The 56,945-nt window shown below is 70.6% G+C and carries 52 protein-coding genes and 2 riboswitches (1 of these 54 running past the window's edge); of the genes, 21 read left to right on the top strand and 31 right to left on the bottom strand.

Translation table 11 applies throughout. The features are described 5' to 3' along the window. Positions 1–206: 206 nt before the first annotated feature. The gene (locus RKD05_RS13435; RefSeq protein ID WP_424710730.1) at positions 207–566 is read left to right on the top strand and encodes a DUF2200 domain-containing protein; all 360 of its coding nucleotides are present in this window, start codon (positions 207–209) and stop codon (positions 564–566) included. Positions 567–570: 4 nt separating this feature from the next. On the opposite strand, the gene RKD05_RS13430 is transcribed toward RKD05_RS13435, so the two are convergent. The 5 genes from RKD05_RS13430 to RKD05_RS13410 are packed head-to-tail and all read right to left on the bottom strand — an operon-like array spanning position 571 to position 6,722. Next, positions 571–1,782: a metal-dependent hydrolase family protein gene (locus RKD05_RS13430; protein ID WP_424710729.1), complete on the bottom strand. Its 1,212-nt coding sequence runs from the start codon at positions 1,780–1,782 to the stop codon at positions 571–573. A 5-nt stretch (positions 1,783–1,787) separates the two neighbouring features. Then, complete coding sequence (locus RKD05_RS13425; RefSeq protein WP_424710728.1) at positions 1,788–3,062, bottom strand: ABC transporter permease; 1,275 nt, start codon at positions 3,060–3,062, stop codon at positions 1,788–1,790. After that, positions 3,059–4,147 (bottom strand): ABC transporter permease, encoded by a 1,089-nt coding sequence (locus RKD05_RS13420; protein ID WP_424710726.1) that lies wholly within the window; start codon positions 4,145–4,147, stop codon positions 3,059–3,061. The genes RKD05_RS13425 and RKD05_RS13420 overlap by 4 nt, the downstream gene beginning before the upstream one ends. Beyond that, entirely contained in the window at positions 4,144–5,676 is a 1,533-nt protein-coding gene (locus RKD05_RS13415; protein ID WP_424710725.1) for an ABC transporter ATP-binding protein, read from the bottom strand. The genes RKD05_RS13420 and RKD05_RS13415 overlap by 4 nt, the downstream gene beginning before the upstream one ends. Then, on the bottom strand, positions 5,676–6,722 hold the full coding sequence (locus tag RKD05_RS13410) for a BMP family lipoprotein (protein WP_424710722.1): 1,047 nt from the start codon (positions 6,720–6,722) through the stop codon (positions 5,676–5,678). The genes RKD05_RS13415 and RKD05_RS13410 overlap by 1 nt, the downstream gene beginning before the upstream one ends. A gap of 181 nt (positions 6,723–6,903) precedes the next feature. Here RKD05_RS13410 and RKD05_RS13405 point away from each other — a divergent pair, with 181 nt between their 5' ends. Then, positions 6,904–7,926, top strand: coding sequence for a LacI family DNA-binding transcriptional regulator (locus RKD05_RS13405; protein WP_424710720.1), 1,023 nt, complete (start codon positions 6,904–6,906; stop codon positions 7,924–7,926). Between the two features lie 2 nt (positions 7,927–7,928). Further along, complete coding sequence (locus tag RKD05_RS13400) at positions 7,929–9,332, top strand: amidohydrolase (RefSeq protein ID WP_424710717.1); 1,404 nt, start codon at positions 7,929–7,931, stop codon at positions 9,330–9,332. A gap of 13 nt (positions 9,333–9,345) precedes the next feature. Here RKD05_RS13400 and RKD05_RS13395 read toward each other — a convergent pair whose 3' ends face one another. From RKD05_RS13395 to RKD05_RS13385, 3 genes are all read right to left on the bottom strand, one after another. Next, positions 9,346–10,071: a creatininase family protein gene (locus RKD05_RS13395; RefSeq protein ID WP_424710715.1), complete on the bottom strand. Its 726-nt coding sequence runs from the start codon at positions 10,069–10,071 to the stop codon at positions 9,346–9,348. Further along, positions 10,071–11,984, bottom strand: a complete 1,914-nt coding sequence (gene typA, locus RKD05_RS13390; RefSeq protein ID WP_022880194.1) for a translational GTPase TypA — start codon at positions 11,982–11,984, stop codon at positions 10,071–10,073. The genes RKD05_RS13395 and typA overlap by 1 nt, the downstream gene beginning before the upstream one ends. Before the next feature lie 136 nt (positions 11,985–12,120). Further along, positions 12,121–13,875, bottom strand: coding sequence for an ABC transporter ATP-binding protein (locus tag RKD05_RS13385; RefSeq protein WP_424710712.1), 1,755 nt, complete (start codon positions 13,873–13,875; stop codon positions 12,121–12,123). A gap of 62 nt (positions 13,876–13,937) precedes the next feature. On the opposite strand from RKD05_RS13385, the gene RKD05_RS13380 reads away from it, so the two are divergent. Continuing rightward, positions 13,938–14,540, top strand: coding sequence for a PH domain-containing protein (locus RKD05_RS13380; protein WP_424710710.1), 603 nt, complete (start codon positions 13,938–13,940; stop codon positions 14,538–14,540). 20 nt (positions 14,541–14,560) lie between these two features. On the opposite strand, the gene RKD05_RS13375 is transcribed toward RKD05_RS13380, so the two are convergent. The 3 genes from RKD05_RS13375 to RKD05_RS13365 all read right to left on the bottom strand — a co-directional run bounded on the left by RKD05_RS13375 (position 14,561) and on the right by RKD05_RS13365 (position 19,129). Beyond that, positions 14,561–15,610, bottom strand: a complete 1,050-nt coding sequence (locus tag RKD05_RS13375) for an ABC transporter permease (RefSeq protein ID WP_063257301.1) — start codon at positions 15,608–15,610, stop codon at positions 14,561–14,563. 31 nt (positions 15,611–15,641) lie between these two features. Then, positions 15,642–17,186, bottom strand: coding sequence for an ABC transporter permease (locus RKD05_RS13370; protein WP_424710707.1), 1,545 nt, complete (start codon positions 17,184–17,186; stop codon positions 15,642–15,644). A 152-nt stretch (positions 17,187–17,338) separates the two neighbouring features. Then, a complete protein-coding gene (locus RKD05_RS13365; RefSeq protein WP_424710705.1) occupies positions 17,339–19,129 on the bottom strand; it encodes an ABC transporter family substrate-binding protein in 1,791 nt (596 codons plus the stop codon). Positions 19,130–19,273: 144 nt separating this feature from the next. Between RKD05_RS13365 and RKD05_RS13360 the strand changes: the two genes are divergently transcribed. Next, on the top strand, positions 19,274–20,116 hold the full coding sequence (locus RKD05_RS13360) for a CPBP family intramembrane glutamic endopeptidase (RefSeq protein WP_424710703.1): 843 nt from the start codon (positions 19,274–19,276) through the stop codon (positions 20,114–20,116). A 13-nt stretch (positions 20,117–20,129) separates the two neighbouring features. Here RKD05_RS13360 and RKD05_RS13355 read toward each other — a convergent pair whose 3' ends face one another. Then, positions 20,130–21,869 carry an ABC transporter substrate-binding protein gene (locus RKD05_RS13355; RefSeq protein WP_424710701.1) on the bottom strand — a complete coding sequence of 580 codons (1,740 nt, stop codon included), beginning with the start codon at positions 21,867–21,869 and terminating at the stop codon, positions 20,130–20,132. Positions 21,870–22,115: 246 nt separating this feature from the next. On the opposite strand from RKD05_RS13355, the gene RKD05_RS13350 reads away from it, so the two are divergent. Continuing rightward, on the top strand, positions 22,116–23,090 hold the full coding sequence (locus RKD05_RS13350; RefSeq protein ID WP_424710699.1) for a hypothetical protein: 975 nt from the start codon (positions 22,116–22,118) through the stop codon (positions 23,088–23,090). Positions 23,091–23,215: 125 nt separating this feature from the next. Here the strand turns inward: RKD05_RS13350 and gcvP are convergent, their stop codons facing one another. The 4 genes from gcvP to RKD05_RS13330 form a co-directional block, all read right to left on the bottom strand. Next, positions 23,216–26,095: an aminomethyl-transferring glycine dehydrogenase gene (gene gcvP, locus RKD05_RS13345; RefSeq protein WP_424710697.1), complete on the bottom strand. Its 2,880-nt coding sequence runs from the start codon at positions 26,093–26,095 to the stop codon at positions 23,216–23,218. Further along, entirely contained in the window at positions 26,092–26,466 is a 375-nt protein-coding gene (gene gcvH / locus RKD05_RS13340) for a glycine cleavage system protein GcvH (RefSeq protein WP_424710695.1), read from the bottom strand. Before gcvH ends, gcvP begins: the two co-directional genes overlap by 4 nt. Further along, the gene (gene gcvT / locus RKD05_RS13335) at positions 26,463–27,593 is read right to left on the bottom strand and encodes a glycine cleavage system aminomethyltransferase GcvT (RefSeq protein ID WP_424710692.1); all 1,131 of its coding nucleotides are present in this window, start codon (positions 27,591–27,593) and stop codon (positions 26,463–26,465) included. The genes gcvH and gcvT overlap by 4 nt, the downstream gene beginning before the upstream one ends. Positions 27,594–27,640: 47 nt before the next feature. Further along, positions 27,641–27,750, bottom strand: a riboswitch (glycine riboswitch). Beyond that, a riboswitch (glycine riboswitch) is annotated at positions 27,751–27,845 on the bottom strand. It abuts the riboswitch before it with no gap. 66 nt (positions 27,846–27,911) lie between these two features. Beyond that, positions 27,912–29,087: a MarP family serine protease gene (locus RKD05_RS13330; RefSeq protein ID WP_424710690.1), complete on the bottom strand. Its 1,176-nt coding sequence runs from the start codon at positions 29,085–29,087 to the stop codon at positions 27,912–27,914. Between the two features lie 107 nt (positions 29,088–29,194). Between RKD05_RS13330 and RKD05_RS13325 the strand changes: the two genes are divergently transcribed. From RKD05_RS13325 to RKD05_RS13300, 6 genes are read left to right on the top strand one after another with little or no spacing between them, the layout of a single operon-like run. Further along, positions 29,195–29,920: an NUDIX hydrolase gene (locus tag RKD05_RS13325; protein ID WP_424710688.1), complete on the top strand. Its 726-nt coding sequence runs from the start codon at positions 29,195–29,197 to the stop codon at positions 29,918–29,920. 11 nt (positions 29,921–29,931) lie between these two features. After that, the gene (gene nadA, locus RKD05_RS13320; RefSeq protein ID WP_424710686.1) at positions 29,932–31,263 is read left to right on the top strand and encodes a quinolinate synthase NadA; all 1,332 of its coding nucleotides are present in this window, start codon (positions 29,932–29,934) and stop codon (positions 31,261–31,263) included. Further along, positions 31,260–32,768, top strand: coding sequence for an L-aspartate oxidase (gene nadB / locus RKD05_RS13315; protein ID WP_424710684.1), 1,509 nt, complete (start codon positions 31,260–31,262; stop codon positions 32,766–32,768). The genes nadA and nadB overlap by 4 nt, the downstream gene beginning before the upstream one ends. Beyond that, positions 32,762–33,619 carry a carboxylating nicotinate-nucleotide diphosphorylase gene (gene nadC / locus RKD05_RS13310; protein ID WP_424710682.1) on the top strand — a complete coding sequence of 286 codons (858 nt, stop codon included), beginning with the start codon at positions 32,762–32,764 and terminating at the stop codon, positions 33,617–33,619. Before nadB ends, nadC begins: the two co-directional genes overlap by 7 nt. Beyond that, complete coding sequence (locus RKD05_RS13305; protein WP_424710680.1) at positions 33,616–34,746, top strand: cysteine desulfurase family protein; 1,131 nt, start codon at positions 33,616–33,618, stop codon at positions 34,744–34,746. The genes nadC and RKD05_RS13305 overlap by 4 nt, the downstream gene beginning before the upstream one ends. Continuing rightward, complete coding sequence (locus RKD05_RS13300; RefSeq protein WP_424710678.1) at positions 34,743–35,639, top strand: glycosyltransferase family 2 protein; 897 nt, start codon at positions 34,743–34,745, stop codon at positions 35,637–35,639. Before RKD05_RS13305 ends, RKD05_RS13300 begins: the two co-directional genes overlap by 4 nt. Positions 35,640–36,085: 446 nt before the next feature. Here the strand turns inward: RKD05_RS13300 and RKD05_RS13295 are convergent, their stop codons facing one another. Further along, the gene (locus tag RKD05_RS13295; RefSeq protein WP_424711858.1) at positions 36,086–38,026 is read right to left on the bottom strand and encodes an ABC transporter ATP-binding protein; all 1,941 of its coding nucleotides are present in this window, start codon (positions 38,024–38,026) and stop codon (positions 36,086–36,088) included. Positions 38,027–38,226: 200 nt separating this feature from the next. Here RKD05_RS13295 and RKD05_RS13290 point away from each other — a divergent pair, with 200 nt between their 5' ends. After that, a complete protein-coding gene (locus RKD05_RS13290; protein ID WP_424710676.1) occupies positions 38,227–39,717 on the top strand; it encodes an MDR family MFS transporter in 1,491 nt (496 codons plus the stop codon). A 13-nt stretch (positions 39,718–39,730) separates the two neighbouring features. On the opposite strand, the gene RKD05_RS13285 is transcribed toward RKD05_RS13290, so the two are convergent. Continuing rightward, the gene (locus tag RKD05_RS13285) at positions 39,731–39,862 is read right to left on the bottom strand and encodes a hypothetical protein (protein ID WP_424710673.1); all 132 of its coding nucleotides are present in this window, start codon (positions 39,860–39,862) and stop codon (positions 39,731–39,733) included. A 150-nt stretch (positions 39,863–40,012) separates the two neighbouring features. Here RKD05_RS13285 and RKD05_RS13280 point away from each other — a divergent pair, with 150 nt between their 5' ends. Next, a complete protein-coding gene (locus RKD05_RS13280) occupies positions 40,013–40,561 on the top strand; it encodes a type 1 glutamine amidotransferase domain-containing protein (protein WP_424710671.1) in 549 nt (182 codons plus the stop codon). Positions 40,562–40,828: 267 nt separating this feature from the next. Here the strand turns inward: RKD05_RS13280 and RKD05_RS13275 are convergent, their stop codons facing one another. Next, a complete protein-coding gene (locus tag RKD05_RS13275; RefSeq protein WP_424710668.1) occupies positions 40,829–41,632 on the bottom strand; it encodes a DNA-formamidopyrimidine glycosylase family protein in 804 nt (267 codons plus the stop codon). Between the two features lie 189 nt (positions 41,633–41,821). Between RKD05_RS13275 and RKD05_RS13270 the strand changes: the two genes are divergently transcribed. Then, complete coding sequence (locus tag RKD05_RS13270; protein ID WP_424710666.1) at positions 41,822–42,229, top strand: glucose-6-phosphate dehydrogenase; 408 nt, start codon at positions 41,822–41,824, stop codon at positions 42,227–42,229. A 56-nt stretch (positions 42,230–42,285) separates the two neighbouring features. Here RKD05_RS13270 and RKD05_RS13265 read toward each other — a convergent pair whose 3' ends face one another. Further along, positions 42,286–43,230: an aldose 1-epimerase family protein gene (locus RKD05_RS13265; RefSeq protein ID WP_424710664.1), complete on the bottom strand. Its 945-nt coding sequence runs from the start codon at positions 43,228–43,230 to the stop codon at positions 42,286–42,288. 89 nt (positions 43,231–43,319) lie between these two features. Further along, entirely contained in the window at positions 43,320–43,490 is a 171-nt protein-coding gene (locus RKD05_RS13260) for a CsbD family protein (protein WP_063257282.1), read from the bottom strand. Between the two features lie 144 nt (positions 43,491–43,634). Between RKD05_RS13260 and RKD05_RS13255 the strand changes: the two genes are divergently transcribed. Next, a complete protein-coding gene (locus tag RKD05_RS13255) occupies positions 43,635–44,987 on the top strand; it encodes a D-alanyl-D-alanine carboxypeptidase family protein (protein ID WP_424710662.1) in 1,353 nt (450 codons plus the stop codon). A gap of 12 nt (positions 44,988–44,999) precedes the next feature. Here the strand turns inward: RKD05_RS13255 and RKD05_RS13250 are convergent, their stop codons facing one another. From RKD05_RS13250 to RKD05_RS13240, 3 genes are read right to left on the bottom strand one after another with little or no spacing between them, the layout of a single operon-like run. Then, positions 45,000–46,331: an MFS transporter gene (locus tag RKD05_RS13250; RefSeq protein WP_424710660.1), complete on the bottom strand. Its 1,332-nt coding sequence runs from the start codon at positions 46,329–46,331 to the stop codon at positions 45,000–45,002. Positions 46,332–46,384: 53 nt separating this feature from the next. Continuing rightward, positions 46,385–46,666, bottom strand: a complete 282-nt coding sequence (locus RKD05_RS13245) for a hypothetical protein (protein WP_424710658.1) — start codon at positions 46,664–46,666, stop codon at positions 46,385–46,387. Positions 46,667–46,706: 40 nt separating this feature from the next. Next, entirely contained in the window at positions 46,707–47,156 is a 450-nt protein-coding gene (locus RKD05_RS13240) for an SRPBCC family protein (protein WP_424710656.1), read from the bottom strand. Between the two features lie 79 nt (positions 47,157–47,235). Here RKD05_RS13240 and RKD05_RS13235 point away from each other — a divergent pair, with 79 nt between their 5' ends. After that, on the top strand, positions 47,236–47,970 hold the full coding sequence (locus RKD05_RS13235) for a TetR family transcriptional regulator (RefSeq protein ID WP_424710654.1): 735 nt from the start codon (positions 47,236–47,238) through the stop codon (positions 47,968–47,970). A gap of 149 nt (positions 47,971–48,119) precedes the next feature. On the opposite strand, the gene RKD05_RS13230 is transcribed toward RKD05_RS13235, so the two are convergent. The 4 genes from RKD05_RS13230 to RKD05_RS13215 form a co-directional block, all read right to left on the bottom strand. Beyond that, complete coding sequence (locus RKD05_RS13230; RefSeq protein WP_424710651.1) at positions 48,120–48,518, bottom strand: hypothetical protein; 399 nt, start codon at positions 48,516–48,518, stop codon at positions 48,120–48,122. Next, a complete protein-coding gene (locus RKD05_RS13225; protein WP_424710649.1) occupies positions 48,515–49,078 on the bottom strand; it encodes a hypothetical protein in 564 nt (187 codons plus the stop codon). Before RKD05_RS13225 ends, RKD05_RS13230 begins: the two co-directional genes overlap by 4 nt. A 42-nt stretch (positions 49,079–49,120) precedes the next feature. Continuing rightward, the gene (gene ychF, locus RKD05_RS13220) at positions 49,121–50,194 is read right to left on the bottom strand and encodes a redox-regulated ATPase YchF (protein ID WP_424710646.1); all 1,074 of its coding nucleotides are present in this window, start codon (positions 50,192–50,194) and stop codon (positions 49,121–49,123) included. A gap of 127 nt (positions 50,195–50,321) precedes the next feature. Next, on the bottom strand, positions 50,322–51,041 hold the full coding sequence (locus RKD05_RS13215; RefSeq protein WP_424710644.1) for a hypothetical protein: 720 nt from the start codon (positions 51,039–51,041) through the stop codon (positions 50,322–50,324). 187 nt (positions 51,042–51,228) lie between these two features. Between RKD05_RS13215 and RKD05_RS13210 the strand changes: the two genes are divergently transcribed. Beyond that, positions 51,229–52,095 carry a hypothetical protein gene (locus RKD05_RS13210; RefSeq protein WP_424711857.1) on the top strand — a complete coding sequence of 289 codons (867 nt, stop codon included), beginning with the start codon at positions 51,229–51,231 and terminating at the stop codon, positions 52,093–52,095. Between the two features lie 25 nt (positions 52,096–52,120). Here RKD05_RS13210 and RKD05_RS13205 read toward each other — a convergent pair whose 3' ends face one another. Beyond that, complete coding sequence (locus RKD05_RS13205) at positions 52,121–52,870, bottom strand: class I SAM-dependent methyltransferase (RefSeq protein WP_424710641.1); 750 nt, start codon at positions 52,868–52,870, stop codon at positions 52,121–52,123. Between the two features lie 174 nt (positions 52,871–53,044). Here RKD05_RS13205 and RKD05_RS13200 point away from each other — a divergent pair, with 174 nt between their 5' ends. Together RKD05_RS13200 and RKD05_RS13195 are read left to right on the top strand one after the other, a co-directional pair. Further along, a complete protein-coding gene (locus RKD05_RS13200; protein WP_424710638.1) occupies positions 53,045–53,641 on the top strand; it encodes a 3'-5' exonuclease in 597 nt (198 codons plus the stop codon). Positions 53,642–53,760: 119 nt separating this feature from the next. Next, a complete protein-coding gene (locus RKD05_RS13195) occupies positions 53,761–55,062 on the top strand; it encodes a DNA recombination protein RmuC (protein WP_424710635.1) in 1,302 nt (433 codons plus the stop codon). 10 nt (positions 55,063–55,072) lie between these two features. Here the strand turns inward: RKD05_RS13195 and RKD05_RS13190 are convergent, their stop codons facing one another. Together RKD05_RS13190 and glpX are read right to left on the bottom strand one after the other, a co-directional pair. Next, entirely contained in the window at positions 55,073–55,282 is a 210-nt protein-coding gene (locus RKD05_RS13190; RefSeq protein WP_022879577.1) for a hypothetical protein, read from the bottom strand. Positions 55,283–55,610: 328 nt separating this feature from the next. Next, positions 55,611–56,600, bottom strand: a complete 990-nt coding sequence (gene glpX, locus RKD05_RS13185) for a class II fructose-bisphosphatase (RefSeq protein ID WP_063257273.1) — start codon at positions 56,598–56,600, stop codon at positions 55,611–55,613. Positions 56,601–56,779: 179 nt separating this feature from the next. Here glpX and fbaA point away from each other — a divergent pair, with 179 nt between their 5' ends. Beyond that, positions 56,780–56,945 carry the 5' portion of a class II fructose-bisphosphate aldolase gene (gene fbaA, locus RKD05_RS13180; RefSeq protein ID WP_022879579.1) on the top strand. 863 nt of this gene lie beyond the right edge of the window, so the window shows 166 of its 1,029 coding nt (coding positions 1–166); it begins with the start codon at positions 56,780–56,782; its stop codon lies off the right edge, out of view.

Genomic DNA, 56,945 nt, shown 5'->3' with positions numbered 1-56,945 from the left:
CTGGACACCGAACCTCTGGGGGCGACGCCTGCACGGTCCCTCTGAGGCTTGCGCGACCGCGGCATCCGGTGTCCAAGACAGGCCGTTCGCGGCACCGACCCAGCGGCGTGTCTTGGACACTCGACGGGCGGATGCCACGGCCATCGACGTGGCCGCGTCAGCCGACCCGTCGCCAAATGGATGCGGACACGGGTAGCGTTCCGCGCATGCACCGCATCTTCGACACGCCCGTCGCGGGCGTCTACCCCCTCTACCTCGCGAAGGTCGAGCGCAAGGGACGCACGCGCGACGAGCTGGATGCCGTCATCCGGTGGCTCACGGGGTTCGACGACGCGGAACTGACCCGACACATCGAGACGTCCGCAACATTCCGTGAGTTCTTCGAGGCGGCCCGCCTCAACCCGCTATCGGCGCAGGTGACGGGCGTCGTGTGCGGAGTGCGCGTCGAGCAGATCGAAGACCCGTTGATGTACCGCATCCGCCTGCTCGACAAGCTCGTCGACGAGCTTGCGAAGGGGCGCCCGCTCGCGAAAGTGCTCCGGAACGAGACGCCCGCACCGGCCTGAGCGCTCAGCCGGGCAGGGTGCCGGCGGCGAGGCGGCCGCGGCGCACGACCGCGACGACCGACTCCGCCCGCAGCGCGTCCGGCGACTCCCACGGGCGGCCGCGGACGACCACCAGGTCGGCGGCGAAGCCCTCGGCGAGGCAACCGATGTCGGCGTCGCGGCCGATCGCCCGCGCGGCGCGCGAGGTCGCGGCCTGCAGGACGCGGTCGGCGTTCCAGCCGAGGACGCGCGCCATCGCGCGCAGCTCGTCCCACTGGTCCGAGAAGTCGACGTGGAAGCCGTTGGCATCCGTCCCGAGCACGAATTCGACACCGGCCTCGGCCGCGGCGCGGAACGCGACGTCGCGACCCGCGACGAGCTCCTGCGCGATCTCCCGCTGCGCGGGCGCGGCGGGGGCGGTCCCGTCGGCGATCCGGTCGTTGATGAGGAGCGTCGGCGCGACCGTGGTCCCGGACGCGACGATGTCGTCGGCGAGGGAGGCCGTCAGCTTGGTCGCGTGTTCGATCGAGTCGACGCCGTGGGCCAGAGCGCGGCGGATGCCGTCCTCGGTGTGGGCGTGTGCCGCTACACGCAGGCCGAGCGCGTGCGCCTCGTCGACCACGGCTGCCAGTTCGGCGTCCGTGTAGTTGCGCCAGGATGCCTTGTCACCGACCGACAGCACGCCCCCGCTCACGGGCACCTTGATCCCGTCGGCCCCCGAGCGCGCCCAGCGCCGCACGAGCGCGCGGCACGCGTCGGGGCCGTCGGCCACCGGTTTGCGCTCCACCACGGCGGGCGGGATGAACAGGTCGCCGTGGCCGCCCGTCATGTTCACCAGGCCATGCGCCAGCACGCGCGGGCCCTCGACGATGCCGGCCTCGAGCGCACGGGCGAGCGAGAACTGCACGTCGTCGGCAGCGAGGTCGCGCACGGTCGTGACCCCGACCGACAACGCGCGGCGGGCGTGGGCGAGGCCGTGCAGCACCTGCTCCTCGGGGCGGGTGATGAGCGGCCACGCGAGGAAGTCGGCGGGGGTGTCCGAGGCGTTGCCGATGAGGTGCACGTGCGTGTCGATGAGGCCGGGGAGCACGGTGTACTCCGCGGTTCCGTCTGCCTCGGTCACCTCGACGGCGTCGATGCGCCCCGCGGGACCCTGGTCGCTCCAGCGCACGGTGCCGACACCGCGGTGGGTGACACCGTCCCAGACGTGGACTCGGGACAGTTGCTGGTGGATCACGGAAGTCACCTCGAGGAGTTGCGGCGGGGGAAGAACTGACCGAGCGCGCGCGGCGGCCTCATGCGCGTCCCCGCGACCACGAGCACCGCGAGGGTCACGAGGTAGGGAGCGGCAGAGGCGAGAGCGCTCGGCAGGGGGATGAACAGGGCCGCGACCAGGAGCACCACACCGAGGATGAGACTCGGGGCCGCCGACCGGATCCCGGCACCGCGCCGCAGTCGCAGCCCGCCCAGCACGAGGAACACCGCACCGAGGACGAACAGCATCGCGGTGAACGTCTCGGGCCGACCGAGACCGACGGCGTCGCTGAAACCGAACAGTGCCGATCCCGCGAACACGCCTCCTGGCATCCAGTTCCCGAAGATCAGGGTGGCGAGGCCGATGAAGCCGCGACCGGCGACCTGGTTCTCGACGTAGCCCTGCGAGATGAGCACGAGGTACCCGCCGGCGAATCCGGCCATGCCGCTGCCGACGAGGACGGCGAGGTAGCGCGTGCGGTGGACGTGTCCGCCGAGCGCCTGAAGGGCGGCGGGCTCCTCGCCGGAGGCGCGCATCCGCAGGCCGAACCGCGTGCGCCACAGCACGAGCGCGGTCAGCGGGATGAGCGCGAGGCCGATGATCGCGGCGATCGACACGTCTCGGGTGAGTCCCCCGACGATCCCCGCCAGCTGCGACACGACCGGGATGCCACCGGCCTCGAGGTCACGGAGCGGGTCGGGCGTTCCGAAGCCCCCGGAGAGGAACGGCAGGCTCACCCGTGGAACGTTGCCGTCGATGCGCGGCGATCGCGCGACGCTGCCGCCGTCGATGCCGCTGAACACGATGTCGGAGAGGAAGCGGGCCAGGGCCGCCGCGAGGACGTTGATCGCGACACCGACGACGAGCTGGTTGAGGCCCATCTCCAGGCACAGGACCGCCATGAGCAGCCCCAGGACCAGGCCGCCGAGCACACCGCCGACGAGCGCGAGCCACGGACCGCCGAACCATCCGAACAGACCAGCGCCCCACGTGCCGCCGATCATCATGCCCTCGAGGCCGACGTTGATGACGCCCGCCCGCTCGGAGTACAGCGCGCCGATCGCGACGACGGCGATGGGGACGGTGAGGCGCAGCGCCGATCCCCACGTGGACGAGGAGGCGATGCCGGGGGCGTTGCACACCCACGAAGCGATGAGGATGAGTCCGAATCCGAGCAGGACCCAGGACACGACGGCGCGGGCGCGCACCCGGCGGGCGTCGGTCGACCGCGAGACGGGCGGGACAGTGGTGACAGCGCTCATACCGCCGACGCCTCCTTCGTTCGTCCGGCGCGGGCACGTCGGATCGCGGCCATGAGCGCGAGACGACGCTCGCCGTTCTCGACGACCCAGTAGCCGAGCGCCGAGCTCAGCAGCACGACGGCGAGGAAGAGGGTGCCCACTTCGGTGGGGAGCTTCACGATGCCGAGGACCTGCGCACTGCGTTCCACGAACGCCAGCACGAGGGCGCCGAGGGCCGTGCCGATCGGATGCGACCGACCGAGGAGCGCCGCGGCGAGACCCGTGAACATCAGGTCGGTGGGCAGCGTTCCGTCCAGGCGGTGCGCCGTGCCCAGCACGTGCGGCAGGCCGACGAGGCCCGCGATCGCGCCGGAGGCCAGCAGCGACGTGACGATGCGGCGCTTCACCGAAATGCCCGCCGACTCGGCGGCGTCCGGAGACAGGTTCGCGACCGTCACGGTGTAGCCCCACACGGTCCGGTCGTGCAGCAGGAAGAAGACCACTCCGAGCAGGATCGCGAGCGGCAGGAAGCCGGAGATCTGCACGCGACCGCCGAGGTCCAGCAGCACGGGCATCGAGCCGTCCGGGCCGATCGGCGCCGAACCGGTGTTCTGTCCACCGCCGGAGCGGAAGACGTCGGCCAGCAGCACCGCGACGACCGTGGTGGCGATCGCGTTCATCAGGATCGAGGTGATGACCTCGTTCACGCCGCGATACACCTTCAGCAGTGCCGGCACGAGCGCCCACAGCGCCCCCGCCAGCATGCTCGCGAGCAGCGTGATCGGCAGGGTGAGCCACAGCGGCAGCGGCAACGACGCCGCCACCACCGCGCCGACGAGCGCCGCGACGCGGTACTGCCCGTCGACGCCGATGTTGAACAGCCCCATGCGCAGGGAGAACGCCGCCGCGATCCCCGCGAAGTACAGCGGAATGGCGTTGTTGACGGTGGATGCCAGGGACTCGGGGGTCGTGCCGTAGTCCCACATCACCTCGAAGGCGGAGGAGGCGGAGTACCCGGCGACGGTGAGGAACACCGCCGTGACGACGAGGGCGAGGACGATCGCGATGACGGGACCTGCGACGGTCGTGAGGATGCGACGGATCATGCGGCGGCCTCTCCCCCGCGCGCGCCGGTCATGTACTCGCCGATCGTGCCGACGTCCGCGCCGCGCGCGTCGATCTCGGCCACGATGCGCCCGCGGTGGAGCACCAGCACACGGTCCGACAGCGCGAGGATCTCGTCGAGGTCGGCGGAGACGAGGAGCGTCGCGAGCCCGCGGTCGCGCGCGGCGACGAGCTCGCTCCAGATCGCGGCCTGCGCCCCGATGTCGACGCCGCGGGTCGGGTGGGCGGCGAGGAGCAGTCGCGGCTGGCGGAGGAGTTCGCGCCCGACGATGAACTTCTGCTGGTTGCCGCCCGACAGCGCCGACGCGCGAGTCGACGGATCGCCGCCGCGGACGTCGTACGCCGCGATGATCTCGGCCGCGGCGCGGGCCGCGGCGGAGCGACGGAACCAGGGGCCGCGGCGCACCGGCGGCAGCTGCTGGTAGCCGAGCACGGCGTTCTCGCGGAGCGCGAGGGGCAGCACGATGCCGTCGCGGTGGCGGTCCTCGGAGATGTACCCCATGCCCCGGGCGCGGCGGTCGACCGTGCTGAGTGCGGTGACGTCGTCGCCGTCGAGGAGCACGGTGCCCGTGGCATCCGCTCGTCCGATGAGGGCCGCGAGGAGTTCGGACTGGCCGTTGCCCTCGACGCCGGCAATGCCGACGATCTCTCCGGCGTGGACGCGCAGGTCGACGTCGGCGAGCGGTGGGACCTGATCGTCGCCGCGGACGCCGAGTCCGCGCGTCTCGAGCACGATGCGGTCGGAGGCGGGCTGCGCGCGCGGGGCGACCACCGGCATCTCGGCCTTGACCATCAGACGCGCAAGCTGCGGCGCGGTGGTCTCGGCCGGCACGGCGGTGCCGACGACGCGCCCGGCGCGGATGACGGTGATGTCGTCCGCGAAGGACAGCACCTCGTCGAGCTTGTGCGAGATGAAGATCACCGCGGCACCGGCCTGCGTGAACGCACGCATGGCGGCGAACAGGGCCTCGGCCTCGGCGGGGACGAGCACGGCGGTCGGCTCGTCGAGGATGATGATGCGCGCGTCGCGGTAGAGGACCTTGAGGATCTCCACGCGCTGGCGCATGCCGACGCCGAGAGTCTCGACCTCGGCGTCGACCGCGACCGGGAAGCCGGTGCGGTCGGCGAGCTCGGTCACCTCGCGGCGAGCCCGGGCGGAGTCGACGAGGACCGGCCCGCCCGGCTCGCCCGCGAGGACGATGTTCTCCCAGACGCGGAGCCCGGGAGCGAGCAGGAAGTGCTGGTGCACGATGCCGATGCCGGCCGCCTGCGCATCACGGGGAGAGCGGAAGGACGTCACGCGGCCGTCGATCTCGATCGTCCCCTCGTCGGGGCTCTCCTCGCCGGAGAGGATCTTCATGAGCGTCGACTTGCCCGCGCCGTTCTCCCCCACCACCGCGTGCACGCTGCCCGCGCGGACCGTGACGTCGATGCGGTCGTTCGCGACGAACGTCCCGAACCGCTTCACGATTCCGCTCAGGCGTACCAGCACCTCCTGCCCGTCGGTCATCACAGCGCCGTCGGGACCGTGATCTTGCCGTCGATGATGTCCTGCTTGATGGATGCCATCTTGTCGGCGAACGCGTCGAGGAAGCCGCCCGAGGTCGAGTAGCCCACGCCGTCGTTCGACAGGTCGTAGCGGACCTCGCCGGGCTTGAGCGTTCCGTCGAGGTACTCGCCGATCGAGGTCTTCACCGCGACGTCGACGTTCTTGATGGCCGAGGTCAGGATGTACGGCTTGATGGAGTCCGCGACCGTCTGGTACACGTCCGCGTCGACACCGATGGCCCAGTTCTTCTTGTCGGAGCTGGAGCTGGCCGCCGCCTCCTCGTAGACGCCCTGGCCCGACCCGCCCGCGGCGGTGTAGACGACGTCCGCGCCGCCGGCGTACATAGACGCGGCGGCTTCCTTGCCCTTGGTGGGGTCGGAGAAGCCGGTGAAGTCGCCGAGGGGCGCGAGGTACGTCTTGTCCACGACGATCGACGGGTCGATCGAGTGCACGCCCGCCTCGTAGCCGGTGTAGAAGTTCTGGATGCTGGGCTGGTCGACGCCGCCGACGAAGCCGACGTGCTTGGACTTCGAGGTGAGCGCCGCGGCGACGCCCACGAGGTACGAGGACTGCTCGGCGGCGAACGAGATGGTCGTCACGTTGTCGATGACGGTGCCGGCATCGGCATCCACCTGCACGAAAGCGGTGTCGGGGTGGGCGGTCGCCGACATGGGCTGCTGCCACTGGAAACCGATGCCGATCGCGAGCGCCGCCTTCTGCGAGAGCGCGAGGTCGACGCGGTCCTGGTAGTCGTCGGTGTTGGGGCTCGACAGCTCGAGCGGCGTGAAGTCGTACTCGCCCTCGGCCTCGGTGAAGCCCTTGTAGGCGCTGTCCATGAAGGAGAAGTCGCCGGTGGTGCCGTACAGCAGCGCGACGGTCGGGCCGCTCGAGGACGGGCTCGCGGCGCCGGTGTCGGCGGTCTTGCCGCCGCAGCCAGTGAGGGCGAGGGCGGCGACGGTGAGCACGCCACCCATCGTCATGAGGGATTGGGTGAGGGGGCGAGACATGCGGGACTCCTTCGGGTGGGGTGCGGGGTCGAAATGTAATCGATTGCAAGCTGGTCGGAGTGAGTCGGGGAGATACGACCGAAAGCCACCCTAGTCACGGGCGACCGACGGCGCGATTTCGGCTGTGTTGCGTTCTCGTTTCCCACCCACCGTCGAGTAATCGATTGCGTACGATGGCGGAGTGACCGATACGGATGCCGTCGACGAGCGCGCCACCCTCGCCGACGTGGCCGCCGAAGCGGGCGTCTCCACCGCGACCGCATCCCGCGCCCTGTCGGGGTCGCGCCCCGTGTCCCCCGAGACGCTCAAGCGGATCCGTGCGGCCGCCGCGCGCCTCGGCTACCGGCACAACGCGGTCGCCAGCGCGCTGCGCTCCAACCGCACGCAGAGCGTCGGCCTCGTCCTGCCGCGCTATGCGACGGTGTTCCTGTCGGCACTCATCGAGTCGGTGACCGAGAACCTCGACGCGCAGGGTATCGGCGCGCTGCTGCGGTACGTCGCGCCCGACGGCGCCGACCACGACGAGCGCGTCGCCGACCTCCTCGACCGGCGCGTGGACGGGCTCATCGTGTGCCCGCCGACGATCGAGGCGAGCGGCCACGCGCAGCGCATGTCGCACGGTCTCCCCCTCGTGCAGGTCGGCCGGTTCCTCGACCCGCAGACCCCGAGCGCCGTGAGCCTCGACGAGGAGGAGTCCGCCGCCGTGCTCGCCGCGCACCTCGCCCGCACCGGGACGCGGACGGTCACCATCATCGGGCTCAACCCCGACTCCCCCGCCGACGCCCGGCGCATCACCTCCGTGTCCCGCGCCTGCGCGGCCGCGGGGCCCGAGGTCACCGCCGTCGTTCACCGCGGAAGCGACCTGCTGGCCGGCGTGACCTCCGCGGAGGGGCTGTGGGATCGCGTGGCCCGCGACGAGGCGCTGGTGTGCGCGAACGACGACGTCGCGACCGGCGTCCTCACCGTGCTGCGCGCGCGAGGCGTCCGCGTGCCCGAGGACGTGCAGATCGCGAGCCTGCTGCAGCTGTACCCCGACGCGCAGGGGATGCCGCTCACCTCCCTCCGCCACCCGTGGCACGAGATGGGCGCGGAAGCGGTCGAGATGCTCGAGCTCGCCCGACGCACGCGCGTCGCGGCGCGCCGCCGAACCAGCCTGCCCGCCGAGCTCGTGCGCGGGGGCAGCACCCGGACCCCCCAGGAGTGAACGTGACCGATCCCGTCGACCTCGTCGTGCGGCACGCCCGTGTCGTGACCGAGACCCGCCGCCCCGCCGTCGGCTACCCCGACCTCCCGCGAGAGGACACCGCGGCACGCGGCGGGATCGAGGAGTTCTCGGGACACAGCATCGGCGTGCGCGACGGGGCCATCGCGTGGATCCTGCCCGACGACGAGGTCGACCCGACCGCGATCGCTGACGCCGCGGTCATCGACGCGGCCGGCCAGGTCGCGATCCCAGGTCTGCTGAACAGCCACACGCACACGCCGATGGTGATGTTCCGCGGCGCCGCCTCCGACGTCCCGACCGACGAGTGGTTCAACCAGCACGTCTGGCCGATGGAGGTCAACCTCACCGACCGCGACATCCGTCTCGGCGCGCGCATCGCGATCGGCGAGCTGCTGCTCTCGGGCGTCACGGCGTTCGCGGACCACTACTTCGGCATGGACACGATCGCCGAGGAGGTCGAGGCCGCCGGCATCCGTGCCCTCCTCGCCTCGACCTTCTTCTCGTCCGAGGGCGCGGCCGGACGCGAGCGCAGCGTCGCCTTCGCGCGCGACGCGAACGGCGCAGCCGGCGGGCGCATCACCACCGCCCTGGGACCGCACGCCCCGTACACGGTCGACGACGACGACCTCCGCCGGACGGCTCAGGATGCCGAGCGCCTCGGGGTCCGCATCCACATCCATGCCGCGGAGAACCTGACGCAGACGGCGTCGAGCCTCGGCCGGCGCGGGCGCTCCCCCATCGGCATCCTGCACGACACCGGGATCCTGGAAGCCGGCGCGATCATCGCGCACGGCGCCGGCATCGTGCCGGAGGACGTCGCCCTGCTGCAGCCCTACGCGGACCGGATCGGCGTCGCGTCGTGCACGAAGACCTACCTGCTGCACGCGCAGGAGGGCACGACGCCCCTGCGCCTTCTGCACGACGCCGGCATCAGCGTGGGCATCGGCACCGACGGCGCGGCGGGGAGCATCACACTCGACGTCCTCGAGAACATGCGCCTGCTCGGCATGATCGAGAAATACACGTCGAAGGATGCCACCTGGGCGACGTCCGCGCACCTGCTCGACCTCGCGACGCGTCAGAACGCCGAGGTCTTCGGGCTCGCCGATCGCGTCGGCGCCCTGCGTCCGGGCCTGCGGGCCGACATCGTGCTGCTGGACTTCCACTCGCCGCACCTGCAGCCCGTGCACGACCTCGCGCACTCGCTCGCGCTGAGCGCGCACCAGGGCGACGTGTCGACCGTGATCGTCGACGGCCGCGTCGTCGTGCGGGACCGGCAGCTGCTGACGATCGACATCGACGCGGCCGTGGACGAGCTGTCCGAGCGACTGCCCGCCCTCACCGACCGCTCGCACGGCCGGCGCGTGCAGGACTACGCGCCCTGAGCCGCGGCGCGCGTCACCCCGCGAGGAAGCGCTCCACCTCGGCGGACGCGGCGGCGATGACCACGGCGAACAGCGTCTCGCCCTTCGCGGCGGTCGCCGGTCGGGGGTCGCCGAACACGGCGTGCTCGCCGATCTCGTGCAGCCGCACGGGGCGCGTGCCGAAGTCGCCCGGGAATTCGGGATACTGCGGCTGCGCCCGCTCGGGGTGCACGAGGTCGGGAGCGACGGCGAGCACCATCGATGTCTCGATCTCCTCGCCGTGGTTCATTCCGGGCACCGCAGGCGCGGACTCGCGCACGGCATCCGCCGCCTCCGCGAGACCCGGGTGGTCGAGGACCAGGACCCGGATGCCCTCGGCCGCCAGATCGCGCGCGGCGGCCGCGAGCGGCAGCCGATTGCCGAAGTCGCCGTTCACGACGACCACCCGGTCGAGTCCGGACGCCACCGCGCCGCGGGCGAGGTCGATCGCGAGGAGCCGGACGGTCTCGGGCGACAGGGAGATCGTGCCCGGCCACCCGGACGTCGCCCACGTCTCGCCGTACGCCACGGATGGGAGCAGCGCCCCGTCGTGACGCTCCGCGAGCTCGCGGGCCACGCGCTCCGCGACCACGGTGTCCGTGCTCAGCGGCAGGTGCGCACCGTGCGCCTCGAGCGCACCGATGGCGACGACCGCCAGACGCCGGCCGGACGCCACGAAGTCACGGACCTCGTCCGACGTGGCGCCGGCCAGCTCGAGCATCAGGCGTTGGCATCCTGGCGCTTGGCGCGCGAGGCGGCGCGGCCGCGCTCGGTCGCGTCGAGCACGACCTTGCGGATGCGCACCTTCTCGGGCGTGACCTCGACGCATTCGTCGTCGCGGGCGAACTCGAGCGACTCCTCCAGCGTCAGGACGCGCGGCGGGGTCATCGACTCGAAGGAGTCCGAGGTCGACGAACGCATGTTCGTCAGCTTCTTCTCCTTGGTGATGTTGACGTCCATGTCGTCGGCGCGGGAGTTCTCGCCGATGACCATGCCCTCGTAGACCTCTTCGGTCGGCTGCACGAAGAAGCTCATGCGCTCCTGCAGGGCGATCATCGCGAACGGGGTGACGACGCCCATGCGGTCGGCGACGATCGAGCCGTTCTGACGCGTCGTGATCGTGCCGGCCCAGTCGTCGTAGCCGTGCGAGATCGCGTTGGCGATACCGGTACCGCGCGTGATCGTGAGGAACTCGCTGCGGAAACCGATGAGGCCGCGGGACGGGACGACGAACTCCATGCGCACCCAGCCGGTGCCGTGGTTCGTCATGTTGTCCATGCGACCCTTGCGCGCGGCCATGAGCTGCGTGATCGCGCCGAGGTGCTCCTCGGGGGCGTCGATCGTGAGGTGCTCGTACGGCTCCTTGAGCTTGCCGTCCTCGCCGCGCTTGGTGACGACCTGGGGCTTGCCGACGGTGAGCTCGAAGCCCTCGCGACGCATGTTCTCGACGAGGATCGCGAGCGCGAGCTCGCCGCGCCCCTGGACCTCCCAGGCATCCGGTCGTCCGATGTCGACGACCTTGAGCGAGACGTTACCGATGAGCTCGCGGTCGAGGCGGTCCTTGACCATGCGGGCGGTGAGCTTGTGGCCCTTGACCTTGCCCATGAGGGGCGAGGTGTTCGTGCCGATCGTCATCGAGATGGCGGGGTCGTCGACCGTGATCGCCGGTAGCGGCCGGACGTCCTCGGGGTCGGCGATCGTCTCACCGATCGTGATGTCGGGGAAACCGGCGATCGCGACGATGTCGCCGGGGCCGGCGGACTCGGCAGGGAAACGCTCCAGCGCCTTCGTCAGCAGCAGCTCGGTGACGCGCGCGTTCGAGTGCGAGCCGTCGTGGCGGACCCACGCGACCGTCTGGCCCTTCTTCAGCGTGCCGTTGAAGATGCGCAGCAGCGCGAGGCGGCCGAGGAACGGGCTCGAGTCGAGGTTCGTGACCCACGCCTGCAGCGGCGCCTCGTCGTCGTACGACGGGGCCGGGACGTGCTCGAGGATCGCGCCGAACAGCGGCTCGAGGTCGTCGTTGTCGGGCAGCGACCCGTTGTCGGGACGGTTCAGCGACGCGGCACCCGCGCGGCCCGACGCGTACACGACGGGGACGTCGAGCAGCGCGTCGACGTCGAGGTCGGGGACGTCGTCGACGAGGTCGGATGCGAGCCCGAGGAGCAGGTCGTGCGCCTCTTCCTCGACCTCGGCGATGCGGGCGTCGGGACGGTCGGTCTTGTTCACCAGCAGGATGACGGGAAGCTTCGCCTCGAGCGCCTTGCGCAGCACGAAGCGGGTCTGGGGCAGCGGGCCTTCCGACGCGTCGACCAGCAGCACGACACCGTCGACCATCGACAGACCGCGCTCGACCTCGCCACCGAAGTCGGCGTGACCGGGGGTGTCGATGACGTTGATCGTCACCGGGACGTCGGTGTGGGCACCGTTGTACGTGATCGCCGTGTTCTTGGCGAGGATCGTGATGCCCTTCTCACGCTCGAGGTCGTTCGAGTCCATCGCGCGCTCTTCGACGTGCGCGTGGTCGCCGAACGAGTTCGTCTGGCGGAGCATGGCGTCGACGAGGGTCGTCTTGCCGTGGTCGACGTGCGCGACGATCGCGACGTTACGGAGGTCAGGACGAAGGGCGTGCGCCATGGAGGGTCTCCAGGAAAATTCGGGGTTGCGCCCGGAATCGGGCCACCCCAGTCTACCGGGCGCCCGCCCCGCTCCCGGCGACGCACGCGAAAGGGGCGGCATCCCCTCAGGAATGCCGCCCCTTTCCGGGTCCGGATCAGGATGCCGGGGTGTTCTTCAGCAGCTCGTGACGCAGCTCGCGACGGGCGGCCTGCACCTCGACGTCGGGCACCGGGATCGCCGCGATGAGACGCTGCGTGTACGGCTCCTTCGGGGAGCGCAGGATCTGGTCGCGCGTGCCCTGCTCCGCGATCTTGCCGCGGTTGAGCACGACGATGCGGTCGGCCATGGCATCCACGACGGCCAGGTCGTGGCTGATGAACAGGCACGCGAAGCGGTGCTCCTGCTGCAGCTCGCTGAGGAGCTCGAGCACGCGCGCCTGGACCGAGACGTCCAGCGCGCTCGTGGGCTCGTCCGCCACGAGGAGACGCGGCTGCAGCGACAGCGCACGGGCGATGCCGACGCGCTGCTTCTGACCGCCCGACAGCTCGTGCGGGTAGCGGTTGCGGTAGCTGCGCGGGAGGCGCACCTCGTCCAGGAGCTTCTCGACGCGGGCGTCGAGGGCGGCGCCCTTCGCCTCGCCCGCGAGGAACAGCGGCTCGCCGATGGACTCGCCGATCGGGAGGCGAGGGTTCAGCGACGACGACGGGTCCTGGAACACGATGCCCACGCGGCGGCGCAGCGACTTGATGAGCTTGCGCGATCCGCTGGAGATGTCGACGCCGTCGACCACGAGACGCCCGTCGGCGATGGGCTGCAGTCCGATCGCGGCGCGGCCGATCGTGGACTTGCCCGACCCGGACTCGCCGACGAGACCGACGATCTCGCCCTCTGCGATGCCGAGCGTGACGTCGTCGACCGCGCGGAACGCGGCCACGCGGCCCTTCTTGCCGTACTCGATCGACACGTTCTGCAGCTCGAGCACCGGGTTGGACAGCTCGGGAGCGGCCGCCGCGAGGCGGAGTGTCTCCGTGCGCGCGGGCCCCTCGGCGACGGCGGCCGCGAGCGATTCCACGACGTCGACCGTCGCCTCGCCCTCGAGCGTCTCGCCCAGACGCGGGACGGATGCCAACAACTCCTGGGTGTACGGGTCCTGGGGGTCGCCGAGCACCTGCGCGGCGCTCCCCTGCTCGACGATGTCGCCGTTCTTCATCACGACGATCCAGTCGGCGAGGTCGGCGACCACGCCCATGTCGTGCGTGATGAGGAGGACGGCCGAATCCAGGCGGTCGCGGAGGTCGCGGATGAGGTCGAGGATCTCGGCCTGCACCGTGACGTCGAGCGCAGTCGTCGGCTCGTCGGCGATGAGGAGCGCGGGCTCGAGACTGATCGACTGCGCGATCATCGCGCGCTGGCGCTGACCACCCGAGAGCTGGTGCGGGTACGACGCGAACGCCTTCTGCGGGTCGGGCAGCCCGACCATGTCCAGCAGCTCCAGCGCCCGCGCCTTCGCCTCGGACGGCGCCATCGTCGTGTGCGCGCGGAGCGCCTCGATGATCTGCGACCCCACCGTCAGCACGGGGTTCAGCGCGGTCATCGGCTCCTGGAAGATCGCCGCGACCTCCGGTCCGCGCAGCTGACGCATCTGCGAGGTCGACAGCGTGGTCACCTCGCGGCCGTTGACCTTGATGCTGCCGCGGACCCGGCTGTTGCGCGGGAGGAGGTCGAGTACCGCCATCGAGCTCACGCTCTTGCCGGAACCCGACTCCCCCACCACCGCGACGACCTGGCCGCGGGCGATGGAGTACGTGAGGTTCTTCGCCGCCGGGACCCAGACGTCGTCCACCGCGAAGTCGACGCTGACGTCGGTCATCTCGAGCGCGGGGATTCCCGCCTTCTCGGTCGTGCTCATGAGGCTGTCCTCTCCGTCCCGCGGAGCGGGAGTGAGTGATCGGGGAATGAAAGAATCAGGGGATGCCACGCCAGACGTTCCGTTCGACGTTCACCCGCATCCTGTGCGGCATCGTGTGGGCGGTCATCGCCGCGGTGGCGATCGGTCTGCTGACCGCTCCCGCCGTGACGCTGCCCCCCGCCGCGGTGATCGCCGGTGCGCTCGGCGCCGCGGCGCTGGTCTACGGCATCCTGTGGTCGCCCGCGGTCTCCGTCGACGACGACGGCGTGGAGGTCGACAACATCGTGCTGCGCTACGGCGTGCCGTGGGCTGCGCTCATCCACGTCGACACGCGCTACGCGCTGCAGCTGCACACGCCCCGCCGTCGTATCGCCGTGACCGCCGCTCCGGCGCCCGGTGCGACCGGCTCGCTGCGCGCGGCGCGCGCCTACCGTCGCAGCGAGGGGCAGGTTGCGCCGAACACGCGTCCGGGCGAGCTGCCGAACACCGACTCGGGACGCGCCGCGGCCCTCGTCCGTGATCGCTGGCACGCCCTGCGCGATGCCGGCCGTGTCGAGGCCGGCATCGCCGAGACGGTTCCCGTCCGTGTCCGCGCCCGGCTCGACAACCTGCTGGTGCTGGCCGCGGGTGCGGTCGGCATCGTGCTGGCGATCGTTCTGGGCTGACATCGCGGGGACACCCCGCGTCATGACGACGGCGTCTCCGGGTGCACGCGTCCCTCGACGCTGGCCGGCGCCGTCGTCGACGGAGCGGCCTGCTCCTTCGTGCGACGCAGCGAGAAGCGCTTTTGGCGCGGGTCGAACGCGTCGCGCAGACCGTCGCCGACGAAGTTCACCAGCACCGCGAGGGCGACGATGAACACCGCGGGCCACCAGAACAGCCACGGGCGCGTCTGGAAGGCCGACTGGTTGTCGGAGATGATCAGACCGAGCGACACGTCCGGCGGACGCACGCCGAGCTGGAGGTAGCTCAGCGCCGTCTCGAGGAGGATCGCCGACGCGGCCAACAGGGTCGCCGCGACGATCACCACGCCGATCGCGTTGGGGAGGATGTGCTTGAAGATGATGCGCGCGTCGCTCGCGCCGGCCACGCGGGCGGCCTCGACGAACTCGCGCTCACGCAGCGAGAGGAACTCGGCGCGCACGAGGCGGGCGATCGTCGTCCACGACACCATGGCGAGGAAGAACGCCAGCGGCACGACACCCAGACCACCCGTCGCGCGACCGACGACCGCGCCGATGACGATGACCGGGATGACGATGAACACATCCGTGATGCGCATCAGCACCGCGTCGAGCCAGCCGCGGTAGTAACCGGCCAGCGCACCGATGATGGTGCCGACCGCCGTGCCCACGAGACTGATGATGACCATCACGAGGATCGAGTTCTGGATGCCGCGCATCGTCATGGCGAAGTAGTCGATGCCGATGCGGTCCTGCCCGAACGGGTGGTCACCGAAGGACAGCGGCCACAGCGACAGCGTCGGCGCACCACCGTCGTTCTGCGGGTTCAGCGACGTGTAGTCGTACTTCCACCAGCCGGGGATCGGACCGATGCCGATCGCCGAGATGGAGAACAGCGCGAGCAGGATGAACAGGATGCCGGACACGACGGCGATCTTGTTCGACAGGAAGCGCCGCAGGATGAGGCGGCCCTGGCTGACGCCGACGGTCTTCCGCTCGTCGGACGGCGGCGGAGCATCGACGTTCGCGGGCTCGGGGAGCATCTGGGTCATCGGGAGACCTCCGGGATTCGGACGGCGGCGATCATGCGACCACTCGCACGCGGGGATCGAGCACGGCGTAGGCGAGATCGGCCAGGAAGTTGAACAGGATCGCCGTGATGGCGATGACGATGAAGTACCCCATCACGGGGTTCACGTCCACGCGTTGGATCGAGGTGACGAACAACGCGCCCATGCCCGAGATCGCGAAGACCCGCTCCGTGATGACCGCACCACCCAGGAGCGCGCCGACGTCGGTGGCGACGAGGGTCACGATCGGGATCAGCATGTTCCGCAGGCCGTGCCGCAGGATGACCGTGCGCTCCGGGAGGCCCTTCGCGCGCGCCGTGCGGATGTAGTCCTGGTTCATCACTTCGAGCATTCCGGCACGCGCGTAGCGCGTGTAGCCGGCGAACGAGATCAGCAGCAGCGAGATCGTCGGCAGCAGCAGGTGGGTGAACGTGTCGATTCCGCTGACCCACATGTCCGCGGTGAACCCGGGAGTACCCGCACCCACCGTCGCGATGGGGCGGTTGTTGATCCGCGGGTTGGCCATGTACTGCGGCCACGACTGCATGTAACGGTCGAGCACGACGAGCGCGCCGGAGAAGAACGCGACGATGCCGCCGATGCGGGCGACCATGCCACGGTCGGGAGCGCCCAGCACGTAACCGGTGATGAGACCCACGGCCACGGCGACGACGCCCAGGATGATGATCGTCGCGAACGTCGAGATGTCGAACAGGCCCTGCAGGGCGAAGTAGCAGACGTACGCGATCGCACCGTTGAGGGCCGCGACGATCAGCGCGCGGCGGTTGCTCAATCCGGAGATGAGCGCCGTCGTGATCACGACGACTCCGGCGATCAGCAGCAGCAGGCCGACCGGCCCGAAACCGGGGTGACGGAACCAGTCGGTGAGGTCGAAGTACACCAGCAGGGCGATGGTGGCCAGACCCGAGACGACGCCCACGATCAGACGACGGCGGACGTCGCCGCCGATCATGGCCTGCCAGATGATCGCCATGACGACACCCAGCAGGATGATCAGCCAGATCGGGATGGAGGTCGCCGACGCCAGGAAGTCGTTGAAGCCGAGAGCCAGGAACTCCTTGAGGAGGACGGCGACCAGGAACGACGGGAGCGAGAAGAGGAAGAAGCTCAGCAGCGTGATGCCGAAGTCGAAGCCGCTGTACTGGCGGAGGGCCGAGACGACGCCGACGACGATGCCGAGGACGATCGCCAGCACGAACGACGCTGTCACGAGCTGGAGGGTCGAACCGATGGCGGTCGGAAGGATGTCGGTGACGGCGGCGTTGGAGATCGTCAGACCGAGGTTGCAGGTCCCCGCGAACGGGATGAGGCAGCCGGCGGCGCCGCCGAGCCAGAGGAAGTACCGCAACGGTACGGGGACGTTGAGGTCGAGGGCCGCGACACGGGCGGCGATGAGCTGGTCACGGTTGGCGGCGGAGCTGTCGCGCAGGTCCTGCAGGGGGTCGCCGGAGTTGGCGGACAGCACGTACATGATGAACGACGCTGCGAGCAGGACCAGGATCGAGACGGCGATGCGCCTGAGGATGAATCCGACCATCGCGGGAGGACTTCTTTCGATCGGGTGGAGGACGCCTGTGGGCGTCCTGGAAAGGATAGTCGCGCAGCGCAGGGGGTGGCACGCCGCGCGCACACGAAGTGAGGCGCCGGAGCCGAGCGACTCCGGCGCCTCACGAGGGATTCAGCGGTTCATCAACCGTTGAGCGTCCACTCCTGCGCGTTCCACACGATGCCCGTCTGGCCACCGAAGTAGTCGATGCCCTTGACGGTGCCGTTGTCGGCGAAGACACCGGGGAGCTGGAACAGCGGCAGACCGTAGAAGTCCTTGGCCGTCTCAGCGTCGATCTTCACCTTGATGTCGGCCAGCTTGTCCTTGTCGGTCGTGACCTGGCTCTCGTCGACGAGGCTGTCGACGGTCGCGTTGCTGTAGTTGTTGTAGTTTCCGCCGCCCGCGGTCTTGAAGATCTGCGGGAGCGCGGCGTTACCGGCACCCGGCGAGATCCAGCCGAAGATCGACACGTCGTAGCTGCCGCTGCCGAGGAGCTTGCCCCAGTCGGGCGAACCGGCGTCCACGATGTTGAAGCCCGCCTGCTGCGCCGACTGCTGGATGGCGCGGAAGCTGTCGACACGGTTCGGGTTCTTGGTGTTGTAGAGGATGCGGACCGTGGGGGTCGCACCGTTCAGCAGCGCCTTGGCACCCGCGATGTCGGGCTCGCCGAACTTGTCGTAGCCACTGGCCGAGACGGCGGTCGTGTACTGGTCGCCATCGGTCGGCAGGAAGATCTGCGAGTTCAGCACCTCGGCGTCGGGGTTGATCGGCGTGATGATCGAGTCGAGGATCTGCTGGCGCGGGATCGTCTTGAGGAAGGCCTCGCGGACGTTGGCGTCGGCGAACACACCGGCGAAGGTCAGGTCGACGTGGTCGTACGACAGCTGGCTGCCGGAGTGGACCGTGGCGTTGGCGTTCTTCAGCGCCGTCAGCGTGTCGGCGGAGGGCTGCGGCTGGATGGCCTGGACCTCGCCGTTCTGGAGGGCCGTGACCTGCGCGTTGGCGTCACCGATGAAGCGGATGATCAGCTGGTCGTACTTGGGCGACATGCTGCCCTTGTAGTTGGGGTTCTTGCCCAGCGTGATGCTCTGCTCGGGGGTGAAGTCGGTCACGATGAACGGACCGCTCGCGACGAGGAGGCTCTGGTCGGTCGGCATGGCCGTGACGTCGTAGCCCTTGTTCCAGAAGTCGGCCGCGGCCTTCAGCGTGGCGTTGGGGGTGACGGGGGCGTCCGGGTTGCCCTTCGGGGTGTCCTTTAGGACCTTGATGAAGTCTTCCTCGGAGACACCGGCCTTCTCGGCGAGCACGTGAGCCGGCTTGCCGATCGGGTTGACGAGCTCCCAGTCCACGAACGGCGTCGAGTAGACGAGGGTCATCGACATGTTGTCGTCGCTGATGGTCGGGAACGCGGTCGTGTCGAGACCCGCGGTGCTGCCCGCGAGCGTGAAGTACTGCGTGCCGCTGGTGACCTCGCCCGACGCGGCATCGATCTTGGCGTCGTCGTAGTAGCCCGAGTTGATGGCCCAGTTGACGAGCATGTCGTCGGCGTTGATGGGCTCGCCGTCCGACCAGGTCAGGCCGGGGTTGATGGTGTACTTCACCGTCAGCGGGTCGTCGGAGACCTTCTCGTAGGTTCCGAAGTCGGTGTTGTCGAGGACGCTGAAGTCCTTGTCGAGGCGCTGGAAACCACCGAGGCCGAGGCCGCCGCTGACACCGGTGAGGTAGCCCACCATGCCGTTGGTGTCGAGGTTCGCCTCGGGGGTGTCGCCGTTGAACGAGGTGAACGCGTTCGTGGTGGCGATGGTGATGGTGCCGCCGCTGCTGGCGCCCGCGTCGGGCGTGGCAGTGGTGGTGCAGCCGGCGAGCGCGAGCGCCGCGACGGCGACACCTGCTCCCGCCGCCAGGGCGCGCGTGCGCCGAGTCTTTTCAGACACTTTGCCTCCTGTGCAAGGTTTGACGGGCACCCCCGACCGTCGGGACAGCGGGGGGCCGTGGATACGGAAACGATAGGTAAACGCTCTGCGTTGGTCAAAACTCCTGGGGAAACCGTTACATACCTTTAATTAGAGAGGCGCTTCATGTGGCAATCTGACAACGTGTGGCGCACTGTGGGCTTCAACGATCCCGGAATCGAACAAGACGGTTTCCGTCGTCGGAGGCTCCCCTGGGAGGTCGTGCTCATCCTCCTCGTGAGCGTCGGGCAGTCCGCGATCTACTCGGTCGTCGCGTTCATCCGAACCGCGACACGCGCCCCGATCGCCCAGCAGCAGACGCAGCTGAACCCCTCTCGGAGCGATGAGCCGTTCTGGGACGCGCTGTACCAGTTCCTCGGGATCTTCTTCTCCCTCGCCCTCGTGGCCCTCGCCGTCTACCTGCTGTGGGAGCCGGCCGACAACGCGCTGCGCCGCATCGGCTTGGACTTCCGACGCTTCGGCTCCGACGTGGTGCGGGGAGTGGCCCTCGTCGCACTGATCGGGGTGCCGGGTATCGGCGTGTACGCCGTCGGGCGGCTCCTCGGGCAGAGCATCACGGTCGTGCCCGCGCCGCTCGACTCGTCGTGGTGGGTGATCGCGCTGCTGGTCCTCGCGGCGCTGCGCGCGGGCCTCACCGAGGAGGTCATCTTCCTCGGTTACCTGTTCGATCGCCTGCGGCGCCTGGGCTGGTCGTGGGGCTGGATCCTCGTGTCGACGGCGCTCCTGCGCGGCAGCTACCACCTGTACCAGGGGTGGCCGTCGGCGCTCGGCAACGTCGTCATGGGTCTCGTCTTCGGCTGGTGCTACCGACGCTGGGCACGCGTCATGCCGCTCGTGGTGGCCCACACGCTCATCGACGTGATCGCGTTCGTCGGCTATCCACTGGCGGCGGCCTGGTGGCCCGGGGTCTTCGCGCCCCCGACACCGTCCCCGAGCCCCAGCGCATGAGGCCGCGAGGTCGTCAGGGCGCGGGCGGCGTCCAGGTCCAGAAGGACGGCGGGATGCCGTCGGGTTCCGACGTGTACGTCACACCGCCGACGCCCTTGCCCACCGCGACCGCGCCGGTCCGCTCGAACAGCGGGACGCCCGCGTACTCCGCGAACAGCGCGCGATCGATGTCCTTGGCCGCGGCCAGCACGTCCACGGGATCGGTGTCCCGGGTCATCTGGTCGAACGTCTTCTCCGCATCGACGGACGTGACGCCCTCGGCCAGGCGGTCGCGCGCCGACCGGTAGAGGCTCTCGTCCTCTCCGACCCACGCCAGGGTGGCATCCGGAGTGTCCGTGGTGGTGGCGGCGCGGACCGCGATGCCGGCCTCGGCGGCCATCGTCACGAGGTGCGCGAACACCTCGGCGGAATCGTCGTCCGCGGGGTCGTACGCGACGCGGAGGACCGCGGGACGGTCGTCGAGAGCGGATCGCGCGCCGCCGACGTCGCTTCCCGTGCCCGGCGAGCCGTTGTCGGAGCTGAGCTGCTGGTACGTCTGTCCGGTCGCGGCGGACGAGAGGAAGGACTGCAGCGGACGGGCGTCCCCCCGCTGCTTCGAGAGGATGTCCTTCACGAGCGCGTCGCGATCGATGGAGAGGAAGACCGCCTTGCGCAGGGCGTTGGACGTCGTGTCGGCGAAGCGAAGCTGCAAGGTCTGCGCCGTCGGACCGGTGGTCACGGTCACACCGGCGGCCGTGAGCGTCTCGAGATCGGTGGCATCCGGGTCGCCGATGTTGGCGATGTCGACCTCGCCCGCGGCGAGGGCGGCGATCTGCGTCGCTCGGTCGGGGTAGAACCGCACGGTGAGGCCCTCGAGTCCCGGGTAGTGCGCGCCCTGGTAGTTCTCGCGCCGGACGAGCGAGACGGATGCGCTGGACGCCTCGCCGACCGTCCACGGACCGGATGCCACGGCCGAGGCGACGTCGAGAGTGCCGTCCGCGGCGGCGTCGAAGCCCGTGTTCCACGCGGTGGCGGCGGCGGCCAGGACGGGGTTGGGTGCCGCGGGAGCGGCGGGATCGCCCTCCGGGACCGTCTGGATCGCCGTCATGAGCTCGCGGACGGTCACGCCTGCCTTGGCGGCGATCACGTGCACGGGACGGTCGAGCAGCCACTGCCGGTTCCAGTCGGCGAAGGGCTCGTCGTACGTCAGCGTCAGTGTGTCGGCGGCACGGTCGAGGGTGGGCCGCGTCGTGCGTGCGTTCGGGTCGGCCGGTATCGACGTCTCGAAGTACCGGGTCCCCGAGACGATGGCCCCGGTGGCGTCGTACGTCGCGTCGTCGAAGTAGTGCGAAGAGACGGCCCAGCCGAACATGAGGTCGTCGAGGGTGATGGGAGTTCCGTCCGACCAGACGCGGTCGGGGAAGAGCTCGTAGGTGACCTTGAGCGGGTTGCCCTCGACGCGTGTGATGCGCCCCAGGCCGTCGTTGGGAACCACCTGGAGATTGCCGTCGAGCGATCCGAGGTTCTCGTTCATCAGGGCGTTCAGCGCGCGGTTCGCGTCGGTGTCGCCGTGGGCGGTCCCGGCGTTGAAGCTGGTCAGCGTCCCGACCACGCCCACGCTCAGCGTCGTCCGCGCCGGGGGCTGCTCCACGGGTGCCGGCTGCGGGGCCGCGCAGCCGGTGAGCGCGAGGCCTGCGGCCACGGTGAGGACGACCAGCCGCGCGAGGCGGCGTCGCGATGTCATCGAGGTCTGCTGGTACTGCTCGAGGTGCACATGCGCACCCTACCCAACGCCCCTGTGCGTTCCCCGGGCCGGGTCGGGCCGGGCGGGGTCGTGGGCCCGGGCCCAACCGCGAGACTGCATCTGGCTGACATCTCGGTTGCAGGCTGCAGTGGAGACGTCAGGCGGTTGCAGTCTCGCGGCCATGAGCGTCGAATCGACCCCTCCACAGGGCCGTGACGACCGATTGGGGCTGTGGATTGGTGTTCGGGGCAGCGATGGATGCCACAGCCTGAGGGCGTGACACCGAAACCGCCCACTTCACCGATCCCCCTGCTCCGCGCGACCGAACTCACGCATTCGACCCGCAGCATCCGGCGCGGAGATGTGGTGCCCGTCCTGCGCGGAGTCTTCGCGGCGGCGGGCGACTGGCAGTCCCTCTCTCCGTGGGAGCGCGATCTCGCGCGCGTCCACGCGCATCTGCTGCGGCAGCCGGACGCCGTGTTGTGCCTCGAGTCCGCGGCGCTGGTGTGGGGGCTGCCAACGGTGGGGAAGGTCGAGGCGGTCCACGTGCTCGCCTCCGACACCGCGACAGCACGCCGGGCGAGTGGCATCCACGTGCACACCAGCGCACATTCCGACCGAGTGCTCGAGGAGGTCGGCGGCATCCTGGTGACGTCCGCGGCCGACACGTGCATCGACCTCGCCCGAGTCCGACACCCGGCCGCCGGGCTGGCGGCGGCGGATGCCACGATCCGACGCGGCGAGTCGACGGCATCCATGCTGTCGGCTCTCAACGAGCAGCGGGCTTCGGCTCGGGGCCGTCGTCGGGCGCGCTGGACACTGGATCGGGCGGATGGGGCCGCGGAATCCGCGTTGGAGTCGGTCAGCCGCGTGACTGCCGAGTGGTGGGGTTTCCCGGCGCCGAAACTGCAGCGGTGGATCGGGGTGTCCGACGACGACGGCGATCGCACGGACATGTGGTGGCCCGGGCTGCGCGTGGCCGGCGAGGCCGATGGGCACCTCACCTACGACGGCCGGTTCGGCGATCCCGTGGCCGTGTTGAAGGCACGTGAGGAGCGCGATCGTCGGCTCCGCCGCCACGGCGCCCGGGCCGTGGCGCACTGGTCGTGGGGCGACCTCGCCGACCCGTCGTCACTGCGCGACATCCTGCTCTCCGTTGGGCTGACGCCGAACTCCCCGCCGGATCTGCAGCACCTGTCCAGCCTCGGACGACTGCTGCGCTCCGGCCGCAGCGGGACCGGGTCCGCGTGATGAGGCCCCGGGCCCCGCTCCCGCGAGACTGCACGCGCGTGACAACCCCACTGCAACCTGCCGCAGTCTCGTCACGCGGATGCAGTCTCGCGGTCACCGCGCACTGGACCCCGCGCGGCCGCGCGCTACGCGAACGCCTCCGGCGGAGGGCAGGAGCACACGAGGTTCCGGTCGCCGTACGCCTGGTCGATGCGGCGCACGGGCGGCCAGTACTTCCCGCGGACGAGCGAGCGCTGCGGGTACACCGCGGTCTCCCGGGGGTACGCGTGCAGCCACTCGTTCGCGACCGCCGCCTCCGCGGTGTGCGGGGCGTTCACGAGCGGGTTGTCGTCGGCGGGCCACTCCCCCGCCGCGACCGCGAGGGCTTCGCCCTTGATCGCGATCATGGCATCCACGAATCGGTCGAGCTCGGCGAGGTCTTCGCTCTCGGTCGGCTCGACCATCAGGGTGCCGGCCACCGGGAACGACATCGTCGGGGCGTGGAAGCCGTAGTCGATGAGGCGTTTGGCGACGTCGTCGACCGTGATCCCGGTCTGCTCCTTGAGGGGACGCAGGTCGAGGATGCACTCGTGCGCCACGAGGCCGCCCTCGCCGGCGTACAGCACCGGGTAGTGCTCGCGCAGGCGCGCGGCGATGTAGTTCGCCGACAGCACGGCGGCCGCGGTCGCCTGCCGGAGTCCTTCGGCGCCCATCATCCGCACGTACGCCCACGAGATGGGCAGGATGCCGGCCGATCCGTGCGGCGCGGCCGACACCGGTCCGCCGTCGAACACGCCGCCGGCGTGATCCGCGCGCTGCGAGAACGGGTGCGACGGGAGGAACGGCGCGAGGTGCGCCTTCGCCGCCACGGGACCCACACCGGGTCCACCGCCGCCGTGCGGAATCGCGAACGTCTTGTGCAGGTTCAGGTGCGACACGTCGCCGCCGAGGTCGCCGAAGCGGGCGAACCCGAGCAGTGCGTTCAGGTTCGCCCCGTCGACGTACACCTGCCCGCCGGCGTCGTGCACGGCCTGCGTGATCTCGAGGACGTCGTGCTCGTACACGCCGTGCGTCGACGGGTACGTGATCATCAGGGCCGAGAGGGCCTCGGCGTGCTGCGCGATCTTGGCCCGCAGGTCGTCGAGGTCGACGTTCCCGGCCTCGTCGCACGCGACGACGACGACCCGCATCCCGGCAAGCACCGCCGACGCGGCGTTCGTCCCGTGCGCCGACGACGGGATGAGGCAGACGGTGCGCTCGGTGTCGCCGTTCGCGTGGTGGTAGCCGCGGATCGCGAGGAGTCCCGCGAGTTCGCCCTGCGAGCCGGCGTTCGGCTGCAGCGACACGGCGTCGTACCCCGTGACCTCGGCGAGCCAGCGCTCCAGCTGCTCGATCATCGCGAGGTAGCCGTGCACGTCGGCCTCGGGCGCGAACGGGTGCACGCGCGCGAACTCCGGCCACGACACCGCCGCCATCTCGGTCGCGGCGTTCAGCTTCATGGTGCACGAGCCGAGCGGGATCATTCCCCGGTCCAGCGCGTAGTCGCGGTCGGCGAGCGTCTTGAGGTACCGCATCATCGCCGTCTCGCTGCGGTGCGCGTGGAAGACGGGGTGAGTGAGATACGCGTCCTCGCGGTGCAGTCGCTCGGGAACGCCGCGCAGCGCCTCTCCCGCCGGCAGCTCCTCGGCGGGCAGACCGAAGGATGCCACGATCGCGGCGACATCGGCCTCCGCCGTCGTCTCGTCGACCGAGACGCCCACGGTGGCGTCGTCGACCCACAGCAGCTGGTAGCCGCGCTCGCGGGCGCGGTCGACGACGTCCTGCGCGCGCCCCGGCACGTGCACGCGCACGGTGTCGAAGAATGCGTCGGACGCGAGCGTGAGGTCGTACGACACGAGAGCGGATGCCAGGGCGTCGGCGGTCCGCGCGACCCGGGTCGCGATCGCGCGCAGCCCGTCGGGCCCGTGGTACACGGCGTACATCGCGGCCATCACGGCCAGGAGCACCTGCGCGGTGCAGATGTTCGACGTGGCCTTCTCGCGGCGGATGTGCTGTTCGCGCGTCTGCAGCGACAGGCGGTAGGCGGGGTTGCCCGCGGCATCCACCGACACGCCCACGAGACGACCCGGCAGCTGACGCTCGAGGCCCGTGCGCACGGCCATGTATCCGGCGTGCGGACCGCCGAAGCCGAGCGGCACGCCGAAGCGCTGCGTGGTCCCCACGGCCACGTCGGCGCCGAGGGTCCCCGGCGAGCGCAGCAGCGTGAGAGCCAGCAGGTCGGCCGCGGCGACGACGAGGCCGCCGTGGCGGTGGACGGCCGACGCGACGTCGGAGAAGTCCCACACGCGCCCGGTGGCCCCGGGGTACTGCACGAAGGCGCCGAAGCTCTCGGGGATCTCCCCGTCGTACGACGTCTCGACCAGCTCGATGCCGACAGCTGCGGCCCGGTGCGCGAGCAGCGCCTTGGTCTGCGGCAGCGCGTCGGCGTCGACGAGGAAGACGTCGGTCTTGGCCTTGGACGCGCGGCGGGCGACGAGCATGCCCTCCACGACCGCGGTGGACTCATCGAGCATCGACGCGTTGGCCGTCGCGAGACCGGTGAGGTCGGTGACCATGGTCTGGAAGTTGATGAGCGCTTCCAGCCGCCCCTGCGAGATCTCCGGCTGGTACGGCGTGTACGCGGTGTACCAGGACGGGTTCTCCAGCACGTTCCGCTGGATCACCGACGGCGTGAACGTGTCGTAGTACCCCAGGCCGATCATCGGGCGGGCGGATCGGTTCGCCGACGCGAGCTCGCGCAGCTCGGCGAGCGCCTCCGCCTCGGTCGCGGCGGGCGGCAGGTCGGTGGTCTCGCGGGGTCGGACGTGAATGGATGCCGGGACGGCGGTCTCGACGAGCCGTTCGACGCTGTCGTACCCGACGACCTCGAGCATGCGGGCGCGGTCGTGGGCGCCGATGCCGATGTGGCGATCGGTGAAGGCCGCGGGTGCAGCGGCATCCGTCCGGGGGGAGGTGGTCAGGCTCATGCGGTGAGGTCCTCGTACGCGGCGCGGTCGAGCAGGTCGGCGGGCAGGTCGCCGCCGAGGCGGATCTTCACGAGCCAGCCGTCGCCGAACGGGTCGGCGTTGACGAGCGACGGGTCGTCGACCACGGCGTCGTTGATCTCGACGACGGTGCCGTCGAGCGGGGCGTACAGCTCACCGACCGACTTGGTCGACTCGATCTCGCCGCAGACGTCGCCCGCGGTGACCGCGGAGTCGGCCGCCGGGAGGTCGACGAAGACGACGTCGCCGAGCTTCTCGGCGGCGAAGTCGGTGATCCCCACGGTGGCGATGTCGCCGTCGACGGCGATCCACTCGTGCTCGGAGGTGTAGCGGAGTGCGGTCAGGTCGGTCATGCGTTCCTCCGGTAGAAGGGAAGGGCGGTGACGGTCGCGGGGATACGTGTTCCGCGCACGTCGATGGTCAGGGTGGTGCCGGGTTCGGCCGCGGCCGGGGAGACGTAGGCCATCGCGACGGGGTGTCCGAGGGTGGGGCTCAGGGCGCCGCTGGTGATCTCTCCGACGACGTCGTCGCCGTGGAGCACGGTGTAGCCGGCGCGGCCGGCGCGCTTGCCCTCCGACACGAGTCCGACGAGGACCGGCGCGTCGGCGGGGCCTGCGGCGAGGCCGTCCTTGCCGACGAACGAGGGCTTGTCGGCGGCGACGACGCGGCCGAGCCCGGCCTGCGCCGGCGTCACGTCGCGCGAGAGTTCGTGGCCGTACAGCGGCATGCCGGCCTCGAGCCGCAGCGTGTCCCGAGCCGCGAGGCCGCACGGGACGAGTCCCGCCGGGGACCCGGCATCCAGGAGCGCGTCCCACAGGTCGCCGGCGCGCTCGACCGGGACGAGCAACTCGTACCCGTCCTCGCCGGTGTAGCCCGTGCGGGCGATGAAGAGGGAATCCCCGTCGAACGTGCCCTCGGTGAAGGCGTAGTAGCCGAGTTCGTCGAGCGGCGTGCTGAGGATCTCGATCGCGGGGACGGATTCCAGGATGCCGCGGGCCCGCGGCCCCTGCAGCGCGACCAGGGCGACGTGGTCGGTGACGTCGTCGACCTCGGGGAGCTCGCCGCCCGTCCACGTGTCGCGCGCCTGCGCGAAGGCCGCCGCGACCGCGTCGCGGTTGCTCGCGTTCGCGACCACGAGGTAGTACTGCACGCCCGTGCGGTAGACGATGACGTCGTCGACGATCCCGCCGGATTCGGCCAGCACGAGCGAGTACTTCGCCTTGCCGAGCTTCATCGCCGAGACGCGGCCCGCGAGGACGTAGTCGAGGAACTCCGCGGCCTCGCCGTCGTGCACCCAGAACTCGGCCATGTGCGAGATGTCGAAGAGCCCGGCGGCCTCACGGACGGCACGGTGCTCGGCGAGGTCGGAGGAGTAGCGCACAGGCATGTTCCAGCCGCCGAAGTCGGTGAACGAGGCGCCGAGGGCTTCGTGTCGATCGTGCAAGGGCGACGAGCGCGGTGGAGCGGGGGTGTCGGTCATGAGTTCTGCCGTTCGAAAGGACGGTCAGACGCCGGTCGACGCCTGAGAACTCCCCCTCTGTCATGAACCTGAGAGTTTCGCCCGGGCGTCGCAGCGACGCGGGGCTTTCACCGTCGGCGGACCCGGCCGGTGCACCCGGGTCACTTTCCAGAGTGGCCCGATCGACGCGGTACGCGTACCTGAGAGATTGGCGGGGAGGCTTGCTCCTTCGGTGCCCGGCTGCGTTCGCCGGAGCTCTCCCGCATCGATCATGGGGCCGGTGTGGACTTGTGGGCGCCAGCATATCCGAGGCGCAGCCCCGGAACACAGTCCTCCGCGTCAGCGGGTCGTGCAGCTCCCGGATGCCACGGGCGCGGACAGCGATCCGAGCTGGGACAGCACGGGGTCGATCTCCGCGGAGGTCATCGCGTAGCCGACGTTGTCGTCGGTCTCCGAGCGCGCGAAGACGACACCGGCGACCTGGCCCTCGGGGGTGAGGAGCGGTCCTCCGGAGTTGCCCGGCCGCACGACCGCACCCAGCGCGTAGATCTCGCGCGGCGCGGACTGGTCGCCGTAGATGTCGGGCACCGGAACCGTGCCCTCCGACAGCACCTGCGCGTTCCCGGACGTGAACGGTCCGCCGTACGGGTAGCCCTGGACGACGGCGGCAGAACCGACACCGAGCGCGGGGACGACCGGGAGGGCCGCGGCATCCAGTCCGTCCACCGCGATGACGGCGAGGTCGTCGGTCGGGTCGAAGTACACGACGCGTCCTTCCTTCGCCTCCTGTCCGGGCAGCTCGACGAGCGGCGCGTCGACCCCCGCGACGACGTGCGCATTGGTGAGGACGCGGCCGTCGCCGACGACGAACCCGGATCCGCTCGCGGTGATGCCGCACGCGTAGGCGGTGCCGGTGATGCGGGCGACGGACTGCGCCGCCCGGGTGAGCGCGGGGTCGTCGAGCGCGATCGCCGGAGCGCTCTGCACCGGACCGATCTGGATGAGCTGACCCAGGCGCGGGATGCCGTCGGCGAAGACGGCACCGCGCAGTTGCGCGAGCGCGGCACGGACGGGGTCGGGAGTGAGGCGGTCGATCGTGCGGACGACGTTCGACGACGCGAGCGCGGCGGAGACGACCGGAACACCCGCGGTGGTGAGCGTGCCGGCGAAGAACGACAGCGCGAGTGCGGCGGCGGCGAGGTTCACGACCCCGCCGAGGATCCGCTCGGGCACGCGCAGCTTGATGCGGTCGGCGCCCCGCCGGAGCGCATTCCCGACGGCCGTGCCGAGCGCCGCGCCCAGAAGCAGCAGCAGGACGCCCGCGGCGACGATCGCGGCGCCGCGCCACATCGAATCGGTCACCCACGATCCGACGTACGGGATCAGGCAGAACGCGGCCGCGCCGCCCACGGCGAGGCCCGCGAAGAAGCCGATCGTGGCGAGGAATCCCCGCGCGATGCCCACGACGAGGGCCAGCGCGAGGAGCACGATAAGCACGATGTCGACAACCGGCATCCGTACCTCCAGGGTCGACCGTCAGGGTACGCGGCGGCGCTGGGAGAGTCCCGTTTTGTGGTTCGGGTCAGGATGACACTAAGATCGTGGTCGGAGATATGGTCACAATGACACGAACCCCCCGCCCCGAACCCCGCGACGCCGACGTGCGCGTCGCGGTGTCGACCGTGATCTTCAGCGTCCGCCGCGACGCCCACGACGAGCCCGTGCTGTCCCTCCCGCTCGTCCGCCGCACGCGCGATCCGTTCGACGGCCGTTGGGCGCTCCCCGGCGGGTGGCTGGACCCGACCGAGAGCCTGGATGCCGCGGCATCCCGCACCCTCGAAGAGACCACCGGGCTCACGCCGAGCTATCTCGAGCAGCTGTACGCGTTCGGCGCCGTGGACCGCTCCCCCACGCGCGTCGTGTCGATCGTCTACTGGGCGCTGCTGCGCTCCGACGAGGTCGACGCGCAGGTCGCCGCTCACGCCCGCGAGGGCGACGCGCCCGAGAACGTGGAGTGGTTCGACGCCACGCACCTGCCGGCGCTCGCGTTCGACCACAACGACATCGTCGAGTACACGCTGTGGCGTCTGCGCAACAAGGTCGGCTACAGCCGCATCGCGCACGGACTCCTGCCCGACGAGTTCACCCTCGCCGACCTGCGCGAAGTCACCGAGACGATCCTCGGCCGACGGCTCGACCCGGCGAACTTCCGTCGGCAGATCGACACCTCCGACACCGTCATCCCGACCGAACGCTTCCGCACCGGAAGCCACCGACCCGCCCGCCTGTACCGCTACAACCGTGACGTGGAGCTCGCCGATCGCGGCCCGCTCACGTCCCGTCACTGATCGGACCGCCCATGAGCACGACAACCCTCACCCTGCAGCCTCGCCCCGAGATCGACCCGTCCGTCGATCACGTCATCCAGGCGATCGTCTCCGGCGCGTCGACCGACGCGACCTGTACGACCGACCTCGCGGTGGGGCCCTGGGACTTCGACACGCGTCCGGGATACGGCCCGGGCTCGTCGATGGGCGACGTCATCCCCACCGGGGCGCCGCGCCAGGGCGAGCTGCCCCGCGAGTACCGCGAGGCCTCCGACGACGAACTCGACGCCCGCATCCGCGCCGCCAAGGCGACGCTCGGTGACCGGGTCGTCGTGCTCGGACACTTCTACCAGCGCGAAGAAGTCGTGCGGCACGCGGACTACGTCGGCGACTCGTTCCAGCTCGCCAACGCCGCGAAGGCCCACCCCGAGGCCGAGGCGATCGTCTTCTGCGGCGTCCACTTCATGGCCGAGACCGCCGACCTGCTCTCGCGTCCCGAGCAGTCCGTGATCCTCCCGAACCTCGCCGCCGGATGCTCGATGGCCGACATGGCCAGCATCGACCAGGTCGAGGAGTGCTGGGAGCAGCTCGCCGACGTCCTCGGCGACCTCGAGACTCCGGATGCCGACGGCCTCCTGCCCGTGATCCCGGTCACGTACATGAACTCCAGCGCCGCCATCAAGGGCTTCGTCGGTCGTCACGGCGGGATCGTGTGCACCTCGTCCAACGCCCGCACGGTGCTCGAGTGGGCGTTCGCGCGCGGCCGCCGCGTGCTCTTCTTCCCCGACCAGCACCTGGGCCGGAACACCGCGAAGGCGATGGGCGTGCCGCTGGACCGGATGCCGATGTGGAACCCCCGCCGCCCCCTCGGCGGCTCCACGGCCGAGCAGCTCGAGGACAGCCAGGTCATCCTGTGGCACGGCTTCTGCTCCGTCCACCGCCGGTTCAGCGTCGCGCAGATCGACAAGGCCCGCGCCGAGCACCCCGGCGTCCGGGTGATCGTGCACCCCGAATGCCCGATGGACGTCGTCGACGCCGCCGACGAGGCCGGGTCCACCGACATCATCCGCAAGGCCATCGCCGCGGCCGACGAGCCCACGACCTTCGCGATCGGCACCGAGATCAACCTCGTGCAGCGCCTCGCCGCGCAGTTCCCGCAGCACGAGATCTTCTGCCTCGACCCGGTCGTGTGCCCGTGCTCGACGATGTACCGCATCCACCCCGGCTACCTCGCGTGGGTGCTGGAGTCGCTCGTCGCGGGCGAGGTGGTCAACCGCATCACGGTCCCTGCCGACGTCGCCGAGCCCGCGACGGTCGCCCTCGAGCGCATGCTCGCGGCCAAGCCGAACGGCGCCGTGAAATGACCGACGTCATCGTGGTCGGCAGCGGCATCGCCGGTCTCACCGCGGCCCTGCACGCGGCGGAGAAGGGATGCCACGTCACCGTCGTCACCAAGGGGGCGTCGGCCGACACCAACACGCGCTGGGCGCAGGGCGGGGTCGCGGCGGTCACCGCTGTTGACGACACCGTCGACTCGCACATCGCGGACACCCTCACGGCGGGCGTCGGCCTGAACGACCCCGACGCCGTGCGGACGCTCGTCACCGAGGGGCCCGACCGCATCGCCGAGCTCGTCCGACGCGGTGTCGCCTTCGACCGCGCGGCCGACGGCGACTTCGCGCGGGGCCTCGAAGCGGCGCACGCGCGCCCGCGGGTGCTCCACGCGGGAGGGGATGCCACCGGTGCGGCGATCCAGGCGGCGCTGGACGCCGCGGTGCGCGCGAGCGGGATCCAGGTGCGCGAGCACACGCTGCTCCGCGACCTCGTGGTCGAGCACGGTCGCGTCGTCGGGATCGACGTCGAGGCGGACGGCGCGGTCGAGCGGCTGCGCGCCGACGCGGTCATCCTCGCCACCGGCGGCGCGGGACAGCTGTATTCGCACACCACCAACCCGGTCTCGGCCACCGGCGACGGCATCGCCGCGGCCCTCCGCGCCGGGGCGGCCGTCGCCGACCTCGAGTTCGTGCAGTTCCACCCCACGGCGTTGGCCGCGGGCGAGCCGTTCCTCGTCTCCGAGGCGGTCCGCGGCGACGGCGCGACCCTGATCGACGACGAGGGCCGCCGCTTCGCGTTCGACGCCCACCCCGACGGCGAGCTGGCCCCGCGCGACGTCGTCGCCCGGGCGAACGGGCGGGCGATGGCCGCGCAGGGCGGACGTCCGGTCCGACTGGATGCCACCGCCCTCGGCGCCGAGCGTCTCTCGCGACGCTTCCCCACGATCGACGCCGCCGTCCGCGCGCGCGGTCTGGACTGGTCGCGCGAGCCGATCCCCGTCACCCCCGCGGCGCACTACCTGATGGGCGGTGTCGCGACCGACCTCGACGGACGGACCACGGTGCCGGGACTGTATGCCGTCGGCGAGACGGCGCGGACCGGTGTGCATGGCGCGAACCGGCTGGCATCCAACTCCCTGCTCGAAGGCGCCGTGTTCGGCGCACGCGCCGGGGATGCCGCGGCCACCGACACCGGCTGGACCCCGGTCGAGGCGCCCGCGGCCGTCGCGCTCCCCCACGTCGACCCGGCGCCCGACGCGCCGGCGTTCTCGCGGGCCGCGCTGCAGCAGCTCATGTGGGAGCACGCGGGACTCGTCCGCGACACCGCGGGTCTGCGACGCGCGGCCGGCGTCCTCGCGGCGTGGGCCGCCGACGCGCAACCCCGCTCCGTGGAGGACGCCGGGCTGCTCCTGCTCGCGCAGCACGTCGTCGCCGCCGCTCTCGCCCGCAGCGGCTCGATCGGTGCGCACTATCGCTCCGACGAAGGGACTGCCGCCGTGGCATCCATCCCCGCCGAGGAGGCTCTCGCATGCTGACCCGTGCCGCCATCGAACGCGTCGTCACGGCCGCGCTCGAAGAAGACGCCCCGTGGGGCGACCTCACGAGCGAGACGCTCATCCCCGCCGACGCGACCGCGCGCGCCGAACTCGTCGCCCGCGAGATCGGCGTGTTCAGCGGCGCCGAGGTTTTCCGCGCCGCGTTCACGCTCACCGATCCGACGATCGACGTCGAGATCCGCGTCGCCGACGGCGCGGAGTTCGTGCCGGGCGAAGTGCTCGCGGTGGTCACCGGACCCGCGCGGGCCGCGCTCACCGCCGAACGGATCGGGCTGAACTTCGTGCAGCGCATGTCGGGCATTGCGACCCTCACGAGCCGCTACGTCGCCGCCGTCGCCCACACGGGCGCGCGCATCGTCGACACCCGCAAGACCACGCCGGGACTCCGCGCGATCGAGCGGCAGGCGGTCCGCGACGGCGGCGGCCACAATCACCGGTTCTCGCTGTCGGATGCCGTGATGGCGAAGGACAACCACCTCGCCGTCCTCGCGGCCTCCGGTCTGCCGCTCACGCAGGCCCTCGAGAGCGCGATCGCGCGCCTCCCGCACACGACGCACGTGGAGGTCGAGGTCGACCGACTCGACCAGATCGACGCGGTGCTCGCGGCCGGGGTCGACACGATCATGCTCGACAACTTCTCGCTGGACGACCTGCGCGCGGGCGTCGAGAAGATCGCGGGGAGCGCCGTCGTCGAGGCCTCCGGCGGCGTGACGCTCGACACGGTGCGCGCGATCGCCGAGACCGGTGTCGACGTCATCTCCGTGGGCGCGCTCACGCACTCCGCGCCGGCCCTCGACCTCGGCCTCGACATCCGCATCCGGACGACGTGAGCCTCTACCTCGACAACGCCGCGACGACCCCGGTCCGCCCCGAGGTCGTCGCGGCGATGGCGCCGTACCTCACGCGCTGGTTCGGCAACCCCTCGAGCCATCACGAGGTCGGCGAGGCCGCGGCATCCGCCCTCGAGGACGCCCGCGCGCGCGTGGCCGCGATCCTCGGGATGCGGTCGGGCGACGTCGTCTTCACCTCGGGCGGCACGGAGTCGAACAACACCGCGGTCAAGGGACTCGTGCTGCCGTCGGGGAAGAAGCACCTGGTCACCACCGCGATCGAGCACGAGTCCGTGCTCGCCTCGGCCGACTACCTCGCGCGCCTGCACGGCGTCGACGTCACGTACGCACCGGTGGATGCGACCGGGACGCTCTCCCCGGATGTGCTCGCCGCGGCGCTCCGCGACGACACGGCGCTCGTGAGCGTCGGGTACGCCAACAACGAGGTCGGAACGGTTCAGGATGCCGCGGCCCTCGCGGCCGTGGCGCACGCCCGGGGCGTGCCGCTGCACCTCGACGCCGTCCAGGCCGCGGGGTGGCTGCCGCTCGCCGGGCTCGGCGCCGACGCGATCACCATCGCGGGGCACAAGATCGGCGCGCCGAAGGGCACCGGCATCCTGGCCGTGCGCGGACGACTCCCCCTCGAACCGCTGCTGCACGGGGGCGGGCAGGAGCGCGGCCGACGCTCCGGCACGCCGGATGTCGCCGGCGCGGTGGCGTTCGCGACGGCGTTGACGCTGGCGGAGGCCGAGCGAGTCGCCGAGGCGGACCGGGCGACGCGGTTCCGCGACGAGTTCATCCGCGGCGTGCTCGCCGCGGTCCCCGGCGCGCGCCTCACCGGACACCCCGAGCACCGCCTGCCCGCGACCGCGAGCTTCGTCTTCCCCGGCGTCAACGGCGAGACCGTACTGCTCGAACTCGAGCGCCGCGGGGTCGTCTCGTCGAGCGGTTCGGCGTGCGCCGCGGGCAGCGACGAGGCGTCGCACGTGCTGCTCGCGCTCGGCCTGGATCCGGACGACGCCCGCACCGCCGTGCGATTCACCTTCCCGCACCACATGACGCAGAATCTCGACGCCGTGGCAATCGCCGTCGCCGAGGCGGTGACCGCCGTAGGATCACGCGGGTGAGTTCCCCCGCGATCACCGTGATCGTCCCCGGCCGCGACGTGGCCGAGTTCGCCGGTGAAGCCCTGCATTCCCTGCAGGCGCAATCCTTCGACCGGTGGCGCGCCGTCCTCGTCGACGACGCCTCCACCGACGACACCCGCCGCCTCTTCGCCGATGCCGCAGCCGCCGACCCGCGTTTCTCGCTGGTGGAGCACCGCGAGCCCAGGGGCCTCGGGGCCGCCCGGAACAGCGGCCTCGACCGGATCGAGACGCCGTACACGGCCTTCCTCGACGCCGACGATCGCCTCCGGCCCCATGCCCTGGAGCGGCTGTGGGACACCCTCGACGCGTCGGGCAGCGACTTCGTGGTCGGCGCGTACGTGCGGCTCCGGCCGGATGCCGAAGGCCCCGGGTACGTCGCCGGCGACGTGCAGCCGTGGGTGACGGCCGCCACCGACCCCGCACGGACCGCGACGACGCTCGCGGAGCACCCCGCGGCATCCGGGAACATCGTGGCGTGGTCGAAGCTGAGCCGCACGGACTTCTGGCACACGCACGGCCTGCGCTTCCCCGAGGGGCGTTACTACGAGGACCAGGTCGTCGCGCAGCGCATGTACACGCTGGCGACGGCGTTCGACGTGGTGCCCGACGTCGTGGTGGAGTGGCGCCAGCGCCGCAACGGCGGATCGATCACGCAGCGCCTCGACGAGGTCGTCGTGCTGCGCGACTACCTCGACGCGCTCGGCGAGGGCATCGCGGTGCTGCGCGCCGCGGGTGCACTTGCCGCCGTGGGTGAGCGCGGGCGCCTCATCCGCGCCCTCGACCTCCCGCCGCTGCTGCGGATCGCCGAGACGCACCCCGACCCCGCGTACCGCATCGCCCTCGAGGCGTTCCGGGAGACGCTGCCCGCGTAGGGTGCGGCGCGTTCGCGTGCCGCACTTGAGTGGGCAGCGCGCGCCCGCGCGCCCCACGCTTCGGTGTCCAAGACACGCGGATGCCACGGCCCACGCTCCGCGTGTCTTGGACACTCAACTCCCCGCCACACGCCCGAAGACCCCCGGGCAGCGCTCGCCTGTCGTTCTCGATCGGGTGTCCAAGACACGCCGCATCAAGGGCGGCACTTGCGACGTGTTCTGGACACTCAGCGGGGTGGGTAGCGCGCCGGCGCCGCCCGCCCACAGTTCAGTGTCCAAGACACGCGGATGCCACAAGCCACGCTCCGCGTGTCTTGGACACTCAGAGCCCCGGGCCCGACGCCGGCGCGCGTCGGCGCGAGAGAGACAGCGGCGGTCGCGCGGCCGCCCCAAGCGGGCGGCCGGTCGCTGCGGCGGGAGGCGACTGCGGCGGTCGCGCGGCCGCCCTACGCGGGCGGCTGGTCGCCGCGGCGCGACGCCAGGGCGGGGCGGGCGAGACCGGCGCGGTCGCGCTCTTCCTCGGTGAGCACGAACGAGGCCGCGAGCTGCTCGGCGGCGAGTCCGGCGTAGAGGCCGCCCGCGGCGAGGAGTTCCGAGTGGGTTCCGGACTCGACGATGCGGCCCGCGTCCACGACGTGGATACGGTCGGCGCCGATCACCGTCGACAGGCGGTGAGCGATGGACAGGGTCGTCCGGCCGTGGGCGGCGGTCTCGAGCGCCTCCTGCACGATGCGCTCCGACACGGTGTCCAGCGCGCTCGTGGCCTCGTCGAGCAGGAGCACCGGCGGGTCCTTGAGCAGCACGCGCGCGATCGCGATGCGCTGCTTCTCGCCGCCCGAGAGGCGATACCCGCGTTCACCGACGATCGTGTCGTACCCGTCCTCGAACCCGGCGATGACGTGGTGGATGTTCGCCGCCCGGCACGCCGCTTCGATCTCGGCATCCGTCGCCTCGGGCTTGGCGTACCGCAGGTTCTCGCGCACGGTGGCGTGGAAGAGGTACGTCTCCTGCGAGACGATGCCGATGTTGTCGATGATCGACGCGCGTTCGAGGGTGCGCACGTCCGCGCCCGAGAACATCACGGACCCGCCGCTCGCTTCGTACATGCGCGGGGTCAGGTACAGGATCGTCGTCTTCCCCGCACCCGACGGGCCGACGAACGCGACGTGCTCGCCGGGCTCCACGACGAAAGAGACTCCGCCGAGGGTGGGACGCCCCTGTTCCGCGGCATCCGGGTACCGGAACACGACGTCGCGGAACTCGATACGGCCCACGGGTCCGGGCGCCGCCGACACCGGTATCGCGTCGGGGGCGTCGGCGATCGCGGGCTTCAGGTCGAGGTACTCGAAGATGCGCGCGAAGAGCGCCGCCGAGGTCTGCACGTCGAGCGCCACGCGCATGAGCCCCATGAGGGGCATGAGCAGGCGTGCCTGCACCGTGGTGAAGGCGACGATCGTGCCCGCCGTGAGCGTGCCCACGCCGCTGCCGAGCAGGATGCCCGCCACGAGGTAGATGATCGCCGGGACGCTCGCCATGATGACCTGCACGACTGCGAAGAAGCGCTGGCCGCTCATCGCCTGCCGCACTTGGAGCCGGACCTGGTTGGCGTTCTCGGCGTCGTAGCGCTCCGATTCGGTGCGCTGACGATTGAAGGACTTGGACAACAGGATGCCCGACACGCTCAGGGTCTCCTGCGTGATGGCCGACAGCTCGGACAGCGACTCCTGCGTCTGCGCGGCGATGCGGGCGCGCACCTGCCCGACGCGCCGTTGGACGAGGACGAGGATCGGCATGATGACGACCGCGATGAGCGTGAGCCGCCAGTCGATGAGGATCATCGCCACGAGCGAGGCCACGACGGTCACGGAGTTGCCGAGGATGCTGGTCACCGTGTTCGTGAGAACACCCGAGACCCCGCCGACGTCGTTCTGCAGTCGAGATTGGATGACACCGGTCTTGGTGCGCGTGAAGAAGCCGAGCTCCATCGCCTGCAGGTGGTCGAACAGCCGCACGCGCAGATCGCCCGTGACACGGTTGCCGACGGTGGCGGTGAACCACGTCTGCGCGACGCCGAGCCCTCCGGAGAGCAGGAACAGGACGATCATCGCGGCGACGAGCTCGGTCAGCAGCGCGAGATCGACCGGCGACCCGTCGATGGGGAAGAGCGCGTCGTCGAAGATGCGCTGCACGAGCAGCGGCGGGATGACGGCGAGGGCGGCGCCGAGGACGACGAGGACGATCGTGACCGCGATGCGCCCGCGGTAGGGCCGGAACAGGGCGGCCACGCGGCGGCCGAGGTCGGGCACGCGCGGCGCCTCGGCGTTGCGCTGCCGTTGACTCTCCGCGTACACACCGCGGAACATGCTTCCGCCCATGCCGCCGCCCATGCTCATGCCGGTCAGCCTACGTCCGACCGACGACATTGGGACGCGCCGGCCGATGTCGGAGGCCACCGATAGACTCGGCGTCCACGCACGGCATCCCCCGTCGTCCCTCGATGGGAATAGCGATCCCGCCGTCGCTGTTGCCGTCTGACGTTCGTCGCTTTCGTGACGCCACGACGCCCTCCCCTGGATTGGATCTCGCCATGGCCGCCACCACCGGAACCCCCACCGCCCCGCCGACATCCGATACCGGTGTCACCGCCGAGCAGAACAGGGTGATCTGGCTGCTGCTCGTGGCCGCGTTCGTGGCCATCCTGAACGAGACCACGATGAACGTGGCGATCCCGCACCTCATCCGCGACCTGAGCATCACCGCGGTCGCGGCGCAGTGGCTGACGACAGCGTTCATGCTCACGATGGCGGTCGTCATCCCGGTCACGGGCTTCCTGCTGCAGCGGTTCACCACGCGTCAGGTGTTCATCACCGCGATGAGCCTCTTCTCGCTCGGCACCCTGGTGGCGTTCCTCTCCCCCGGCTTCGAACTCCTGGTCACCGCGCGCGTCATCCAGGCCTCCGGCACCGCGATCATGATGCCGCTGCTCATGACCACGCTCATGACGATCGTGCCGCCGCAGCACCGTGGCCGCATGATGGGGCGCGTCAGCATCGTGATGGCACTCGCTCCCGCGATCGGCCCCACGATGTCGGGCGTCGTCCTGGACTCGCTCGGCTGGCACTGGATCTTCGGGATCGTCCTGCCGATCGCGCTCGTCTCGCTCTTCGTCGGCGCGCGATGGATCCGCAACCTCGGTGAGACGCGCGAAGCCCCGATCGACGTCGTGTCCGTCGTGCTGTCGGCGCTCGGATTCGGCGGCATCGTGTTCGGTCTGAGCCAGATCGGCGGCGGTCACGGCGGATCGACGGATGCCACGGACGCCGCCGCGACCGCGACGGTGACGCTCGTCGCGTCCTTCGCCGTGGGCGTCGTCGCGCTCGCGCTGTTCGGCTGGCGGCAGGTGCGCCTGCAGCGCGCCGACGCCGCGCTGCTCGATCTGCGCGTCTTCCGCTCGCTGAACTTCACGCTCTCGGTCGTGCAGCTCGGTGTCATGTCGCTCGCGTTCTTCGGCGCGATCACGCTCGTGCCGCTGTACCTGCAGAACGTCCTCGGTCGCACCGCGCTCGAGACCGGGCTGGCCGTCCTCCCGGGCTCGCTCGCGATGGGTCTCGCGGGTCCGCTGATCGGCCGCATCTACGACCGACGTGGCACCCAGATCCTGCTCATCCCGGGCGCGATCATCACGAGCGCCGTGCTCTGGTTCTACTCGACGGTCGGCACCGACACGTCGTTCCTGCTGCTGATCGTCGCGCAGACCGTGTTGTCGATCGGCCTCGCGCTCTCGTTCACGCCCCTGTTCACCGCCTCGCTCGGCTCTCTCGAGCCGCGCTTCTACTCGTACGGCTCGGCCGTGGTCGGAACCGTGCAGCAGGTGGCCGGGGCCGCGGGCATAGCGCTGCTCGTCACCGTCCTGGCGGGCGTCTCCGCGAGCGCGGGCGGCGGGGCCGAGGGAGACGCGGCCGGCGCGCGCATGGCGTTCATGATCGCGGCGATCGTCTCGCTGCCGCTCATCGTCGGCGCGTTCGTCATCCGCAAGCCGGCCGATCAGATCGAGGGCGCGGCCCCCGTCGGGCACTGAACCCGCAGAGCGCTCAGGTCAGCGAGCAGGAACCGCCGCTGCAGCAGTACGCGGGAGCGGGGGCGTCGTCGTCGACCGGTGAGGTCAGAAGCGTCAGGAGCGGCTTCGACGGCGTCTCGGCATCAGGGGTGGTGTCACCGGACATCCCTCCATGGTACGCCTGCGCAGATGCCCCGGCACCATGAGTCGGAGAGGCTCGCGGTACCCCGGGTCGACGGCATCCGCAACCCCCGTTCCCCGGAGCGAAGCGGTTCCTAGCGTTGTGGCATCCCCGATCCCTGCGAGAGGAGTCCCCATGACGGACCTCACCGGAAAGCGCATCGCCTTCCTACTCACCGACGGCTTCGAAGACAGCGAGCTCACCAGCCCCTGGGACGCGATCACCGCGGCGGGCGCGGAGGCCGTGCTGGTCTCGCCCGCTGACGGCAGCGTCACGGGCGAGAAGGGCCACGAGCAGAAGGTCGACCTCCCCGTCGGCTCGGCCACGGCCGACGACTTCGACGCCCTCGTCCTCCCGGGCGGAGTGCAGAACGCCGACGACATCCGTATCGTGAAGGATGCCGTGCACTTCGCGCGCGCCTTCTTCGACCAGCACAAGCCGGTCGGCGTGATCTGCCACGGCGGCTGGATCCTCACGGAGGCGGACGTCCTGAAGGGCCGCACGCTCACCAGCTACCCGACGCTGCAGACGGATCTGCGCAACGCCGGCGCCACGTGGGTCGACGAGGAGGTCCACGTCGACCAGGGCCTGGTGTCGAGCCGCAACCCCGACGATCTCCCCGCGTTCAACGCGAAGCTCGTCGAGGAATTCGCCGAGGGCGCGCACGCCGGCCAGACGGCCTGACGGCCTCCTCGCGGGGCCCCGGGCTGCGGCTCGGGGCCCCGCGGCGTTCCCGGGTCCCGGCACAACCTCCGCGATCCGCACAAGCTCAGCCGCCACACCCCGAATCGAACTGACATAGCGCGGATCGCTGACCGACCGGTCGTGGCATCCATCCCCGGGGCCCGGCACATCCTCAGCGATCGGCACAACCTCAGCCGCGATCCGCCCGCGGCAACGGACATTGCGCAGATCACCGACACAGCACACGGGGACGAACCGCCCCCGACCTCACGCCGAAAGCGGCTGGCACGACGGGCAGTACTGGCCGCCGCCCTTCGTACCGGGGATGTCCTCGATCGTTCCGTCGCCGTCGGGGCACCGCTCGCCGGTGCGGCCGTGCACGCGCATCGCGGCGACCTTCGCGGCCTTCTGCTCCGCGATCGGAACCCCGCGGCGGGCTGCCACCGCTTCGTCCAGCACGGAACGCAGCGCCGCGTGCAGACGCGTCACCTCGTCGTCGGTCAGCGACGCCGCGTGCGCCACCGGCGACAGCCGAGCGACGTACAAGATCTCGTCCGAATACGCGTTGCCGATCCCGGCGAGCGATTCCTGCTCCTGCAGCAGCGCCTTCAGCTGCTTGCGACGCTTCCCGAGCGCTCGGGCGAGATCCTCGCGGGAGAACGCCGGATCCGCGGCATCCGGTCCGAGCTTCGCCACCGCGGGCACCTCGAGTGGGTCGTCCACGACGTGCAGCTGCACCGAGAGCCAGTCGCCCGCGTCGGTGATGCCGAGCACCCCGTCGTCGAAGGTCACCGTGGCGATCAGGGCCGCACCGTCCGGAGGGTCCGTGTCCCACGTCGCCCACCCGGCCCGGCCGAATCCGAGGGAGAGGTGGATGCCATCGAGGTCGAGGTCGATGTGCTTGCCGTACCGCGTGACTCCCGTGACGGTGCGTCCGACGAGGGCGTCGAGCGGCCGTGCCCGCGTCTTGAGGGCGCGGAATTCCGCCAGTTCCACCGCGACGATGGCGTGACCGGTGAGCCGCTCGCGCAGGAACAGGGTGAGCGCTTCGACCTCGGGCGCTTCGGGCATGGTGGCTCCCCTTCCGTCCCGCAGACCGGATGCCACCGTCGATGACTGACCGGACCGATTCCTGCCAACCTATCCGGAGGGTCCGCCTCCGAGTCCACCCCTTGTGCACCCATCGGACGTCCCCGCGTCGCTGCGGAGGCGCGTACCGTTGAGGGTGAGGCGGCCCGAACCGCCGAAGAAGGGTCCCCCATGAAGATCGTCTCGTCCTCGGACTGGAGGGATGCCATCGCCTTCGACGTGCCCGTCGTCGTCGCCGATGTCGTCCCCGGTGAGCCCACCCGCTGCGTCGGATGCGGTCCCGACGGAGAGCTGTTCGACCGCACCGAGCTGTGGGCGGTGAAGCACCGCCATCCGAAGCACCACGGCGGGTTCGTGCGGTTCTACTGCGAAGCGCACAAGCCCGCCCCCGCGCCGGCTCCCGCCGCGGCGATTCCGCTCAAGAAGCCGCGCGCGTCCGCACCGCGCGCCGAGCGCCGCACCGCCTCCCCCAAGCCGACGCCGGTCACCGACCGTCCCGTCCGGGCGATGTGCCCCGAGTGCTTCGTCGAGGTCTCGGCCGACGGTATGTGCGGGATGTGCGGCACCCAGGTCGTCTGACGCCAGGAATGCACGACGCCGCCCCGGTCCAGTGACCGGGGCGGCGTCGTTTCGCGTCAGCGGACGGAGATCGTCCAGCCGACCTCGTGGCTCTCGCCCGGCGCGAGCACGACGAGGCCCGTGGCGAAGTCGTAGGCCTGGTCGTTGAAAGCATCCGGAGCGCACGTCATGGGCTCGACCGCGAGTCCCGCGCGGTTCGCCGGGTGGTCCGGGCCTTCGGGACGGTCGGCGGTGTGAATCTGCACCCAGCCGCAGCCCGCGTCCCACGACAGCGCCACACCGGTGCCCGACGGGTCGGTGAGGGTGACGGTCGCCCGGCCGTCGGCATCCCGGATCAGATCGGTGTACGCGTGGTCGATCTCGACGGCGCCGATCACGCGCGGAGCCCGGAAGTCGAATCGCTCGGCGTCCACGGCGACGGATGCCAGGCCCACCGGTGCCAACCGGTCCGGCGTGACCTCGAGCACGGTGTCGGCCGGCAGCTCGAACGTCCACGAGTCGAGCGCGCCCGGGCCGGCGACGAGATACGGGTGCGGCCCGGTGCCCCACGGAGCGGGGTTCTCCGAACGGTTGGTGGCGCGGACGGTCTGCGTGAGCCCGTCGGGGCCGAGTCGGTAGGTCGTGGTGACCTCGACCCACCACGGGTAGCCGGCCTGCGCGGGCACCGCGGCCGTGAGCGTCACCGACTCCTCATCGCCGTCGACGACCGACCAGTCCGCCCAGCCCAGCAGCCCGTGCAGTGCGTGGCCGCGGTTCGGTTCCGTGAGCGCGAGCTGGTACTCCTCACCGCCGAAGACGTACGCACCGTCCACGACGCGATTCGGCCACGGCGCGAGGGTCGCACCGCGGAAGTACGGGCGCACCTCGTCGGCGGCGAAGGGGACGACGAGGTCGCGCCCCTCGTGGGTCAAGGATCGGAGGGAGGCGCCCACGCTCGCGATCGCGGCTTCATAGCCGTGGGCGCGGAGGACGACGGGGGTTCCGGAGACGGCGGTGGTCATTCGGCCATTATCTCGATCTCCGGTGCCCGAAAACGACGGACGCCCCGACCGGCGGAGGTGTCCGCGGGTCGGGGCGTTCCGGGGGCGAATTACTTGAAGGCGTCCTTGACGTTCTCTCCGGCCTGCTTCAGGTCGGCCTTGGTCTGGTCGGCCTGGCCTTCGGCTTCGAGACGCTCGTTGCCCGTGGCCTTGCCCCAGCCCTCCTTCGCCTTACCGGCGACGTCCTCTGCGGTGTTCTTGATCTTGTCGTCGAGACCCATGGCCGACTCCTTCCGCTTGGTGGCCCGGATGATTCCGGAATGCCGCCACGCTAGGCGCGCTCGCTCGGATTCTCGGGGGGCTTGAAAATCGCGCGAGGGTGAGGAAGCGGGCCGGACGGGTTAGGTTCGAGGCGGGGGGATGCCATGGGGGAAACACCGAGCAAGACCGACGAGCTGACGATGTTCGCCGATCTCCTGGAGGAGGCGCCCGCGGCATCCGGGCCCGGTCGCGCCGGCCGCATCGCGTTGGTCGTGTTCCTGGTCACGGTGCTCGTGGCGCTCGCCGGCGCGGGCGGGTACGTCTGGTGGGCCGCGACCGCGGCGCTCCCGGCCCCGACGCTGACGACGAAGCCGCCGGCCGTCGCACCGGGCGAAGCGGCCCACATCGCCCTTCCCTCGTCGGGTTCGATGCGTGTGAGCATCACGGGCGGCGAGCAATACATGGGTCCGGACACGGACGGCGCGTGGGCCGCGTCCGGCGGCGACGATCCGCGGCCCACCGCGAGCATCGCGAAGCTCATCACCGCCCTCGTCGTCCTGTACCGGCATCCACTCGACGGGCCGAACGATCCGGGCCCGACCGTGTCGTTCACGAAGGCCGACACCGACCTCTACGACCAGTTCTACGTCCGGGGCGCGACGATCGCCAAGATGCCCGACGGCTCTTCCCTGTCGTTGCGCGAAACGCTCGCGACCATGCTCCTCCCGTCCGCGAGCAACTACGCCGTCGCCCTCGCGCGCTGGGGATACGGTTCCGAGGGCGCCTACGTCGACGCGGCCAACGCGTGGCTCGCCGCGAACGGCCTCACCTCGACCCGGATCGTGGATGCCACCGGCCTCGACGACCGCAACACCTCCACGCCGCGCGATCTCATCGCGATCGGAAAGATCGCCGAAGCCAATCCCGCGCTCGCGGGGATCGTCGGAATGACCTCGATCTCTCTGCCGAACGGTCCCGGTACGGTGACCAACACCAACGATCTGCTCGGCAGGGACGGCGTTCGCGGACTCAAGACCGGAAACCTCGGGGACGGCACGTTCAACCTCCTGTTCAGTTCACTCCTCGACGTCGGGATCGGGCCGCCCCTGCAGATCACCGGTGTCCGTCTCGGCGGCGAGACGCACGACAGCACGGACCACGACGTCGCGGCGTTCCTCGAGAGCGTCACCGCCGGCTTCCACGACGTGACGGTCGGGAACGCCGGCGACCGCATCGGGCAGGTCAGGACCGCGTGGGGCGCCGAGGCGGAGGTCGTCCTCAGCCGCACGGCCACGCTGCGGACGTGGTCGGACACCCCGATCGCGACGGCGGCGGACATCGCCACTCCCCCGTCCTGGACGAGCAACGAGACCATCGGCACCGTCACCTGGAGCGCGGGCCCGAACACCGCGTCCTCCGACGTCCAGATCGTCGGCACGCTCGAGCCCCCGACCCTGTGGTGGCGCCTGACGCACCCGGGACAGCTGGGTGCACCGTTCTCCTCGACGGCCGGCTGATCAGCCCGCGAGTCAGGGCTTCGCCGAACCCCGCGGCGCATCCAACGCCGTCGCGGCCCCTCCGCGCATCGCGAGAGCGGCGATGAGCGTCACACCGAGCAGCGCGGTGATGTACACGACGAAGCCGACGCCGCCCTCGCCCGTCGTGGCGTGATAGATCAGCGGAGCGGTACCGCCGAAGAGCGAGTTCGCCACCGCGTAGCCGAAACCGACCCCGAGCGCGCGGATGTGGGCGGGGAAGACCTCCGCCTTGGCGATGCCGTTCACCGACAGGTAGCAGGTGAGAACCGCGAAGGCGAGAACCAGGATGCCGAGAACCGCGGGAGGCGAGGTCACTCGGGCGGCCGCGGTGACCAGCACGCCCGCCCCCAGCACCCCGACCACGCCGAAGGCGACGAGGAGCGGCTTCCGCCCGATACGGTCGCTGAGGGCTCCGCCGAGCGGCTGCATCAGCATCAAGACGACGAACGCCGCGAGCACGAGTCCGGTGGCCGTGACCTCGGCCGTGGCACCGCCCGCGGCGAACGCCGACTCGCGGAGGAGATACGGCACCGTGACCGTCGCGGTGTAGAACGCCGCACTCCCTCCGGCCGTGAGGAGCACCACCCACACGAGCGGACGCCAGTGCGAGCGGAACAGTTCCGACATGGTCGAGGGCGCGGGCGCGTCGGCCCTCCGCGCGGCGGATCCCGTGTGCCGAAGTCCGCGTACCCCCCACAGGGATGCCAAGCCCGCGGCGCCGCCGATCGTGAAGGCGACCCGCCAGCCCCATTCCGACACGGAGGCGCGATCACCGACGAGCAAGAGCACCAGCAGCGACCCCTGCGCGAGCACCAGTCCCCCGACGATGGTCGCCCCCTGGAAGGATGCGAAGAATCCGCGGTGGCCCCGGGTGCCGGACTCCGACAGCAGCACGGTGGCGGCCGCGTACTCTCCCCCGGCGGCGATCCCCTGCACGACGCTCACGACGACGAGGATCACGGCCGCCCAGGCCCCGACGACCCGCTCGGTCGGTGCGATTGCGAGGGCGAGCGATCCCGCCGACATGAGGGCGACCGCCGCGTTGAGGGCTGCCATCCTGCCTCGCGTGTCGGCGAATCTGCCGAACAGCCACGAGCCCACCGGCCTCACGACGAACGTCACCGCGAACAGCGCGTAGACATAGATGAGGGAGTCCCGCGACTCGGCGTCGAAAAACTCGGTACGGAAGTACGGCGCGAAGATCGCGTAGACGTACAGGTTGAACCACTGGACGAGGTTCGGCACGGATCCGGCCAGGATGGCCCGTGCGCGACCGCGTCTGTCCGGGTGCGGGTCGGATGCGACCGCGGGCGTGGAGTGCACGCGCTGACTTTAGCGAGGCACCGAGCCTTGTGTCCTCCGGCTGATCGCGTCCGTCAGACGACGTCGCCGCGAAGCCCGTCGATCGGACGCTCGTCCCACATCTCGAACGGGTCGTCGCCGACCTCCGCCATGAGCGCCGGCCGCGCGGCCGCCGCGGCCTCCTCAGACGCCCACAGCGCGATGCCGACCAGGCGACCGCTGCCGTTATCGACGACACCGGTCCACTCGAGGCCGGCCTGTTCGCGCGCGACCCGGCTGTAGCGCTGCATGGAATCGATCACGGCGGCCCGGTGCTCGGGCTTCGGGTAGTGCACGGAGACGACGGCGTAGGTCATGCCCGATGGTGGCACCGGCGGGGTGCCCGGCGCCAGTGGCTCATCGCTGGGCGCGGTGGTACGCCTCGAGCACCGGAGGGACGCCGTCGGTCAGCATCTTCCGGCGAACGTTCCCCAGCAGCCGCGACATCGCGAACCCGCCGACGCCCCGGAATTCCGTGTGCCGCCACGTGAAGCGCGTCCCCGAGCCGGTCTTCTCGAGCAGGTAGGTGACCTCCGTCACGTCGTCGGAGTCCCGGTCGCCCTTCCACGTGTACCGGAGCGCCCGCGGCGCCTCCACGTCGAGCACCTCGCAGTACACCACGCCCGCCCATCCGATGGTCGGCTTCCCCACGAAGCGGAATCGCGTCCCCGCCACGGCGGCGAACCCCTCCGGCCGGCCGCCCTGGCCCGTGGTGGTCCATTGCGCCACCAGCTCGGGATCGGTGAGCACCGCCCACACCTCCTCGATCGGATAGGGGTAGTCGCGCACCACGGTGTATTCGGTCATGTCCTCCGCCTTCCTCGAACACCCGCAGCCTACCGCTCGGTAGGTAGATCGTCTACCGCTCGGTAGGTAAACTCTCACCATGAGCGATCAGGTGGATGCCACGAGCCGGCGCCGAGGAGCAGAGACGCGCGCACGAGCCCAGCAGGTCGCTCTGCGCCTGTTCACCGAGCGGGGCTACGAGGCCACATCGCTCCGCCAGATCGCCGAGGAACTCGGGATCAACAAGGCCTCGCTGTACTACCACTTCGACGGCAAGGAAGCGATCGTGCAGTCGATACTCGACCAGCGCGGCGACGAGGTCGAGGAGCTGGTGGACTGGGTGCGAGTCCAGCCCCCCTCCCCGGCACTGATCGGCGCGGCGGTGACCCGGTGGGTCGAGTCGTTCACGGAGGACAAGCTGCGTGGCATCCGATTCCTCTCCGCGAACCCGCTGCTGCTCGCGAGCCTCTCGCGCTCCGGCGAGGCCCGGGTCGGTACCGGCCTGTCGACCCTCGCGGACGCCCTCGCCGACCTCTTGCCCGACCGGAGGGCGGATGCCGTCATTCAGCTGCGCATGGCGCTCCTGTCGATCAACGCCGCCGTCCAGGCCGCCGCCGGCACACCCGCCGACGACGCCGCGATCATGACGGCCGCCCGCCGCGCGGCATCCGTGCTGGTCGAGGACCTGCTGATGGACCGGACGCAAGACGAGTCCGACTCCGTCGCAGAGACGAGCTACCTGCTGCGTTCACCCGAGAACGCCCGCCGGCTGCTGAATGCCCTGGACAGCGCACGTTCTGGAGATGTGCAAGAGCGGGGTCTCATCGAACCGTGATCATGCGCGATGGCCAGTTGTAGGCCGGTGGCAAGACCGGGCGGCCGATGCACGCGCTCGCGGTCGCGCGCTCGCGCTGCGTCTACCTCGGACGCCCGCGGGGGCGCCTGCCTTTCGGCTCCTCCTACGCGACACCACGATCGACGTGGTCAGGGCCGCGCGTCCGGAACCGCGAGGCGGCGGCGTGCTGTCGCTTCGAGGTACGTCATGTGGGACCACTCGAGCTCGGCGGTCGCGGTGCGGAGCGAGATCGCCCTCGTGTCCTCACCGGCGAGAGACTCGCCACAGGATGCCGGTCGGCCCGAGTCGGCGACCACGCTCAGGACATGGACGTCGATGCCGTCGAGGCTCAACCGCCCCGGCGCGACGGACCACTCACCGATTCGCCACTCGCGTGAGAGCCCGCGCTGCGACCCCGACACAACGCGAAGGCCACTGACGATCACTCCCCGTTCTGCCTCGCGCGCCCACGCGCGACGTGCTGCGGCCTTCCCCCACGAGCTGCCGACAAAGGTTGAGAAGAAGTCAGCCAGGAGTTCCGCGATCATCCACGTCCCCCGCCCTCGAAGTTCTGAGAGGTTCTGTCCGCGGGCGTGGAGTGCATGCGCCCATGCTTTCCCCACCGCTCGTCGCGTGGACGTCGAAATGCGAGCGGTAGCGTCACAACAGCGATGATCGCGCAGACCGCCAACGAGCCGAACATCGTCCAGACGGCTGACGAAAGCACGCCTTCGGCGCGCGCGACGACGACGGTCGTAGATACCGCGGTCACACCGACACCGAAGGTCACACCGCCCAGCGAGAGGGGCACGTCAGCCCGTGTGAATGGGAGTCGTATCGCAATACCAAGCAGAGCCACAGAGAAGATGGCCGCGCTCACCGTGATCACGACCGCCGATTCTTCGGGCGTGAGCCGGGTCGCCCCCTTGCCACCGAAGGCGCCGGAACCCATTCCCGCACATGCGGCAGCCAGAAGGTACGCGGCGATGACGAAGACGGGATCGCCACGACGAAACTCCGTGAAGAAACCGTGACGCCAATGTCGGACGACCGGTCGGTGTTCCTCGCGCCAGCGGCGCCGGGTCGGCGGTGCGCTGTCGTCGGTCACGGAACCATTCTGGCGAATCCGCCGGAGCGGGCCAGAACCCACCTAGTTGTTGAAGCGGAACTCCACCACGTCGCCGTCCTGCATGACGTAGTCCTTGCCCTCGAGCCGGGCCTTGCCCTTCGCGCGGGCCTCGGCGACCGAGCCGAGCTCGACGAGGTCGGCGAACGAGATGACCTCGGCCTTGATGAAGCCCTTCTCGAAGTCGGTGTGGATCACGCCGGCCGCCTGCGGCGCCTTGGCGCCCTTCGGGATCGTCCACGCACGCGCTTCCTTCGGGCCCGCCGTGAGGTACGTCTGCAGCCCGAGGGTGTCGAAACCGACGCGCGCGAGCTGGTCGAGTCCCGACTCGTCCTGACCCGTGGATGCCAGCAGCTCGGCGGCATCCTCCGGGTCGAGGTCGATCAGCTCGGACTCGATCTTGGCATCCAGGAAGACCGCCTTCGCGGGCGCGACGAGCGCGGCGAGCTCGTCCTTGCGGGCCTGGTCGGTGAGGACGGACTCGTCCACGTTGAACACGAAGATGAAGGGCTTCGCGGTGAGGAGCCCCAGCTCGCGGATCGGCGAGAGATCGAGACCGGATGCCGAGAGCAGCACGCCGCGCTGGAGCGCGTCCTGCGCGGCCTTGGCGGCTTCGAGCACCGACGGGTCGAGCTTCTTGCCCTTGATCTCCTTCTCGTAGCGCGGGATCGCCTTCTCGAGCGTCTGGAGGTCGGCGAGCTGCAGCTCCGCGTTGATCGTCTCCATGTCGCTCGCGGGGTTCACCTGCCCGTCGACGTGGACCACGTCGTCGTCGGCGAATCCGCGGACGACCTGGGCGATGGCATCCGCCTCCCGAATGTTGGCGAGGAACTGGTTGCCGAGGCCCTCGCCCTCGCTCGCACCGCGCACGATGCCGGCGATGTCGACGAACGACACGACCGCGGGGACGAGCCGCTCGCTGCCGAACACGTCGGCGAGCTGCTGCAGGCGCGCATCGGGAAGGTTCACGACCCCGACGTTGGGCTCGATCGTCGCGAACGGGTAGTTCGCCGCGAGCACGTCGTTCTTGGTCAGGGCGTTGAAGAGGGTCGACTTTCCGACGTTGGGAAGGCCGACGATTCCGATGGTAAGAGCCACGGGAGTCCAGGTTACCCGGCCCGCGCCGCCCGCACGGCGTCAGGGGCGCCGCGCGAGCGGCAGGTAAGCGCACGCCGGAGCGCCCCCAACAGTCAGGGCCGCTCCGGCGAGGCTCACCGCGCGGTCGTCAGGACGGCTGCGCCACGGTGTTGGAGTGGATCCACCAACCGGCGTTCCGCGGGAACGTGTTGTTGTATCCCGTGGTCCACTTCGACTGCCCGTCGATGAGCACCGTGCCGCCGGGGTTGGGGAATCGCCAGCCCATGCTCCCCTGGGTCGCCGGGAGGACGGTCCACCGCTGCGGCCCCTCGGGCGCACCGAAGTACGTGCGGATCGTGTCGAGATCCGCCAGCGTCCAGTTGATCCCCACCATGTACGTCGAGTTGGGGCCCACGGCGACCTGCCCCGTGAAGTAGTACCGACGCCACGTCTCCCCGTTGAGGGTGTAAGAGCCGCCGTTGCTGAGGGCGTACCCCTGTTCCGAGACCGGGTCCGCCTTCAGCGCGCGTGGGGGCAGGTCGATCTGCAACCGCACCATGCCCGTGAAGGTGCAGGCGGTGGGATTGCGCAGAACGATGTTCGCCTTCATCCGCGACCCGGGAAGGATGCCTCCGATGCCGAGGCGCTCCCCTGTTGCGTTCGACTGGATCTCGCCGTACCAGCCATCCGGGTCGTCCCGGATGTAACCGGCGGCAGTGACGTCGAGGCTGGGCACGCAGGGCTGGGTGGATGCCGAGGCGCCCGGGGCCGCGACCGCCATGGCGATGACGGGGAGGCTCCAGGCGGCTCCCTTGACGATGGTCCTGCGCTCGATGCCTTGCTGTTCGGGCTGTTCTTCGGTGCTCAACGGGGGTCTCCTCTTCAACGATTCGGCTGATTGCTGTCACCCTGACAAATGGCTGCTCCGCCCATTGCAGCCAGTGTGGGATTCCGTAAAAACCCGTGCGAAGAGAGTCCAAATATTCTGATCGGGTGGCGCATCCATTTGCCGCAGCAAGAATGGCGGTCGTGAGAACGGATACTTCGACGTGACCATGGGAGAAGCAGCAGCGCAGAATTGCGACGATTTCGGTTGGGGTCCGTTGGGTCCCGTCGACCCGACGCTGGTCGCAGAAACGGCGCAGTCACGGCTCTATGGCCACGGGAGGGCGTGGTCGCGCTCATCGAGGTACGTCCTGCGCGGTGACGCGCAGTCCCTTCACCTCGTGCTCACCGTCGAGGGAGGCTTCGAGTTCACCGTCGACGGGCAGACCATGACGGCCGACCCCGGTCAGCTGGTGTTCTTCGACGGCCGGCTTCCGACGACCGCTCGCACACTGCGCGAGACGGCTCGGTACGTCTGGTTCCTCCGCCCGTCGGTGCTGCAGGCCCGACGGGCGGCGTTCCGGCTGCACGAGCCGGTCGACATGATGAACGCTCCGATGCAGAGTCTCGTGTCGATGACGAACGCCCTTCTCAATGCGGAGAACCCGGCGACGGCGTCCGCCCAGGATCACTTCGGTGCGGCCGCCGAGCACCTGATCGCGGCGGCGCTGGAGGAATCACCGCGACCGACGGATCCGTACGCCATGCACCGGGACGGATTGTTCACGGCCGCGCAGAACGTCATCGAGGCGCATTTCCGGAATCCGGCATTCGGCGCGCGGGAAATGTCCCGGGAACTCGCTACGAGCATGAGCCATATGTACGCCGTCTTCGCCGCAATGGGAACGACCCCGAAACGGGAAATCGAGCGTCGCAGGCTCGCCGCCATCGAGGCTGCGCAAAGAAATCTGCCCCGGCTCGACGAACTCGTGCAGGAGTCGGGGTTCATTTCCGTACGTCAATACCGGGCTGCGCTCGCCCGGAGCCGTCATCGGTTGCAGACGATATTCGCACCGCCGAGCGCTCGGGACGCCTGAGCCTCCGCGCTCGAAGGGCGCCGTGTCAGGGGCGCCGCGCGCGGAACGCGTGAGTGACGTACGGCAGGTCGACCGCTCCCCCGTCGGCGAGATCGGGAATGGATGCCACGACCCCGTCCACGGCGGCATCGATGCGCGCGCGGTCCTCGGGGCTCGCCGTGATGACGTCGCTCCGCGAGAACACCAGGTCGCGCAACTGCAGGAGCGTGATGGAGCGGCTCCACGTCCAGGACCGATGCTCGAGGTCGCCGAGCGGGTCCACGACGCGGGGCCCGGTCGTGGCCAGCAGCACCTCGGCGTTCGATCCACCCGTCGCCGCGGTCAACCGCCGCACCCACTCGACGCGGTCGTCGCGGATGTTCCAGATCAGGCCGAGCACTCCACCGCTGCGCAGCACCCGTCCGATCTCGCGGGAACCCGCGTCCGGGTCGACCCAGTGCCACGCCTGCCCCATGACCACCGCGTCGAGAGCCGAGTCCGGGAGCGGGAGGTCCTCCGCGGTGCCGGCGAACGTCGGGACGCCGCGGACGTTCTCGCGCAGCGACGCCAGCATCGTGGCATCCGGGTCGATCGCGACGACATCCGCGCCGAGCTCGACCACGGCGCGGGTGAGCTTCCCCGTTCCCGCGCCCACATCGGCGACACGGAGGGCGCGGCCAGGCTCGCGGACCGGCGCGAGCAACCACGCCACGGCCTCGGTGGGGTAACCGGGTCGCCCCGACTCGTATGCCGCGGCCGCCTGCCCGAACGACGTCGACTGCTCGCGTTCCGTCATGCTCCGAGCCTATGCCGGGTGTCCCTGGCCCGGCCGTCCCGCGGAGTACGTGCCCGCCACGCCGACCCCGGATGCCACGACACGGCGAGTCCGCGACGAACTCCGCCGGACGGCCCGGCGCGAAACGCGGCGCGCCTCCCCCGCCGCGCGCCGGTCGCGACGCAGGGTGGAGCCGTGGCTCTGGATTTCACCGCGATCGACTTCGAGACGGCGAATTCCAGCGGTGCGTCCGCGTGCGCGGTGGGTCTTGCCCGGGTGCGCGACGGCCGGGTGGTCGCGACCGCCGCCTGGCTCATCAAGCCGCCGGCGGGCCACGACACTTTCGCCCCGATCAACGTCGGTATCCACGGCATCCGTCCGAACGACGTCCGGAACGCGCCGGACTGGAGCACGCAGCTCGCCCGCCTGACCGCGTTCGCCGGGGCCGACGTCCTCGTAGCGCACAACGCCGGGTTCGACATGTCGGTACTGCGACGGGCGTGCGCCGTGACGGGCGACGAGTGTCCGCCGTACCGCTATCTCTGCAGCGTGCAGATGTCGCGCAAGACGTACACGCTGGACTCCTACCGTCTCCCGCTCGTGGCGGCCGAGGCGGGCTGCTCCCCCTTCGCGCACCACGACGCGCTGGCCGATGCCGTGGCGTGCGCCGAGATCACGATCGACTGCGCCCGCCGCGCCGGCGCCGACGACGTCCACGCGCTCGCGGCGCACCTCGGCGTCCGGGTGTCGCAGATCGCCGCCGCGCCGCGGATCGAACGCGCCGTCGCCTGATCCCGCCGCGCCTCGGGGCGTTGCTCCCGCCGTACTGCCGGGGTGCTCCCGCCGCGCACCCGGGCGTTGCTCCCGCCGTGCTTCCGGGCGATGTCGGAACCCTCCGGCACACTGAGCACATGGATGCCATTGCCCTGATCCTCGCGATCCTCGCCCTCGCCGTGGGCGCCGCCGCCGGCTGGTTCCTCGGCACCGCCCGAGCGACCTCGCGCGCCACCGCCGAGCGCGTCGACCTGGCCGCGCGCGTCGCCGCCGCCGACGCCGCGCGCGCCGGAGTGCAGGCACAGCTCGAGCATCAGAGCACGCTGTACCGCGACCTCGTGGGGCAGACCCGCGCGGATCAGGCGGCGCGTGAGGAGCGCGAGCGCCGGGAGCAGACGGTGCTCCGCGCCCTCGACCCCGTACGCGAGACCCTCGACGCGATGCAGCGCAAGGTCGACGGCCTGGAGCGCGAGCGCGTCGAGCAGTACTCCGCGCTCGGCGAGCAGTTGCGACTCTCGCGCGAGGCGGACGAGGCGCTCCGTGCGACGACCGAGGCCCTGGCCTCCGCGATGCGGTCCGGCAGCACCCGCGGAGTGTGGGGCGAAACGCAGCTGCGACGCGTCGTCGAGGCCGCAGGACTCACGCGGTACGTCGACTTCGACCTGCAGTCCTCGATCGCCTCGGACGCCGGCGCGGGTCGGCCCGACATGATCGTGCGGCTGCCCGGCGGGAAGGCTTTGGCGGTGGATGCCAAGGTCCCCCTGGACGCCTACCTCCAGGCCAGTGCGATCCCGGTGACCGCCACGGGCGAGGAAGGCGCACGCCGCTCGGCCCTGATGACGAAGCACACGAAAGCCGTGCGCGCCCACGTCGACGCGCTCGCGCGCAAGACCTATTGGGCGGGCCTGTCGAGCAGCCCCGAGTTCGTGATCTGCTTCCTCCCCAGCGAGTCGCTCCTGTCCGCCGCCCTCGACGACGACCCCACGCTCCTCGAGTACGCCTTCACTCGGCGGGTCGCGCTCGCCTCGCCCGTGAACCTCTGGGCCGTCCTGAAGACCGTGGCGTTCACCTGGACGCAGCAGGACGTGTCCGACGAGGCCCGCACGCTGTTCGCGCTCGGAACCGAGCTGTACGACCGCATCGGAGTGCTCGCCGGGCACGCGGGCGACCTGCGGCGGGCGCTGGAGCGCACCGTCGACAGTTACAACAAGTTCGCCGGCTCGCTCGAATCGCGCGTGCTCGTCACGGCGCGGAAGTTCCCGGGGGTCGACGAGACGAAGCTCGACGCGGTGGCCGCCCCTGCCACCCTCGAAGCGGCACCGCGACGGTGGACCGCACCCGAGTTGCTCGACGAGTCAGGTGCCGAGGATCCGCGCGCTATCGCGCAGGCCGACCTGGGTGGCATCCGCGCTCGGGCGGGTCTGCCTGAGGACGAGTGAGAGGTGACGCTCAAGAACCGCCGGGAACCCAGCTGAGCAGGCTCACGACGGCGGCAGAGACGCCGACGAAGGCACCGACCATCCACCACGCGCTGATCTCGTGGCCCTCGTCGAGGCGCTTTCGGAGCAGGACGTCGGGACGCCGCGCGGGGTCGACGGCGCTGGCGATCACCGCCTGGGCACCCGTCTGAGGTGCGGTGGAGTTCGTCGGAGCTGCCATGAAACGATCCCCCTTCGGGTCTCGGAAGAACACAGCGTCGCCGTTGACACTGCAGATGATTCTGCCAGAGACCGCCCGAGACGGGAGTCACGCTTGCGCAACGACACGCCCGGCTGTATCTGCGAGTGCGGCGAGACGCGGCGCGTCGCGCACGGGCTCGCCTCGGCCGCGGGCTCGCGCCGGCTGCGGCCGCACTTCCCTTAGGGGCCCGCGCCGGTCACGGGCCCGCGCCCGAGCCGGTCCGCGAGACTGCACGCCGCTGACAACTCGGCGACACGCTGCAATCGATGTCAGCCCGATGCAGTCTCGGCGTCAGGGACCCCTCGCGTCAGAGCCACTTCGAGGTCAGGTGCTCCGAGGAGATCCGGCGCAGCGTGCCCGAGGCCCCGCGCAGCACGACGCTCTCTGTGTAGATGAAGTCGCCGTCGCGGCGGACGCCCTGGACGAGTTGACCGTCGGTCACACCCGTGGCGACGAAGATCGTGTTCTTGCCCTTCACGAGGTCGTCCGCCTCGTAGACCTCGCCGTCGACCTTCAGCCCCGCGTCGCGGCCCTTCTCCTTCTCCGCGTCGTCGCGCGGCGCGAGCACACCCTGGATGTGGCCACCCAGCGCCTTGATGGCGCACGCGGTGACGATGCCCTCGGGGCTGCCGCCGATCCCGACGCACATGTCGGTGCGGGCGTTGTGGCGGGCGGCGTTGATACCGCCGGCGACGTCGCCGTCGCTCATGAGGCGGGTGCCGGCGCCCGCCTCGCGGATGTCGGCGATGAGCTGCTCGTGACGCGGGCGGTTCAGCACCGACACGACGATCTCGTCGACGGGCTTGCCGAGCGCCTTGGCCAGCAGGCGGATGTTCTCGCCGATGGGGAGGCGGATGTCGACGACGCCGACACCGGCCGGTCCGGTCACGAGCTTGTCCATGTAGAACACGCTCGAGGCATCCAGCATCGATCCGTGGTCGGAGACAGCGATGACCGACAGCGCGTTCTGTCGCCCGGCGGCCGTGAGCGAGGTGCCGTCGATGGGGTCGACCGCCACGTCGCACTGAGGGCCCTTGCCGTTGCCCACCCGCTCGCCGTTGTAGAGCATCGGGGCGTTGTCCTTCTCGCCCTCGCCGATGACGATCGTGCCATCGAAGTTGACGGTGCTGAAGAAGGCGCGCATCGCGTCGACGGCGGCACCGTCGGCGGCTTCCTTGGCGCCACGACCGATGAACGGAACGGCGCGGATCGCGGCGGCTTCCGTCGCCCTCACCAGCTCGAGAGCCAGGTTCCGATCGGGATGCAGGGGACTCATGTCGGACGTCAGGCTCACCATGCTGCCCACTGTAATCAGCGGCTCGGCGACAATCCCCGGATTTCGCGCGCTCTGGAACGAAGGAATGGCGTTTCTTAACAGAACAGGAGAACGCCCCTGTTCCTTGCGGCGACGGCCCGTCATGATCGTGCGCCTTCGCTAGAGTGACGGTGTCCCAGTCACGACCAAGGAGCATCTCCATGCCCGTCGCCACCCCTGAGCAGTACGCCGACATGCTCGACCGCGCCAAGGCCGGTAGCTTCGCCTACCCCGCGATCAACGTCTCGAGCTCGCAGACCATCAACGCCGTGCTCCAGGGCCTGACCGAGGCCGGCTCCGACGGCATCCTCCAGGTCACCACCGGTG

The sequence above is a fragment of the Microbacterium sp. SLBN-111 genome (assembly GCF_049739645.1).
GTDB lineage: Bacteria > Actinomycetota > Actinomycetes > Actinomycetales > Microbacteriaceae > Microbacterium.
The sequence above is the reverse complement of the archived record's forward strand: the minus strand, read 5'-3'. Positions and strand labels throughout refer to the sequence as shown.

Coding starts and splice junctions, on each gene's coding strand:
- RKD05_RS13435 (WP_424710730.1), top strand. CDS start 207: ATGCACCGCATCTTCGACACGCCCGTCGCGGGCGTCTACCCCCTCTAC.
- RKD05_RS13425 (WP_424710728.1), bottom strand. CDS start 3,062: ATGAGCGCTGTCACCACTGTCCCGCCCGTCTCGCGGTCGACCGACGCC.
- RKD05_RS13420 (WP_424710726.1), bottom strand. CDS start 4,147: ATGATCCGTCGCATCCTCACGACCGTCGCAGGTCCCGTCATCGCGATC.
- RKD05_RS13415 (WP_424710725.1), bottom strand. CDS start 5,676: ATGACCGACGGGCAGGAGGTGCTGGTACGCCTGAGCGGAATCGTGAAG.
- RKD05_RS13410 (WP_424710722.1), bottom strand. CDS start 6,722: ATGTCTCGCCCCCTCACCCAATCCCTCATGACGATGGGTGGCGTGCTC.
- RKD05_RS13395 (WP_424710715.1), bottom strand. CDS start 10,071: ATGCTCGAGCTGGCCGGCGCCACGTCGGACGAGGTCCGTGACTTCGTG.
- typA (WP_022880194.1), bottom strand. CDS start 11,984: ATGGCGCACGCCCTTCGTCCTGACCTCCGTAACGTCGCGATCGTCGCG.
- RKD05_RS13385 (WP_424710712.1), bottom strand. CDS start 13,875: ATGAGCACGACCGAGAAGGCGGGAATCCCCGCGCTCGAGATGACCGAC.
- RKD05_RS13380 (WP_424710710.1), top strand. CDS start 13,938: ATGCCACGCCAGACGTTCCGTTCGACGTTCACCCGCATCCTGTGCGGC.
- RKD05_RS13375 (WP_063257301.1), bottom strand. CDS start 15,610: ATGACCCAGATGCTCCCCGAGCCCGCGAACGTCGATGCTCCGCCGCCG.
- RKD05_RS13370 (WP_424710707.1), bottom strand. CDS start 17,186: ATGGTCGGATTCATCCTCAGGCGCATCGCCGTCTCGATCCTGGTCCTG.
- RKD05_RS13360 (WP_424710703.1), top strand. CDS start 19,274: ATGTGGCAATCTGACAACGTGTGGCGCACTGTGGGCTTCAACGATCCC.
- gcvP (WP_424710697.1), bottom strand. CDS start 26,095: ATGAGCCTGACCACCTCCCCCCGGACGGATGCCGCTGCACCCGCGGCC.
- gcvH (WP_424710695.1), bottom strand. CDS start 26,466: ATGACCGACCTGACCGCACTCCGCTACACCTCCGAGCACGAGTGGATC.
- gcvT (WP_424710692.1), bottom strand. CDS start 27,593: ATGACCGACACCCCCGCTCCACCGCGCTCGTCGCCCTTGCACGATCGA.
- RKD05_RS13330 (WP_424710690.1), bottom strand. CDS start 29,087: ATGCCGGTTGTCGACATCGTGCTTATCGTGCTCCTCGCGCTGGCCCTC.
- RKD05_RS13325 (WP_424710688.1), top strand. CDS start 29,195: ATGACACGAACCCCCCGCCCCGAACCCCGCGACGCCGACGTGCGCGTC.
- nadA (WP_424710686.1), top strand. CDS start 29,932: ATGAGCACGACAACCCTCACCCTGCAGCCTCGCCCCGAGATCGACCCG.
- nadB (WP_424710684.1), top strand. CDS start 31,260: ATGACCGACGTCATCGTGGTCGGCAGCGGCATCGCCGGTCTCACCGCG.
- nadC (WP_424710682.1), top strand. CDS start 32,762: ATGCTGACCCGTGCCGCCATCGAACGCGTCGTCACGGCCGCGCTCGAA.
- RKD05_RS13295 (WP_424711858.1), bottom strand. CDS start 38,026: ATGGGCGGCGGCATGGGCGGAAGCATGTTCCGCGGTGTGTACGCGGAG.
- RKD05_RS13290 (WP_424710676.1), top strand. CDS start 38,227: ATGGCCGCCACCACCGGAACCCCCACCGCCCCGCCGACATCCGATACC.
- RKD05_RS13285 (WP_424710673.1), bottom strand. CDS start 39,862: ATGTCCGGTGACACCACCCCTGATGCCGAGACGCCGTCGAAGCCGCTC.
- RKD05_RS13280 (WP_424710671.1), top strand. CDS start 40,013: ATGACGGACCTCACCGGAAAGCGCATCGCCTTCCTACTCACCGACGGC.
- RKD05_RS13275 (WP_424710668.1), bottom strand. CDS start 41,632: ATGCCCGAAGCGCCCGAGGTCGAAGCGCTCACCCTGTTCCTGCGCGAG.
- RKD05_RS13270 (WP_424710666.1), top strand. CDS start 41,822: ATGAAGATCGTCTCGTCCTCGGACTGGAGGGATGCCATCGCCTTCGAC.
- RKD05_RS13265 (WP_424710664.1), bottom strand. CDS start 43,230: ATGACCACCGCCGTCTCCGGAACCCCCGTCGTCCTCCGCGCCCACGGC.
- RKD05_RS13260 (WP_063257282.1), bottom strand. CDS start 43,490: ATGGGTCTCGACGACAAGATCAAGAACACCGCAGAGGACGTCGCCGGT.
- RKD05_RS13255 (WP_424710662.1), top strand. CDS start 43,635: ATGGGGGAAACACCGAGCAAGACCGACGAGCTGACGATGTTCGCCGAT.
- RKD05_RS13245 (WP_424710658.1), bottom strand. CDS start 46,666: ATGACCTACGCCGTCGTCTCCGTGCACTACCCGAAGCCCGAGCACCGG.
- RKD05_RS13240 (WP_424710656.1), bottom strand. CDS start 47,156: ATGACCGAATACACCGTGGTGCGCGACTACCCCTATCCGATCGAGGAG.
- RKD05_RS13235 (WP_424710654.1), top strand. CDS start 47,236: ATGAGCGATCAGGTGGATGCCACGAGCCGGCGCCGAGGAGCAGAGACG.
- RKD05_RS13230 (WP_424710651.1), bottom strand. CDS start 48,518: ATGATCGCGGAACTCCTGGCTGACTTCTTCTCAACCTTTGTCGGCAGC.
- RKD05_RS13210 (WP_424711857.1), top strand. CDS start 51,229: ATGGGAGAAGCAGCAGCGCAGAATTGCGACGATTTCGGTTGGGGTCCG.
- RKD05_RS13205 (WP_424710641.1), bottom strand. CDS start 52,870: ATGACGGAACGCGAGCAGTCGACGTCGTTCGGGCAGGCGGCCGCGGCA.
- RKD05_RS13195 (WP_424710635.1), top strand. CDS start 53,761: ATGGATGCCATTGCCCTGATCCTCGCGATCCTCGCCCTCGCCGTGGGC.
- RKD05_RS13190 (WP_022879577.1), bottom strand. CDS start 55,282: ATGGCAGCTCCGACGAACTCCACCGCACCTCAGACGGGTGCCCAGGCG.
- glpX (WP_063257273.1), bottom strand. CDS start 56,600: ATGGTGAGCCTGACGTCCGACATGAGTCCCCTGCATCCCGATCGGAAC.